At 57.7% G+C, this 56,778-nt stretch carries 55 protein-coding genes (2 of these 55 cut by a window edge); 34 read left to right on the forward strand and 21 right to left on the reverse strand.

From position 1 onward, the window contains the following. The 4 genes from ACVBAU_RS02815 to ACVBAU_RS02830 all read left to right on the forward strand — a co-directional run. Positions 1-441, forward strand: the 3' portion of a protein-coding gene (locus ACVBAU_RS02815; RefSeq protein ID WP_448327775.1) for a hypothetical protein. It extends 414 nt beyond the left edge of the window; 441 of the gene's 855 nt are visible here — the last part of the coding sequence; the start codon falls outside the window, past its left edge; the stop codon is at positions 439-441. Next, positions 438-911: a plasmid mobilization protein gene (locus tag ACVBAU_RS02820; RefSeq protein ID WP_448327777.1), complete on the forward strand. Its 474-nt coding sequence runs from the start codon at positions 438-440 to the stop codon at positions 909-911. Before ACVBAU_RS02815 ends, ACVBAU_RS02820 begins: the two co-directional genes overlap by 4 nt. After that, positions 905-2,428, forward strand: coding sequence for a relaxase/mobilization nuclease domain-containing protein (locus tag ACVBAU_RS02825; RefSeq protein WP_448327779.1), 1,524 nt, complete (start codon positions 905-907; stop codon positions 2,426-2,428). Before ACVBAU_RS02820 ends, ACVBAU_RS02825 begins: the two co-directional genes overlap by 7 nt. A gap of 127 nt (positions 2,429-2,555) precedes the next feature. Then, positions 2,556-4,139: an ATP-dependent nuclease gene (locus ACVBAU_RS02830; RefSeq protein ID WP_448327781.1), complete on the forward strand. Its 1,584-nt coding sequence runs from the start codon at positions 2,556-2,558 to the stop codon at positions 4,137-4,139. A gap of 56 nt (positions 4,140-4,195) precedes the next feature. On the opposite strand, the gene ACVBAU_RS02835 is transcribed toward ACVBAU_RS02830, so the two are convergent. The 4 genes from ACVBAU_RS02835 to ACVBAU_RS02850 form a co-directional block, all read right to left on the reverse strand. Continuing rightward, positions 4,196-4,510 (reverse strand): HigA family addiction module antitoxin, encoded by a 315-nt coding sequence (locus tag ACVBAU_RS02835; RefSeq protein ID WP_448327783.1) that lies wholly within the window; start codon positions 4,508-4,510, stop codon positions 4,196-4,198. Between the two features lie 128 nt (positions 4,511-4,638). Further along, entirely contained in the window at positions 4,639-8,628 is a 3,990-nt protein-coding gene (locus ACVBAU_RS02840) for a type ISP restriction/modification enzyme (protein ID WP_448327785.1), read from the reverse strand. 13 nt (positions 8,629-8,641) lie between these two features. Continuing rightward, the gene (locus tag ACVBAU_RS02845) at positions 8,642-11,773 is read right to left on the reverse strand and encodes a helicase-related protein (protein ID WP_448327787.1); all 3,132 of its coding nucleotides are present in this window, start codon (positions 11,771-11,773) and stop codon (positions 8,642-8,644) included. A gap of 409 nt (positions 11,774-12,182) precedes the next feature. Beyond that, positions 12,183-12,605 carry a helix-turn-helix domain-containing protein gene (locus ACVBAU_RS02850; protein ID WP_448327789.1) on the reverse strand — a complete coding sequence of 141 codons (423 nt, stop codon included), beginning with the start codon at positions 12,603-12,605 and terminating at the stop codon, positions 12,183-12,185. Between the two features lie 367 nt (positions 12,606-12,972). Between ACVBAU_RS02850 and ACVBAU_RS02855 the strand changes: the two genes are divergently transcribed. Further along, positions 12,973-14,067, forward strand: coding sequence for a tyrosine-type recombinase/integrase (locus tag ACVBAU_RS02855; RefSeq protein ID WP_448327791.1), 1,095 nt, complete (start codon positions 12,973-12,975; stop codon positions 14,065-14,067). Positions 14,068-14,301: 234 nt separating this feature from the next. On the opposite strand, the gene leuB is transcribed toward ACVBAU_RS02855, so the two are convergent. From leuB to ACVBAU_RS02885, 6 genes are all read right to left on the reverse strand, one after another. After that, positions 14,302-15,408: a 3-isopropylmalate dehydrogenase gene (gene leuB / locus ACVBAU_RS02860; RefSeq protein ID WP_138924526.1), complete on the reverse strand. Its 1,107-nt coding sequence runs from the start codon at positions 15,406-15,408 to the stop codon at positions 14,302-14,304. Positions 15,409-15,473: 65 nt separating this feature from the next. Next, a complete protein-coding gene (locus ACVBAU_RS02865; protein ID WP_448328894.1) occupies positions 15,474-16,439 on the reverse strand; it encodes an endonuclease/exonuclease/phosphatase family protein in 966 nt (321 codons plus the stop codon). A gap of 11 nt (positions 16,440-16,450) precedes the next feature. Continuing rightward, positions 16,451-17,296 (reverse strand): hypothetical protein, encoded by an 846-nt coding sequence (locus ACVBAU_RS02870; protein ID WP_335744914.1) that lies wholly within the window; start codon positions 17,294-17,296, stop codon positions 16,451-16,453. A gap of 322 nt (positions 17,297-17,618) precedes the next feature. After that, complete coding sequence (gene leuD, locus ACVBAU_RS02875; protein WP_138924524.1) at positions 17,619-18,224, reverse strand: 3-isopropylmalate dehydratase small subunit; 606 nt, start codon at positions 18,222-18,224, stop codon at positions 17,619-17,621. Between the two features lie 30 nt (positions 18,225-18,254). Then, positions 18,255-19,664, reverse strand: a complete 1,410-nt coding sequence (gene leuC / locus ACVBAU_RS02880) for a 3-isopropylmalate dehydratase large subunit (RefSeq protein WP_138924523.1) — start codon at positions 19,662-19,664, stop codon at positions 18,255-18,257. A 76-nt stretch (positions 19,665-19,740) separates the two neighbouring features. After that, the gene (locus ACVBAU_RS02885) at positions 19,741-19,839 is read right to left on the reverse strand and encodes an isopropylmalate isomerase (RefSeq protein WP_206338723.1); all 99 of its coding nucleotides are present in this window, start codon (positions 19,837-19,839) and stop codon (positions 19,741-19,743) included. A 177-nt stretch (positions 19,840-20,016) separates the two neighbouring features. On the opposite strand from ACVBAU_RS02885, the gene ACVBAU_RS02890 reads away from it, so the two are divergent. The 3 genes from ACVBAU_RS02890 (at position 20,017) to rlmH (ending at position 22,765) form a co-directional block, all read left to right on the forward strand. Next, positions 20,017-21,369 carry a mechanosensitive ion channel domain-containing protein gene (locus tag ACVBAU_RS02890; RefSeq protein WP_448327794.1) on the forward strand — a complete coding sequence of 451 codons (1,353 nt, stop codon included), beginning with the start codon at positions 20,017-20,019 and terminating at the stop codon, positions 21,367-21,369. 535 nt (positions 21,370-21,904) lie between these two features. Next, positions 21,905-22,273, forward strand: a complete 369-nt coding sequence (gene rsfS / locus ACVBAU_RS02895; RefSeq protein WP_138924521.1) for a ribosome silencing factor — start codon at positions 21,905-21,907, stop codon at positions 22,271-22,273. 21 nt (positions 22,274-22,294) lie between these two features. Next, a complete protein-coding gene (gene rlmH, locus ACVBAU_RS02900; RefSeq protein WP_448327796.1) occupies positions 22,295-22,765 on the forward strand; it encodes a 23S rRNA (pseudouridine(1915)-N(3))-methyltransferase RlmH in 471 nt (156 codons plus the stop codon). 13 nt (positions 22,766-22,778) lie between these two features. Here the strand turns inward: rlmH and ACVBAU_RS02905 are convergent, their stop codons facing one another. Together ACVBAU_RS02905 and ACVBAU_RS02910 are read right to left on the reverse strand one after the other, a co-directional pair. After that, positions 22,779-23,135, reverse strand: a complete 357-nt coding sequence (locus ACVBAU_RS02905) for a hypothetical protein (protein WP_138924519.1) — start codon at positions 23,133-23,135, stop codon at positions 22,779-22,781. Between the two features lie 34 nt (positions 23,136-23,169). Further along, positions 23,170-23,871: a DUF599 domain-containing protein gene (locus ACVBAU_RS02910; RefSeq protein WP_138924518.1), complete on the reverse strand. Its 702-nt coding sequence runs from the start codon at positions 23,869-23,871 to the stop codon at positions 23,170-23,172. A gap of 81 nt (positions 23,872-23,952) precedes the next feature. Between ACVBAU_RS02910 and ACVBAU_RS02915 the strand changes: the two genes are divergently transcribed. The 7 genes from ACVBAU_RS02915 to ACVBAU_RS02945 all read left to right on the forward strand — a co-directional run bounded on the left by ACVBAU_RS02915 (position 23,953) and on the right by ACVBAU_RS02945 (position 31,275). Next, positions 23,953-25,401, forward strand: a complete 1,449-nt coding sequence (locus ACVBAU_RS02915; RefSeq protein ID WP_448327799.1) for an FAD-linked oxidase C-terminal domain-containing protein — start codon at positions 23,953-23,955, stop codon at positions 25,399-25,401. A gap of 65 nt (positions 25,402-25,466) precedes the next feature. Beyond that, on the forward strand, positions 25,467-26,585 hold the full coding sequence (locus ACVBAU_RS02920; RefSeq protein ID WP_448327800.1) for an FAD-binding protein: 1,119 nt from the start codon (positions 25,467-25,469) through the stop codon (positions 26,583-26,585). Further along, the gene (locus tag ACVBAU_RS02925) at positions 26,582-26,947 is read left to right on the forward strand and encodes a hypothetical protein (protein WP_138924515.1); all 366 of its coding nucleotides are present in this window, start codon (positions 26,582-26,584) and stop codon (positions 26,945-26,947) included. The genes ACVBAU_RS02920 and ACVBAU_RS02925 overlap by 4 nt, the downstream gene beginning before the upstream one ends. Before the next feature lie 47 nt (positions 26,948-26,994). Then, on the forward strand, positions 26,995-28,386 hold the full coding sequence (gene glcF / locus ACVBAU_RS02930; RefSeq protein WP_448327802.1) for a glycolate oxidase subunit GlcF: 1,392 nt from the start codon (positions 26,995-26,997) through the stop codon (positions 28,384-28,386). A 109-nt stretch (positions 28,387-28,495) separates the two neighbouring features. Next, positions 28,496-29,284: a trypsin-like serine peptidase gene (locus ACVBAU_RS02935; RefSeq protein ID WP_335744941.1), complete on the forward strand. Its 789-nt coding sequence runs from the start codon at positions 28,496-28,498 to the stop codon at positions 29,282-29,284. Positions 29,285-29,444: 160 nt separating this feature from the next. Beyond that, positions 29,445-29,915 carry an Hsp20 family protein gene (locus ACVBAU_RS02940; protein WP_138924513.1) on the forward strand — a complete coding sequence of 157 codons (471 nt, stop codon included), beginning with the start codon at positions 29,445-29,447 and terminating at the stop codon, positions 29,913-29,915. Between the two features lie 139 nt (positions 29,916-30,054). Then, positions 30,055-31,275 (forward strand): aminotransferase-like domain-containing protein, encoded by a 1,221-nt coding sequence (locus tag ACVBAU_RS02945; protein WP_448327805.1) that lies wholly within the window; start codon positions 30,055-30,057, stop codon positions 31,273-31,275. Between the two features lie 65 nt (positions 31,276-31,340). Here the strand turns inward: ACVBAU_RS02945 and ACVBAU_RS02950 are convergent, their stop codons facing one another. After that, positions 31,341-32,816, reverse strand: a complete 1,476-nt coding sequence (locus ACVBAU_RS02950; protein ID WP_138924511.1) for an NAD-dependent succinate-semialdehyde dehydrogenase — start codon at positions 32,814-32,816, stop codon at positions 31,341-31,343. A gap of 93 nt (positions 32,817-32,909) precedes the next feature. Between ACVBAU_RS02950 and ACVBAU_RS02955 the strand changes: the two genes are divergently transcribed. The 5 genes from ACVBAU_RS02955 to ACVBAU_RS02975 all read left to right on the forward strand — a co-directional run bounded on the left by ACVBAU_RS02955 (position 32,910) and on the right by ACVBAU_RS02975 (position 37,281). After that, positions 32,910-33,701 (forward strand): alpha/beta hydrolase, encoded by a 792-nt coding sequence (locus ACVBAU_RS02955; RefSeq protein WP_448327807.1) that lies wholly within the window; start codon positions 32,910-32,912, stop codon positions 33,699-33,701. 120 nt (positions 33,702-33,821) lie between these two features. Next, entirely contained in the window at positions 33,822-35,045 is a 1,224-nt protein-coding gene (locus ACVBAU_RS02960; protein WP_448327809.1) for an aminopeptidase P family protein, read from the forward strand. Between the two features lie 247 nt (positions 35,046-35,292). Next, positions 35,293-36,348 (forward strand): sensor histidine kinase, encoded by a 1,056-nt coding sequence (locus ACVBAU_RS02965; protein ID WP_448327811.1) that lies wholly within the window; start codon positions 35,293-35,295, stop codon positions 36,346-36,348. A 27-nt stretch (positions 36,349-36,375) separates the two neighbouring features. Then, complete coding sequence (locus tag ACVBAU_RS02970; protein ID WP_138924507.1) at positions 36,376-36,642, forward strand: hypothetical protein; 267 nt, start codon at positions 36,376-36,378, stop codon at positions 36,640-36,642. Between the two features lie 12 nt (positions 36,643-36,654). Next, positions 36,655-37,281 (forward strand): DUF1523 family protein, encoded by a 627-nt coding sequence (locus ACVBAU_RS02975; RefSeq protein WP_093731561.1) that lies wholly within the window; start codon positions 36,655-36,657, stop codon positions 37,279-37,281. A gap of 54 nt (positions 37,282-37,335) precedes the next feature. Here the strand turns inward: ACVBAU_RS02975 and ACVBAU_RS02980 are convergent, their stop codons facing one another. Then, a complete protein-coding gene (locus ACVBAU_RS02980; RefSeq protein WP_335744906.1) occupies positions 37,336-37,716 on the reverse strand; it encodes a histidine triad nucleotide-binding protein in 381 nt (126 codons plus the stop codon). A gap of 9 nt (positions 37,717-37,725) precedes the next feature. Further along, entirely contained in the window at positions 37,726-39,303 is a 1,578-nt protein-coding gene (locus ACVBAU_RS02985) for a DUF5928 domain-containing protein (RefSeq protein WP_335744905.1), read from the reverse strand. 157 nt (positions 39,304-39,460) lie between these two features. Here ACVBAU_RS02985 and ACVBAU_RS02990 point away from each other — a divergent pair, with 157 nt between their 5' ends. From ACVBAU_RS02990 to ACVBAU_RS03005, 4 genes are all read left to right on the forward strand, one after another. Then, the gene (locus tag ACVBAU_RS02990) at positions 39,461-40,279 is read left to right on the forward strand and encodes a sulfotransferase family protein (RefSeq protein WP_138924503.1); all 819 of its coding nucleotides are present in this window, start codon (positions 39,461-39,463) and stop codon (positions 40,277-40,279) included. Between the two features lie 86 nt (positions 40,280-40,365). Beyond that, positions 40,366-40,854, forward strand: a complete 489-nt coding sequence (gene smpB, locus ACVBAU_RS02995; RefSeq protein WP_138924502.1) for an SsrA-binding protein SmpB — start codon at positions 40,366-40,368, stop codon at positions 40,852-40,854. Positions 40,855-41,000: 146 nt separating this feature from the next. Continuing rightward, on the forward strand, positions 41,001-41,855 hold the full coding sequence (gene sseA, locus ACVBAU_RS03000; protein ID WP_138924501.1) for a 3-mercaptopyruvate sulfurtransferase: 855 nt from the start codon (positions 41,001-41,003) through the stop codon (positions 41,853-41,855). Continuing rightward, complete coding sequence (locus ACVBAU_RS03005; protein WP_448327815.1) at positions 41,855-43,039, forward strand: amino acid aminotransferase; 1,185 nt, start codon at positions 41,855-41,857, stop codon at positions 43,037-43,039. Before sseA ends, ACVBAU_RS03005 begins: the two co-directional genes overlap by 1 nt. A gap of 154 nt (positions 43,040-43,193) precedes the next feature. On the opposite strand, the gene ACVBAU_RS03010 is transcribed toward ACVBAU_RS03005, so the two are convergent. Continuing rightward, positions 43,194-44,495 (reverse strand): ammonium transporter, encoded by a 1,302-nt coding sequence (locus ACVBAU_RS03010; RefSeq protein ID WP_448327817.1) that lies wholly within the window; start codon positions 44,493-44,495, stop codon positions 43,194-43,196. Between the two features lie 25 nt (positions 44,496-44,520). Then, positions 44,521-44,859, reverse strand: a complete 339-nt coding sequence (locus ACVBAU_RS03015; RefSeq protein WP_005851080.1) for a P-II family nitrogen regulator — start codon at positions 44,857-44,859, stop codon at positions 44,521-44,523. Between the two features lie 256 nt (positions 44,860-45,115). Between ACVBAU_RS03015 and ACVBAU_RS03020 the strand changes: the two genes are divergently transcribed. After that, entirely contained in the window at positions 45,116-47,290 is a 2,175-nt protein-coding gene (locus ACVBAU_RS03020; RefSeq protein WP_448327820.1) for a transglycosylase domain-containing protein, read from the forward strand. Between the two features lie 143 nt (positions 47,291-47,433). Here the strand turns inward: ACVBAU_RS03020 and ACVBAU_RS03025 are convergent, their stop codons facing one another. Next, positions 47,434-48,183 (reverse strand): MlaA family lipoprotein, encoded by a 750-nt coding sequence (locus tag ACVBAU_RS03025; protein ID WP_448327822.1) that lies wholly within the window; start codon positions 48,181-48,183, stop codon positions 47,434-47,436. A gap of 191 nt (positions 48,184-48,374) precedes the next feature. On the opposite strand from ACVBAU_RS03025, the gene ACVBAU_RS03030 reads away from it, so the two are divergent. From ACVBAU_RS03030 to ACVBAU_RS03045, 4 genes are read left to right on the forward strand one after another with little or no spacing between them, the layout of a single operon-like run. Continuing rightward, positions 48,375-48,833 (forward strand): RidA family protein, encoded by a 459-nt coding sequence (locus ACVBAU_RS03030; RefSeq protein WP_138924498.1) that lies wholly within the window; start codon positions 48,375-48,377, stop codon positions 48,831-48,833. Beyond that, the gene (locus ACVBAU_RS03035) at positions 48,830-49,591 is read left to right on the forward strand and encodes a glycerophosphodiester phosphodiesterase family protein (RefSeq protein ID WP_448327824.1); all 762 of its coding nucleotides are present in this window, start codon (positions 48,830-48,832) and stop codon (positions 49,589-49,591) included. Before ACVBAU_RS03030 ends, ACVBAU_RS03035 begins: the two co-directional genes overlap by 4 nt. A gap of 50 nt (positions 49,592-49,641) precedes the next feature. Further along, complete coding sequence (locus ACVBAU_RS03040; protein WP_448327826.1) at positions 49,642-50,829, forward strand: GNAT family N-acetyltransferase; 1,188 nt, start codon at positions 49,642-49,644, stop codon at positions 50,827-50,829. After that, positions 50,826-51,137 carry a 4a-hydroxytetrahydrobiopterin dehydratase gene (locus tag ACVBAU_RS03045; protein ID WP_093731549.1) on the forward strand — a complete coding sequence of 104 codons (312 nt, stop codon included), beginning with the start codon at positions 50,826-50,828 and terminating at the stop codon, positions 51,135-51,137. The genes ACVBAU_RS03040 and ACVBAU_RS03045 overlap by 4 nt, the downstream gene beginning before the upstream one ends. A 105-nt stretch (positions 51,138-51,242) precedes the next feature. On the opposite strand, the gene ACVBAU_RS03050 is transcribed toward ACVBAU_RS03045, so the two are convergent. Beyond that, on the reverse strand, positions 51,243-51,731 hold the full coding sequence (locus ACVBAU_RS03050) for a peroxiredoxin (protein WP_138924495.1): 489 nt from the start codon (positions 51,729-51,731) through the stop codon (positions 51,243-51,245). A 92-nt stretch (positions 51,732-51,823) separates the two neighbouring features. Here ACVBAU_RS03050 and ACVBAU_RS03055 point away from each other — a divergent pair, with 92 nt between their 5' ends. The 4 genes from ACVBAU_RS03055 to pssA all read left to right on the forward strand — a co-directional run bounded on the left by ACVBAU_RS03055 (position 51,824) and on the right by pssA (position 55,095). After that, on the forward strand, positions 51,824-53,032 hold the full coding sequence (locus ACVBAU_RS03055; RefSeq protein ID WP_448327828.1) for an NAD(P)/FAD-dependent oxidoreductase: 1,209 nt from the start codon (positions 51,824-51,826) through the stop codon (positions 53,030-53,032). Next, positions 53,029-53,580, forward strand: a complete 552-nt coding sequence (rsmD, locus tag ACVBAU_RS03060; RefSeq protein WP_448327830.1) for a 16S rRNA (guanine(966)-N(2))-methyltransferase RsmD — start codon at positions 53,029-53,031, stop codon at positions 53,578-53,580. Before ACVBAU_RS03055 ends, rsmD begins: the two co-directional genes overlap by 4 nt. 93 nt (positions 53,581-53,673) lie before the next feature. Then, a complete protein-coding gene (locus ACVBAU_RS03065; RefSeq protein ID WP_448328897.1) occupies positions 53,674-54,333 on the forward strand; it encodes a phosphatidylserine decarboxylase in 660 nt (219 codons plus the stop codon). Continuing rightward, positions 54,334-55,095 carry a CDP-diacylglycerol--serine O-phosphatidyltransferase gene (gene pssA / locus ACVBAU_RS03070; protein ID WP_138924491.1) on the forward strand — a complete coding sequence of 254 codons (762 nt, stop codon included), beginning with the start codon at positions 54,334-54,336 and terminating at the stop codon, positions 55,093-55,095. A gap of 3 nt (positions 55,096-55,098) precedes the next feature. Here pssA and map read toward each other — a convergent pair whose 3' ends face one another. Beyond that, positions 55,099-55,914, reverse strand: coding sequence for a type I methionyl aminopeptidase (map, locus tag ACVBAU_RS03075; protein ID WP_448327833.1), 816 nt, complete (start codon positions 55,912-55,914; stop codon positions 55,099-55,101). A 34-nt stretch (positions 55,915-55,948) separates the two neighbouring features. Next, positions 55,949-56,686 carry a DNA/RNA nuclease SfsA gene (gene sfsA, locus ACVBAU_RS03080; RefSeq protein WP_448327835.1) on the reverse strand — a complete coding sequence of 246 codons (738 nt, stop codon included), beginning with the start codon at positions 56,684-56,686 and terminating at the stop codon, positions 55,949-55,951. 46 nt (positions 56,687-56,732) lie between these two features. Here sfsA and ACVBAU_RS03085 point away from each other — a divergent pair, with 46 nt between their 5' ends. Beyond that, positions 56,733-56,778, forward strand: the beginning of a protein-coding gene (locus ACVBAU_RS03085; protein WP_448327837.1) for a competence/damage-inducible protein A. The gene runs 674 nt beyond the window's last position; the window shows 46 of its 720 coding nt (coding positions 1-46); it begins with the start codon at positions 56,733-56,735; the stop codon falls past the right edge of the window.

Consider the following 56,778-nt stretch of genomic DNA (forward strand, 5'->3'; position numbering starts at 1 on the left):
AAACCACCTACGCGCAGGCGCGAGGCGGTGGAGGATGAAGAGGCTGAGAAGATTTTGGTGGCGTATCCGCCCGACCGACTGCGTGGCAAAGCGGCCTGCCTTGCCCAGATCGAAGAGGCCGTGAAGGAAGGGATTGCACCGGAGGACTTGCGGCAGGCCGTCCAAGCCTACGCAAACGACAGCGCTGGGTTTACCCGCTCCAAGGTCTGCTTTTCCGATAACTGGTTTCAGACGCGGCGTTGGCAAGCCTATGTTGAGAATCAGGCGGAGGACCGAGAAAAGACAGCGGCGTTGCAGGCCGATCACCATGCGCGTCTAGCCTGCTGGATCAGCGACCGCAGCCCGATGTGCAAACACATCACGGCCCCGCAGGTGACGGCGTTGCTTGCCTCAAAGCTGGTAACGCAGGCGCAAGTCCAAGCCGCAGGCCTCAGATCATGACCGCAACCGATCCCACCGAAGAGCAAACAGCAAGGCGACCCATGTCATACGCTGGCGCTGCTGACACGGGACCTTGCGAGGGGCGGCACGCCTCCCCTTCGAACCCCACCGGCGCGGGCAAAGCCCGCACCAAAGAGCCGCTGACCGAGACGTTTGTCTTTCGGTGCTCAGCGGCGGAGAAGGCTCAGCTGCGCGCCAAGGCTGAGGCCGCTGGCCTGCCCGCTGCGACCCTGCTGCGCGAGGCGCTTGGCCTGACCGAGGCGCGCCGCCGCAAGCCCATTCCCCGCGTCGATCCAGCGCTGGTGCTGGCCGTCGGGCGCATTGGCGGCAACCTTAACCAGATCGCCCGATGGCTGAATCGCGCGATGTTAGCGGGCCGCGTTGATCTTGACGCGCTCACCGTTGCCCGCCGCCTGCTGACTATCGAGCGCCAGCTGGCCCAGATCGTCGAGGCTGCACGCCGATGCTGATCAAGTTCTTTCGCAACGGCAAAGGCGCGGGCGCGGGTCCGGTCGGCTACCTCGTCGCGGACAAGGTGCTGGCCCACGACGAGAACCGCGACCTGATCCGCGATGCGGACGGCCAACCGATGACCGTAAAGCGGGAACCCTTGCCCGAGGTCCTGCGCGGCAATCCCGACCGCACCGAAGCCCTGATCGATGCCAGCCGCCACCAATGGACCTACCGCGCGGGCGTGATCAGCTTTGCCGCCGAGGATGCCCCAACAGAGGAACAGCAGGCCGAGGTCATGGACGGGTTCGAGTATCTGGCCTTCGCGGGGCTGGACCCGACGCAATATGAGGTGCTCTGGGTCCGACATACCCACGAAGACCGTGTCGAGCTTCATTTCTGCACGCCGCGCCTGGAACTGACCTCGGGGCGGAGCCTGAACATCGCGCCGCCCGGCTATCAGAACGCGTTCGATTCCTTGCGCGACGTAATGAACCAGCGCCACGGCTGGGCCGATCCGATGGAACTGGAGCGCACCCAAGAGGTCCGCGACACCATCGAAACCCCAACCCGCGCCCAAGGCCGCGACGAGCTGCACGCATGGCTACAGGACCAGATCAGCGTCGGCCTGATCACAGACCGCGCAACCATGATCGATGCCCTCACAGACGCGGGCTACGACCTGCCGCGCGTCGGTAAAGCATACCTGACCGCCCGCGATCCCGACACGGACGAACGCTGGCGTCTAAAAGGAGATATTTTTCATGAAGACTGGCAAGCCGACCCGACTGAGCGAGAAATTGAACGCGGAACTGGACATGATACGGCAGGACTACGCCGCCTCGATGGCATCCCAATTGGAGAACTTCAGGACCGATTTGAACAGCATTGCGACCAGCGCGCAGCGTACAATCGAGATCGATACCCGCACCTTTCTGCGACAGAACAAGAGCTGGCTGACGATCTCGCCCTGGCTGATCACGGGGACGTTCTTGGCGGGGATCGTCTCGATGATGGCCGCGAGCTTGCTCTGGACGCTGATACTGACCAGCTCGGAACTGACGGACTTGGGCCTGACGCGGATCGACAGGGAGGACGGGACCTGGCTGGTGCTGGACCCGACCAAGACGCGGTTGAGAACCTGCACAATGGGCGGCAGATCAGTGACCTGCATCAAGATCGAGGAGGATTAGATGACGACACCCCTGACAGCCTTGGAACGCGACTTGCTCGCCTGCGTCGAGCGGTTGGTGACGGCCTGCGAGGTCTCAGCAAAGGAATTGAGCGGCTTAGAGGAACGCTCGACGACCAAGATGCAGAGCCAGATGGATGGATTGGCCGCCTCCGTGTCGGTGCTCATTCAATCGCAAACGGCGTCCGTGGCTGCGTTGCACGGCTTGTTGAGCGAGGGCTCGAACTACGCGAGGCTGCGCACGCAACTCGAGACCAGCTTGAAATTAGTGAAGGACGCCGAAGAGAGGCTGAGACAGAGCTAGAAGACCGGGAGGTCGAGATGGACAGGGGGCTGACGCATTAGGATTCGCTCAGGTCGGCTTTGCCGGACAAAATAGGCTTTCCGGGTTATTACCCCAGCGTCTGCTTGCCTCCCACACCGTTTGAGTATTCTACTACAACCACTGTGTGATTGGATAAGTGGGAATAACTTGAGCTATCGTAAATCTAGTTTGGACAAGAAGAATTCAGATTGGTTCGCAAACGACCATTCGAAAGCCACCTTAGCCAGCATGGGACTTTCCAAAGGTAGCATACGCGGCATCAAGAATTGCAAGTTAGATTTCGAATATCCCATTTCGGCAATCGCTGGCACCAACGGATCAGGCAAGTCAACACTATTGGCCATGGCGGCATGTGCCTTCCACAACAACCCCAAGGGTTACACGCCGTCATTGCGGGCACAAACCTACTATACTTTCAAAGATTTCTTCATCCAGTCGGATGACGAGATGCCGGTCCAAGGGGTAGAAATACGTTATGGAATTCGTCACAACGCTTGGAGAGGAAAAAAGAAGGAACGCTTGGGCTTTCAAGTTCGGACCAAGAGAAAGGGCGGGCGCTGGAACGACTACAACACGAGGGTCAAGCGAAATGTTATTTACTTTGGGGTCCAAAGAGTCGTTCCGCATTTTGAACGCAGCGTTCACAAATCCTACCGCTCCCGTTTCAAGCCTGGGACACTCCCAAAAGAAACGAAGCTAAAAATTGCGAAGATTGCTGGGCGAATAATCGGGAAGTCGTATGCCGACTTCGACAGCTATGAGCACGGTAAATATTCCCTGCCCCGCGTAACCTCGGCAGGAATTTCCTACTCAGGCTTCAATATGGGAGCCGGAGAAAGTGCTGTATTCGAAATCCTAACTGCTCTGTTTCAAGCTGGGTCCGGAACATTAATCATCGTTGATGAGATTGAGCTCGGGTTACACGAAAAAGCTCAAATAAGGCTACTTGAACAACTCAAAAAGCTGTGTTGGGAACTGAAATGCCAAGTTATCTGTTCGACCCATTCGCATGCTGTCTTAAGTAGTTTGCCTCCGGAGGGACGCTTCTTCATCGAGAATATTGGCTCATCTACCCTTGTAACCAAAGGAATTTCAGCAGATTTCGCATGTGGCAAGATGGGAAAGCCTAACGCGGAGGAACTCGACATATTTGTAGAAGATGGCAACGCCGCAACGATAGTTGAACAAGCTCTACCGCTTTCGGTTCGAAAGCGGTGTAAAGTCCATGCAATTGGCTCTCACAGTGCGGTCTTGCGCCAAATAACGAGTCGATACCTTGAGGGAGTTGATAACAGCATTTGTATTCTTGACGGGGATCAATCCAGCGCCTTCGATAAAGCTACCAAGAAGGTCGTAGACGGCTCCGAAGCAAGCACCGCAGAGGAAAAATCAAAAGTTTCAGATTGGGCGAAGGACAGAATTCTCTACTTGCCCGGAGACACGTGGCCTGAAAACTGGCTACTAGAAACGGCAATCAAAGCACTTGAGAATGACCTACTTGGTGATCCTAGCGGTACAGCGAAAGCTTGGGGATTAGCTGGCGACGCAGAACTCTTAGTTTTGTTGCAGGAAGCTAACTTAGCCGACAAGCACAACGAGTTTTTTGAACTTTCAGAACTTGTAAAACTTGATGTCGATAGAGTTCGTGAAGACGTATGTCGACTAGTATTGGCCATGGCACCCAAGGAATTCACTGACTTGATCGCTTCCATTGAGATGAAGTTACCTTGATATTTATCGGATGCCCAAATTTACGCGTGCAGGAAATGACCTAGTACATGTCTCCTTCATTTGAGCAAAACTGACTCTAGGAAATCTATCACAAGCGGTTCAATGTCAGATACATCAATTTCCTTGGCCGCTACTGCCATGTCGTAATTCGTCTGCAAGTTCACCCAATAAGCCGGAGTCGTGTTGAACACGCGGGCGAGCCGCAGCGCCGTGTCGGGCGTGATCCCAGTCGTGCCCTTGATCAACCGCTCAATCCGCGTCCGAGGCACATCCAGACGCCGCGCAAACGCGATTGCCCCCATGTCCAGGGGATCAAGGTAAAGCTCCTTCAGGACTTCACCGGGGTGCATTGGTTCTTCAAGCATGCTCATCAGCGTATCCTCTCTCAATGGTAATCGACAATCTCGACATAAGCAGGGCCGTTAGCCACCGACGTGCTACTTTCACGTGATATTCGGTGAATTCTCGGACCAGCGAGGGCCGCTGATTGTTACCTTGATCAACTAGCGAACCTCTGCCGGATGTAAGTGTGTTGTTCACTTGCATTCAAGCTGACGGTGGCATTCCCACGGCGGATGAAGAATTCATGTTGGCTCTGGAAATCGACGAATACTGGCTCCTTCGCAGCAAGGACATCGATCACGCAAACGATCTTTTCGTCTCGCACATCAGCGAAACGCATCTTACAGTGCAAGGTATATGGCGCACCAATAGCTGAAGAAAACACGCTCAAGAGCCTGTTCTCAAACGCATCGAGGCTGTCTTTGACTAGTTTTAGGTCATGCTCTAGGCCAATGATTTCTTTGTCGTCCGTCACCCCGATTACAAGAGTACCGCCATCTGCGTTCATAAATGCTGCGAGCGTCTTCAGAACCTGTTTCTGAAGTAACTTGTTTTGCTTTCCCTCTCGCATATCCCATTGGAAAGTGCTCTTGAACTCAAGATCCCTGCTCTCGTCCGCTACGATGATATCTTCCACAGATGGGGGCGGCGGGGGCGATTGATAAAACGCCCCCGGCCAGCCGCCATGTTTCTCAATTGCGGCATCGACTTCGTCCATGAGACGCTGCGTGTCGGTGAGGGCGACGACGACCCGGCGGTAGTGCAGGATGTCGTCATCCGACAGGATGCGACCCGGGTGCGGGTTCTTGCCACCCTTACCGGCGCGATCCTTCAGCCACTTGTGGCAGACCTGGTACCCGCCGACATGGAATTCCCACGTGGCTTTAGGCACATCCTCGAACCAACGGAAGCCGTTGATCATGATCTTACCGTTCTCAAATTTTGGATAACTTTTCTCCACCCGTGCCTCGCCGGTCCCGGCAAAGCGAATGTTGGGTGTTTCTAAGCCTGGCGTCTCCTCTGAGCGCAGTAGGTGCAGATCTACAAGGTCATGGCCAATCTGGACGAGATCGGCGAACGTGGTACGATTTTTGGGAGTGGGGATGCGTGGGAAGTCAGACCTTAGGAATTCAGCATATCGGCTGCGATAGCCTGGACTGTGGAGCACTGCATAAATGTAATCAAAAAGATCACGGGGTCCGAAGGTTGTGTTCAAGTCTCCGCGCCCGTCCCACTGAACGTCAAGCAAGCCAAGCTGCTCAGCTCTGAGTTTCTGAAAGTCAGGACCAAGGCTTGATTGCGCGCCACGCGGCAAACCATCTTCATATGATAGATTGACGGTTTCTCCGAATTTCTTTGCTACACGTCGATCAATATTTGGACGAAGATGATCTTCACCATTTGAAGGAGAGAGCCACAACGGCGCAAGATGACATTGTTTCGTGCTCTCTGCGCACTTGGCTTCTACCGGATGATCCACCGCAAGGAAATGCTCAGGCGAAGGGTTCCGCGTTGATTTTCCAAGGCTTAGGCCAAGTGCTTGGGGCTGTAGCATCGACGCCATTACAGCCCGAGCCGGAGTATCCAGAAAATTATCCATATAGAATAAATGCCGAGTGTCGAATGGCCTGTACGCGAGTTTTGAAACCGAACCTGCAATCCTGCGATCTTCCATGCCTCGGACGCTCGACAAAGCTGATGAGGCCTTACCTTCGTTCGCCCATGAGCCTGACCAACGCGCGCCAAGCTTAACTGATCTTCTCTCAAGACTTTCGTCCGAGTCGCGAAACTCAATGATCCGCTCCACCACCTCGTTGGCTTCGTACCCTATTACGAATTTGTCACGCGCTGTCACGATAGCGCCCCGAATTAACGGCATAATAGATTCCAAATATCCCCAGCTTTCGTAGGTGTTGCGTTCGCTCGACGTTTCAATTGCAAAAAGGTAGTTTGGCGCTTTGGGGAAGATCTCTTCTCCTCGCAAAAGCTCAGCACTGATCAATCTTTCGAACTTTTCTTCCCGAGACCCCTTTATCCCGTCTATATGGGTCTTGCGGCTCTCTGTTTTCCCCAAGCGTGTTCCGAAATGGACCGCTACGCCTTCAAGGATGTCAAATACGTTTTCGTCTCCCAAGGAATCGTTTGCTTGACCTTGGCTGTATCCATGCAGATCAACGATACTAATAGAAAAATCTTTTTTCCAATGATACCGTAAGCCAGACAGTAGAGGTGCCTCCAGGAAGGAATTGCTAGTGATTAATCCAGAAACGCCGGCACCTGCTTGGAGAATTTTTTGGTGCATCAAGGCGATGAACTTCACGTAATCATTTTGAACGGCCCTTTCCAATTCAAGATGACCACGCTTAACTACCGGAGTCCCTTCAATTAGCTTGAAATTCTGAACTAGTTGTTTTTGCGCGTTAGTTAGGTTTTTCGATTCTCTCGAATATGGTGGGTTCCCAAGTACAATCGTGAAGCGAGGGTGAACTTTAGCTTGGTTTGCCGCATGGGCCTCATGCGCCAACGCCTCGGACATAAAGTCAAACTCCATGTCCAAATCACGCTCCGGTTCCAACGCATTAGTAAGAAAAATCCTTGCTCGCTCATCCGACCCAAAGGCATAGCCCGTCTCCGACAGCTTCAGCCCCACCTTCATATGCGCGATTGTGTAAGGTGCCATCATCAGTTCAAAGGCTGTCAGTCGCGGTAAGAGATGCGCTGGCACATAGGCGTTCCAGGCGTCATTGACCTCGGCCCCCGACATGCCTTCGGATTTCCAGTGCTCGCACATCCGATTGTAAATCAAGTCTATCACTTCAACGAGAAAAGTGCCCGTGCCGGTGGCCGGATCGAGGATCTGGACGAATGGTGCGTTAGGCTGCACATGATCTGGAAGGGTGATGCGGTCGTTCCGGGCCGCGACTTCGGCCCAGGTGCTCGTGTCGGCAAGACCCAAAGGCAAACTAAATTCGTTTCGCAGGATTTCATCAACACCGCGCACGATGAAGTTCACAACCGGACGGGGAGTGTAAAAGACCCCACGTTGCATGCGTTTTTGCGGATCGTATTCCTTAAGAAACAGCTCATAGAAGTGGATGACCGGGTCTTCCTTGGGGTTACGATCCCCAAAGTCTCGCAGGACTGCTTCCATATTGGCTGCGTTCAGCATGTCGACCACGTCGCGCACACCAAGCTCGTCGAAGTCCATGCTTGATCTTTTGTCACGCCCGCCAATCTTTAGGAAGTTGGCAAAGAGTTCTTTGAGAAACGGGTTGGTTTTTGGCACCATATCCGCCAGGTTGTCGGCGATAATACCCTCGGGTCGGGAAATCCGAGCGGCAAGCATCCCGTAAGAAATTGTCTGGGCGAACATGTCCGCAAAGCCATCATCATCGAGGTCATGGATAAGGTTCTTGCGAAAGGCGGAAAGCATAGTCCGCATCGGCCCCGTTTCTTCCTCCGCCTTAAGGAGCTGGTTTACCCGCGCTCTTATATCCGAGGCCAGTTCGGCAAGCTGCAACGCCAGATCTTTGGACGTTCGGATCGCCTCGTTCAAGCGCAACTCGAAAGCCGACGCCCAAGTTTCCCGCCAGCTTTCAGTATCTTCCGCATCATCGGGCCAGATCAGTTTTTCGCGAAGGAGCTTGGCCGCATGTTCGTTGTGGAGTTTTGTGTCCTGAGCATTCCAGCCGAGCACTTTCATGACGGGCAGATCGCCTGTACTTTTGCCGTCCGAGAAGTGAACAAAAGCGAGTTCACGCGCGCCTGACTGGCCGAAACTGGCGGCGAAGATTAGGTCACTCTTATCCCACGCGCGCCGCTCTGAGGATTGTGCGCCTGCACGTTTCTTGACGACGAGTGCCTTCAGGATGCGGCGCAACACCGTGACAGGAATCACTTTGTCTTCCATTGAAATGAAGAAGATTCCCCAAGGCTGATTGGTTGCCAGCGGGCGGAGCTGATGGATTTCGCGGATCTTTGCTACTTCGTCTTTCTTCAGGCCAAGTTCATCGGCTTCATATTCGAAAACAATGTCATCGAAGCCATAGTCCTCGCCAATTGGCCACTCTAGGTGATCACGCAACAGCTCAACCAGTTGCTCGAAGTTGGAAACGTTCTCGACGTCGGAGGCGGTTAGACTGACCATTTAATAAGTACCTTCAATTCAATTCCATCCATGCCTTCAAGCTAGGTTTGACCCCAACAGGGGCCTGGACCTTTCGCAAGTATGTTTTGGCGATGTGCTTCTCTACAGACTTCAGGACTTCCGACAGAAGATCGGAATCAAGCCGAACGCGTCTGGAGGTATCTGGCTCGCACTGGACAAATTCGATGATTTTGGCGGCATCGTCCAATATTTTTTCACCTTCTAGGTCATACAAATACCACTTCGTGTCTCCAGCATCAGCAGTCCAAACATCCGTTCCTTCCCTGCTCGAGGCGTCTGGGTCGTAAGCGGGCCGAGAGAAGCAAAAGAACACTGCTTGTGCTCCTTTTTGCGAATGCTGTCTTCCGGAGAACACGCCGTTGGGCAGGGCCGTTAGCACCGTCTCAAGTTCAGGGTCGGCGGCGATCAGATCCTGCCATTCCAGATGCATCTGTTCATCCGGGCTGGCGGTTCCTTCATATTGTTCTGCGAAGTTTCTCAGGTCTTCGTAGTCGTCGTCTTCACGCAGAAGCTTCCTACCCTCAATGCCGAGTGTCTTAGAAATTCGAAGCGTTTTGTGTGAAACTCGATTGAAAAGCCGAAGGAGTTCATCAAGTTCGTCTGGTGGTAGGAAGTTCCAGTAACCTACGGTTCCACGCAGCTTCGTTTGATCAGGATGATCAGCTACAATTCGCTTTTCGATCTCCGGGTTCATTCGACGATCCACGCGGCCAATTCTTTGCATGAGCCTTACTGGGTTCCAGTGTAAATCATAGTTGATCAGTCTCGTGGCATCCTGAAGGTTCAGGCCTTCAGAAAGTACGTCTGTCGAAACCAACACTCTAATTTCGCGTTGCCCACGTAAAGCTAGGTCTTCAGAACTAGACTCATTATAATACGGTGCGAACCGTTGTATGATGCTGGAGCGGTCACCCTTGGTCCCGCTGTCGATCTGATCCACGCCATCGATTCCAGCTTCTTTTAGTTGTTCCGCGATGTAACGCGCGGTTTCACCAAATTCCGAGAAGATGATAACTTTTTGGTCCTTTAGGACAGGATCGTTTCTAAGTAGCTTCTTGAGCTCATTTAGTTTCTTATCTTGTGATGGTTTGAATTTTTCGAGCTCGTTTAAGAAGTCAGCTAACTGGTCTAAGTCCTGGATCGTGTCATGGACAATCTTTTCAACATCGAAGTCCACGCGGGAAAGCTTTTCTACGCTTTCCCGTAGCTCTTCAGGATATAGGTCTTCTTCGCTATCGGCTTCGTCTAATAAATCAAGCTGCGGCCTATACCCAATTAGTTTTCCATTGCGTCGTTTCCACCGTTCTACAGCCTCACGTTCATGATCGGACCCTGCGTTGACATCCAACCAAGCGAGGAGCTTGTAAAGCAGTCTCCAACACGACAACCTGAAAGCTTCTGCCGAGCTTTCAAATCGCTTCAAGAAATTTGTTCGAATCAGGGCAACGACTTGCGTACGACGGCCCTTTTCCATCGCTGGGATAATCTCAGGATCGTCACCTTTATAGTAGGCATATGGGTTGTAGATGCCGAGCGTAAATAGAGGAACACGCTTGTGGAAAGCGTCGGCCACCATATCGAGTAGCTTCCCGTATGTCTGCTTGACGGAGTACTCTGCAACTTTAGGCTTTCGAGGCTCGGGGAACACTACCGCGTCTCCGCTCTCACGCTGCATGCTGGCTTTCACATAGTTTCGGCTTCGCTGAACAACCAATGAGTCAAATAATGAGTCTGTTGAAAATAGATCCCCGATGTCGGCGCTATTGATCTCTGCAACTTCCTCGTCACCACCCGAGCGCAACTGACTCTCAATTGACCTTTCCAGTTGGCGAACATGGCCAGCTAACGAGTGGATGCCTAAAGGAGCATCTGCGAAATGATCTGAACGGTGCCTTGAGAACAATTCCACCATGTGTTGGAAGTCCAGGAGGCTGTTGTTGATTGGCGTGGCGGTAAGCATGTAGATTTCCTTGTCTTCAGCAAGGTCATAGAGTTGCCAGTAGCGAGACTTGCGCTTCGCACCGTCTTCGCCTCGTGTTCCCGTGTTACGAAAATGATGAGCTTCATCAATGATTATGACATCGGCTTGAGCTTTAACTTGCTCTAGCTCCTCTTGCATCTTCTCGCGGGTCAAGTCCGTGTGGCTGAATATTTTTAGTCTGCTAAAGCCCTTAAACACGTCAGGCAGGCGGTTTCTGAGCTCGCGTTCCCAAACCGGCGCTTTCGCTGATTTGGGGACGAATAGTGCAACATTTTTGGACTCATGCTGAACAAATCGCTCGATTAACATCAGTCCAATAAATGTCTTGCCAAGCCCGACCCCATCGCAAAGAAACGCGCCGCCGTATTTGCCAGCTCGCTTTAAGAGTGCGCCGTATCCATCTTGCTGGTATTTCGCTAAGATGGGATAGAGCTTTGAAGTATTTTTCTCCCATTCGGTGGCAGTCTCCTCGTGCCCAGCGAAGTAAAGTTGAAGGGAACGCGCATACACGTCAAAGGGCCGATACTCCTTTGTATGCCTTTCAATGGTTTCTAAGACTTCTACGGAAACATCTTCGGCTTCTTCCCATCTCTCTTCATACCACTCCTGCAGTACGGCAACTGGAGATCCGGTGATCTGGACATTCAACTCGATATTCTGCGTTAGTCCGGGCACCGTAAAGTTTGATGAGCCAACAAGTGCAGTTGATCCTACCACGTCTAGGCGCGCATGGGTAATATAGGCTTTGGCGTGAAACTTATCCTTTCGGTAGACTCTACATTCGATCTTTCCTGATCTAATCGCTTCTACGATCGCCGGAACGCCCTCTAAGAAGTGGTTCTTGTCCTTCTCTTGCTCGATACTTCGGTCGAGGCGATAGACGATTTCTTTTAGTCCAGCTTCGAAAGCTCGCTTCGTCCGTTTCGAAACCTCGTCACCCATCAGAAGCCGTATCTTATCTACCTTTTGCCACTCGTCACCAAGTGCAAGCAGCGCTCCGATCTCAAAATAACCGGTTGCAATATCGATCGTTTTCGAGAGCTGACACCAGTCGTGCAGGTATCTGAGCGCCTTCCAATCTTCGGCGCTATTGTCGACAATGAATAACTCACTTCCCGACCTATGGCTCTCACGTTTTGGCATTCTAACTCCTTTGGGCGGTCTAATGACAATCGACAAAACTCTTGAAACATTAAGTAGCCTCACCTTTTTTTGGAAGCGGTTTCGGTGCGGGCTTCCAGGCTCTTTTGACTATTCAGCGATTAAGTTCTCAAGCCGTCGACTCGCGAAATGCAAGGTAAGAACTGCGCCTGTCAGCACAGGAACAAGAGCGCCCGCCACACCAACACAGATGAGTAGGCATGCCGCGAACAAGCTGAAGTCGGTGCCGCTGGCAAAGAACTTGAAATGAAGAAAACCCGCGAGATATACGGCACAGGCGCCCAAGTATAAGTCATAAATTGGGGACAAAGGGTCGATAGCGGTTCGTTGCGCCCGTTCCAAAGCGGCCCTGCGTATACGCTTCCAGTTATCGCTTGGTGATTGCATCTGGTTACTCCCTTGCGAATTCAATCCAGGTGTGGACTTCATCATTTGAAACTTCCCGACCCTTGACGTGTGATTCATACCAACGCGCGACGATTGCCCCGCGCTTCTCACTTTTGATCTTGATGTTGGCGCTTTCCAGGTACTGATCGAGAGACGTCTCAATTCGTTTCAGCGCATCGAAATCGTGACCTGCGCGGATGGATTCCGTGCCAAGCAGCAACCAAGCGACGTCAACCTCGTACTTGACCTGCATCTTGATCAGGGCTTCGACAGGGACGCCGCGCTTTCCTTTTTCGTAGCTGTGATAAGCCCTATGCGAGACCCCAATGGCTTCGGCCATCGCGGCCTGAGAGACGCCTATTTCGCTGCGACAGATCGCTAAGCGCGCGCCTATCTCAGCAAACAAATCAGCATCTTCTCGCGGCATGCAAGTTTCCTAATTGACCATTGCGCACTTTTGTATAAACATAGCACAAAATGACGTATATTTACGTTTCAACCCATCTGACCACGTCAGAAGGTGCAGAACAAGCGATTCCATGCGTACAGAAAACTCAACCCGAACGGATAAGGATGACTGAAATGGCGGAAATCGACAAAACAGACAGCTCGCAAATCCTTGGGCTTGGCAAGACGCCAGCTCAATGGGTCGAGATCATGGCCGAGCGAGAGATTGAGATTTCCGAGCGAACACTGCGCGAACGGGCAAATGATACAGGCGCATTTTATCGGCTTGGTCGCACCATGCTGATCACGCCCGCGCAGATCGACACGATTTTTGAAGGAGGTCAGTCATGCCGCTCCAAATCTACAAGAGGGGTCGCTTCTACTGGGTTAAGGGCTGGGTCGAGTATAACGGCAGGCGCATCGCAGGCCCATACCGGCGAAGCACTAAGGCATCTACAGAAGCGGGCGCACGGGACTGGGTAGCGCTTGAAACCGAAATGCAGATACGTCGACATGTTGTTGGCGATGAGATCAGCAAAACATTTTCAGATGCAATCCTGCTCTACAACGCCTCCAAAGAAGACGCTGAGCGACTCATTCCAATTGTCAAAGCAATTGGGGCCATGCCGCTGACAACCATCACAGGCGCTTTGTTGAAGGGGTTTGGGCCAGATTGGAAGCCGATGGCATCGACCGATACTTGGTGGAGGGAAATTATCGTTCCAGCAAGTGCTGTCATCAATAATGCACACCAGTTGTTGGGGACGCCTCTGATCCGCGTAAAGCCCTATGATAAATTTGAACGTATTTCGCAGGACAAACTGCGCGACAAGCCGAGCCGCGTTGAGCGTACCCCTGCGGACAAGGAATGGATCGAAGCGTTCTGTAGCGCAGCTGATCCATACAACGCGGCACTGGTACGGTTCATGTTCGAGACGGCGGCGCGGATCGATCAGGCTGTTTCGTTAGAAGCTCATGATCTGCGGCCCGCCGAGAACAAGGTCAAGGTGAAGGCCCAGAAGGGACACCCCGAGAGCTGGATCACGGTATCGCCAGAGATGATGGACGAGCTGCTCGCCTTGCCACCGAAGCGACCCAAGAACCGCAAGACCGGCAAATTCATGAAGCCCCGCCTTTTTGGCTATGGCAGCTCGACCGGATACAACACACGCTGGAAGACCATCTGCAAGCGGGCTGGTATCCAATACCTATCCGCGCACCAAGCAGGGCGTCATGGGTTCTTCACCGAATTAGTTGTCCGGCAGGGTGTCGATCCCGTAACTGCGGCCAAAGCTGGTCGCTGGGCTGACCCCAATTTGCCTATGCGCATTTATGCCCACGCAGAGACGGATGAGGCCGATGTCAGGGCCCGTTTTCGTACAAACCATGTACAGGAAGACCCTGTACAAACACCCAAACCACAGAAATCAAAGAAGGAATAACGCTATGAACGGTTCCCTCCTAAGGGGCAGGTTATTGGTTCGAATCCAATCGGGGTCACCATTGCTACCTACGCCCTTGGTTAGGGCGGGTGCGGGTTTCACGAAATTTAGGGAAAGTGCTGCGCGGCGGCGTCTGATGCGTCTGGCTATGACGAAGCCGATTTCGCGATCGCGGCGGTGCAGCGGGGATCGGAGTAGCCCAGCCGGTGGTCCGGCAGGGCTGCGTTCTTTGTCTTACAGGCTCGCGTCGAGCGCTGCGAGGATGGCGTCGCCCATTTCCGAGGTCGAGATAGGGGAGCCGCCTTCGGGGCCCATCAGGTCTGCGGTGCGCGCACCATCGGCAAGAACCTGTTCGACGGCTTTTTCCAGACGCGCGGCTTCATCGCCTTGGTCAAAGGAATAGCGCAGCGCCATGGCAAAGCTGAGGATACAGGCGATGGGGTTCGCTTTGCCCTGTCCCGCGATATCGGGCGCGGAGCCGTGGACAGGTTCGTAAAGCGCCTTGGGGCGTCCATCGGCATTCGGGGCACCCAGCGACGCAGAGGGCAGCATCCCCAGTGAACCGGTCAACATCGCGGCGCAGTCGGACAGGATATCGCCGAACAGGTTGTCGGTGACGATCACGTCGAACTGCTTGGGCGCGCGGACCAGCTGCATCGCGCCGTTGTCGGCGTACATGTGGGACAGTTCGACATCGGGGTAATCTTCGTCATGCACTTTTTGCACGACTTCGCGCCACAAGATGCCGCTTTCCATGACGTTGGCTTTTTCCATCGAGCAGACTTTGTTGCCCCGACGACGTGCCAGTTCAAAGGCCGACCGTGCGACGCGGTCAATCTCGGATTCGGTGTAGCGCTGCGTATTGATGCCGACGCGCTCGTTGCCTTCTTCGAATATTCCGCGCGGTTCGCCAAAGTAGACACCCGATGTCAGTTCGCGCACGATCATGATGTCGAGCCCGGCGACGAGCTCTTTCTTCAGCGAGGAGAAATCTGCCAGCGCGTCAAAGCATTGTGCCGGACGCAGGTTCGAGAACAGGTCCATTTCCTTGCGCAGACGCAGCAGGCCGCGTTCGGGTTTGACGCTGAAATCAAGCGCGTCGTACTTTGGCCCGCCGACGGCACCAAGCAAAACAGCGTCCGCCGCCAGTGCTTTGGCCATCGTGTCGTCATGCAAGGGCGTGCCGTGCTTGTCATAGGCGGCGCCGCCAACCAGATCGTGTTCCACGTCAAAGGCCAGATCGCGCTTGTCGCCAAACCAGTCGATGATGCGAACGACTTGGCCCATGACTTCGGGGCCGATGCCGTCACCGGCGAGGATTAGCAATGTTGGGTTGGCCATGCGATGTCTCCTGAAAAATACGTTCACAGCGGCGTAGCGCGGGGAGGGGGAGGGGTCAAGAACGGCTAGCGGTCAAGATCGGCCCAGACCACGCCGTGACGGCTGGCAGCGGGGTCACGCGCAACACCCGACGCCACAACGCGCCAGTCGGTCGAGGGCAGCAGATAGTCGACGCGCATGTCCCCCAAACTGTCGAAGGTGACGGTGGGTTGATCCGCCAGCGGGTCTTGCAGGGCGGGGTGATCCAGCAGGGTCTGGATTGCGACTTTCAACCCTTCGCCTTTGGTCGGATCAAGGTTCGCATCCCCTAACAGGACAACGCGTTCGTTTGGCGGTGGACCAAAGGTGCCTGCCAGATAGTGATCCCAAAACAGAATTTCATCGTGGTTGCGTTTGCCGTTTCTATCCTCTGGTCCGTCGAACACAGGGGGCGTGGCATAGAAGGTCAGCAAGGTTACGGGCGGTTGATCGGGGATGGCGATCGGTACGACCCACGCGCCGTGCGACGCAAGGCGCTGCACCTGTTGCACCGCATCAGAGGGGAAGGGGCCATTCTTTGTTCGGGGCAGCAGCGCATCGGGCAGGTCGCGCCACAGAAATGCGGTATGATCCTGCACGCCAGTGTCGATAAACGGATGACGCGACAGGATCGCCATCGCGCCCGCGCCAAAGAACCGCCCATACCCCTGACCATCACGTGCGCCGCCTGTTTGGCCATCACCATCTATATCCAGCCCCGTGGGGCGTCCGGCATTGGGGGGCAGCGCAAAACGGTGGGGGTAGACGGGACCGCTTTCGCCAAGCACATCTGCGAAAGCACCAAGCGTGGTCCCGTCGAGGTCATAGTCGATGCCTTGCAACACGATGATATCGGCAGAGACATTCGCCAGCAGACGCATCACGGCGCTGATCTGTGGGTCCGACCCTTTGGCCAGATCCCGCAGCAGCAGACCTGGTCCGGCGCGTGATAATTCGGTGTTAAAGGTGGCGATGCGCAGCGGGTCCGCGTTTGCGGCTGTCGCGGCAAGCAGGAAGCCCGCGATCAGGCTGGCTGCAAGCCGTGGTCTTTTTCCGCGTCGTCGGCATAGGCGCGACGGCGTTTCTCTTCGATCATCTCGGCGATCTTGCCCATGGCAATGCCGCGCATGATGATACTGGCAGGAAGGAAGGCCCATGCGGCGACTGTCCAGATCTGGGTATGCGGGTTCTGCAATGTAATCGGGTCTAGCAGATCAGAGGCCGCTTTGACCACCGCGGGGATCAGGAAGGGCAGCAGGAAACCAAGCGCGATATTGACCCGTGCATCCCGTTGCAGCCGATAGATGACGTCTCCGCCCGCTGTTGGGTCAAACAATGGCAGGTTCACCCAAACGTTAAAGGCCCCCTGACGCACAGGCCAGTTCATGATGCGAACCAGCACCAGAAACGCGCCCATCGAGATCAGCGAGATCAGATAGGCCATGCCCGCCGACGTGCGCACCGACGCGACCAGCGCGTCGCTGGCGTTTTCGGGCAGCATCAGAACAATCATACGCACGGGTGAGAAAGGAAAGTCCATCGCGTTGCCGAGGATCGTCCCGATAGAGGTCATCGCCCCGCCCAGAACCGACGGGCTGACCTTTTGCTTCAGGATCAGCGTCAACACGATGACCGTCACCAGCAGGCAGACATAGCGCAGCCGGTTGAACGGCGCGGCATCGCGAAATTCGATGATGCTGGGGAAATTGGAATTGTATTCGATAAACGTGAGGGAACAGGCAATCAGCGCCACCAGCATGGTGATCTGACTGGCATCATTAAGCACAGCGGGTAACATGAGGGCCGGCGTTGCGATCAGCAATGCCACCAGAATGCCACGCGCTGCCGCGCCGGATATACGTGCAATCACAAAACTACCCTTCCAAACTGGCCAGCCACGATACTTTGCCGCGTGCTTGTTCCAACTTGATGCCCTCGGGTGTCGAAGGCCTGCCTCAGAATTGCCTCAATTGTGTCTTCTTTCGCCACATTCCTCAAGAGGATTCCTGACAATGGCGATGGACCTGAGGCAATTAGGGCGCAGGTATGGTGCGATATTGCATCATTACTGCGGCGCGAATAACGCTACCCACGATATGTTGTGGGCATTCACGCGACGCCCACAACTATTTATAACTCTCAACCCACGGTTAGGTCAAGCCAGCGGCCCCAAAGTTCCGCGGCCAAAGGTTTTACACCCAAGGACGCGCCTGTGCGGCAGCAGATTCGAAGCTGTCGATCGAAGCCGCTTTTTCCATGGTCAGGCCGATATCGTCCAGACCGTTCATCAGGCAGTGCTTTTTGAACGCGTCGACCTGGAAGGTAAAGACTTCGCCATCAGAGCTGGTGATCGTCTGCGCCTCAAGGTCCACCTCGATCCGCGCGTTAGATCCCTTATCCGCGTCTTTCATCAGCAGATCGACCTGTTCTTGCGGCAGGGCAATGGGCAGGATGCCGTTCTTGAAACAGTTGCTGTAAAAGATATCCGCAAAACTGGGTGCAATCACGCAGGTGATGCCAAAATCGGCAATCGCCCAAGGCGCGTGTTCGCGCGAAGAGCCACAGCCAAAGTTATCGCCTGCTACCAGAATCTGTGTTTCGCGGTATTGCGGCTTGTTCAGGATGAAATCAGGCACTTCGTTGCCGTCGCGGTCATAGCGCATTTCGTCGAACAGGTTCACCCCAAGGCCCGACCGTTTGATCGTTTTCAGGAACTGCTTGGGGATGATCATATCGGTGTCGATATTCACCATCGGCATGGGGGCCGCGATCCCGGAAAGCTTGTCGAATTTATTCATTGTCTTGTTGTCCTTTGATCTGCTGGCCGCTTACGCGTCAAGCTGGCGGATATCGGTCAAACGTCCGGTGAGCGCTGCTGCGGCAGCCATCGCGGGTGACATCAAGTGGGTGCGCCCCTTAAAGCCCTGACGGCCTTCGAAGTTGCGGTTGGATGTCGATGCGCAGCGTTCGCCCGGTGCCAGTTGGTCAGGGTTCATCGCCAGACACATCGAGCAGCCCGCAAGCCGCCATTCGAAACCAGCGTCCTTGAAGATATCGGCAAGGCCTTCTTCTTCGGCTTGTGCCCGCACGAGCCCCGACCCGGGAACGATCATGGCACGCATGCCTTCCTTGATCTTCTTGCCCTTCAAGACTGCCGCGGCAGCGCGCAGGTCTTCGATGCGGCCGTTGGTGCAGGACCCGATGAACACGGTGTCGATCTCGATGTCGGTCAACGCCATGCCTTCGGTCAGGCCCATGTATTCAATCGCGCGTTTCGCCGCGTCGACCTTGCCGCCGGTAAAGTCAGATGCGGCGGGCACTTTGGCGGTGATCGGCAGAACGTCCTCGGGCGAGGTGCCCCAGGTTACGGCTGGCGCGATGTCTTCGCCCTTGATGGTGATGACCTTGTCCCAATGCGCGTCGTCATCGGAGTAAAGCGTTTTCCACCAGTCCAACGCAGCTTCCCACTGGGCACCTTTGGGCGCGTGGGGGCGGCCTTTGCAATATTCGAACGTCTTGTCATCGGGCGCGATCAGGCCTGCGCGCGCGCCGCCCTCGATGGCCATGTTGCAGACGGTCATGCGGCCTTCCATTGACAGATCACGGATCGCTTCGCCGCAATATTCGATGACATAGCCGGTGCCACCCGCCGTGCCGGTTTCACCGATCACGGTCATGGTGACGTCCTTGGCCGTCACACCGGGGGCAAGCTTGCCGGTGATCTCGACCTTCATGTTCTTGGACTTTTTCTGGATCAGCGTTTGCGTCGCCAGCACGTGTTCGACCTCTGAGGTGCCGATCCCGTGGGCCAGCGAGCCGAACGCGCCATGTGTCGCCGTGTGGCTGTCGCCGCAGACAACAGTCATGCCGGGCAGGGTCCAGCCCTGTTCCGGGCCAACGATATGCACGATGCCCTGACGCACGTCGGACACGGGGTAATAGTGCAGCCCGAATTCCTTGGCGTTGGTATCAAGCGCAGCAACCTGAACGCGGCTGTCTTCGGTCATCGTCGCGGCGTTGGCGCGGTCCAGCGTGGTCGGCACGTTGTGATCGGGCACGGCGATTGTCTGGTCGGGGCGGCGCACGGTACGGCCCGTCATCCGCAGCCCTTCAAAGGCTTGCGGGCTGGTCACTTCGTGGACGAGGTGACGGTCGATGTACAAAAGGCAGGTACCATCGTCGGCTTCGTGCGCGACATGGGCATCCCAGATTTTATCATAAAGCGTTTTGGGGGACATGTGGTCCTCTCCCGTATGTTATGTAAGCAAGGTATTGGGGTGTACGAAAGACGAGCGCCAAGGCGCAGGCAGGCGTTTATAGTCGCGCCAGCACAGTGTGGGTTGCCCCATAAAAGCGTTCGCGCAAACGGGCGCGGTCGCAAATGTTGAACAGATCGTCTGAAACATGTGTCATATCGGCTTTGCTAGCCGCTTTCGACCCTGTGATCAAGGTGTGTGACGGCGCAAGGCGGTGGCGGGGGCGCATCGGATTGCATGCTTATACGTCGGGGCGGGGATCGGTTCTTGCGCGGTGCTCGGGATTGTCCCACCATTGCAGCGCGGTATATGTTTCTTGCTTAGAAAGTTCACGATGACCCCAGACCCTTTTGCCCACTTCCTTGAAAGCATTCAGGCGTTGATAACGGGGGGCATCGGGCTGGCAGAGAGCCTGATGCAACCCGGCTGGCGGCAGTACCAGATGTTTATCCTGCTGGGGTTGGCACTGGCATCTTGGGGGCTGCATCACGCGTCGGGCAACTGGTTGCAAAACTGGGTCCGCTCGCGTGAGGGGTGGTCGAAATGGCAACTGCGCATGGTGGTACAGGTCAAACGCCGGCTCGGGCTGATGTGGTTCGCAGCGTTGGCGGGTGCGGTGTATCTGGTGATGCAGAATATCACTTGGCCATCGCGGTCCTATCTGATTGGTATATTCGCGACGCTGGTTGCGGTTTGGGTCTGTATTGCCTTTGCCGCGCGGCTGGTGCGCAACCGGCCCATGCGGCGGCTCGTGACATGGGGGCTGTGGATCTATGCCACGCTCTATGCGCTGAACGTCGTCGATGATGTCTCGGCGTTTCTGGACCAAGTTGCGCTGTCTGTTGGTGATTTCCGCCTGTCGCTGCTGACCGTGATCACAGCGCTGGTGGTGATTGGCATGTTCTTTTCCGTTGCGCGGATCATTAGTCAGACCAGCGCTGCCACGATCCGCAAAAACGAAGACATCAGCCCCTCTATGCAGGTGTTGGCCGTAAAGGGGGTGCAGCTGACCCTCTATGGCATTGCGTTCTTTATGGGCGTCAAGGCGGTCGGGATCGATCTGACCGGCCTTGCGGTTCTGTCGGGGGCGATCGGTGTTGGCCTTGGTTTCGGTCTGCAAAAGGTCGTGTCGAACCTTGTGTCGGGGATCATCATCCTGATCGACAAATCCATCAAGCCGGGGGATGTGATCAGCCTTGGCGATACCTTTGGGTGGATCCAGACGCTGGGTGCGCGCTATGCCTCCGTTGTGACACGGGACGGCAAGGAATACTTGATCCCGAACGAAGACCTGATCACCGGGCAGGTGGTGAACTGGTCCCACTCCAATGATTTTGTACGGCTCGATATCTATTTCGGCACGGCCTACGACGATGATCCGCATGTGGTGCGCAAGCTGGCCGTGGATGCGGCGATCGGGGTAGATCGGGTGCTGAATTTTAAAGCGCCGGTCTGTCACATTGTTGGCTTTGGCGACAGCAGCGTCGACTATATACTGCGGTTCTGGATCAAGGACCCGACCGGCGGGCTGACCAACATCAGGGGGAATGTCTATCTCGCGCTTTGGGATACGTTCAAAGAGAACGGCATTTCCATCCCCTTCCCGCAGCGCGAGGTTAAAATGCTGGATGACAGCAAGCTGGCCTTGTCGCGCATCGCACCTGAAGGTCCTGAGGGCGAGGGCTAAGGCCAACATCGATGGCGCGGTACGAGGCTTTGGTTGCAACGGGAATCAGTCGTGGGTTTCCGTTGTCTGGGGTGCGCTGTGACGGGAAGAGCGCAGGTGGCAGTTGGTCTTTTATGATAAATAGCTGTGACCCCACGTCTTTCGTGTGGCCCAATAAGTCATACGGGGCGCGTGAGCCATAGATCGTCAAGCACTGGGGGCTATGCGGCGGGGATTGCCTTGGCATGATACGGCAAAGCGTTACCAGAAAAGAAAATTTTCGGCGGAACACGGCCCTTGCCGCTATGGCGGGTGCTCGGCTCCTTCACGACCTTGCGCGCCGCGTTGCTTGAATTGGGCAGCGGGCAAAGCGCCAATCGTGACAGTAAAGAGCCAGTAAATGCCTGTCTGGACTGCTTGTCATTGAAATTTCACTTCGGCACGCCTATTCTAGGACATCCCCAGCGCCGGGGGACTGTCGGCGCGTCTAAAGGAGGACAATGTCCTGTCAACGCTTTCAAATGCAGTTCCGACTGCTACCCCGCAGGCAGCCCTGATGGTTGCTGATCAAAACACAGCCACAAGCGACGCATTGCTGGCTTCAATTCTTTCCCAGCTCGACGACGATAAAGCCGAAGAAATTGTGCAGATCGATCTGCGCGGCAAAACGGCCATCGGCGACTATATGGTCGTGTGCACGGGCCGGTCTTCGCGTCAGGTTTCTGCAATCGCGGAAAAGCTGGCACAGATGGTCAAGGATGACTATGGCCGTTCGCCCAAGGTAGAAGGCAGGGAAACCGGTGATTGGGTTCTGATCGACACTGGCGATGTGATCGTTCACGTGTTCCGTCCGGAAGTCCGTGAATTCTACCAGCTGGAGAAGATGTGGATGACCACAGAAGCCCCAGCCGTGATGCCGCATTAAGCCGCCTCTCCGGTAGGCTTCATGCGTGTTCACATCTGTGCGGTCGGGCGCTTACGCGCCGGACCGGAAAAAGACCTCATTGACGATTATCTAAACCGGTTTGATCGAACCGGTCGCGCGCTGGGCCTTGGGCCCGCGCGCGTGATCGAGGTTGAGGACAAGAAAAACGGCGGCATGCCCGCCGAAGCCGCTTTGTTGCGCCGTGCCATTCCGGCAGGATCGCTGATCTGTGTGATGGACGAACGAGGCCGTGTCGAAACGTCACCCGAATTTGCCAACCGTCTGGGAGGCTGGCGGGATCAAGGGCGGGGCGACCTGTGCTTTGTCATTGGCGGGGCAGATGGCATCGACAAGGAGCTGCGCCGCGAGGCAGATCACGCCTTGTCATTTGGCAAGATGGTCTGGCCGCATATGATGGTGCGCGTCATGTTGACAGAACAGCTGTATCGCGCAGCCTCTATCCTGTCGGGCGGACCGTACCACCGCGTCTAGCGTGCCGTCGGCCTTACTTGATCTGTACTTTTCTGATCTCTTTGCCCCAGCCGGATTGCGTTTCGCGTGCCTGAATGCCGACTTCGGTCGTGCCGGCTGGCAATTTAATGCCGGACAGCGACCGTGTCAGTGGTTGTTCATCTACATGGGGGTGGATCAGCTCGCGGATCGCCAGCTGGTTGCCGTCGGTGTCTAAAATGCGCCAGGCGTCTGAAAAGTGATCCCAGCCAGTATCGCCATGGCTGATGGTCACGTCGAATTTATACAGGCCGCCCTCTTTCGAGACGCGCACCGAATTAATCGCGGTAGGGTCAGCCGAAGCGACCTGTGCTGCAATCAGCAGCGGGATGGAAAGGATCAATTTGTACATGACTACACCAATGCCTTAAAAACAAACATATAGACTAGCCGTCCTCGTTTTCCAATAGAATGCGTCTTGACAGTGACGTGAATTCGCGGCGCCAGATGATAATCACTGTGACAATGGCGGCAATAATCAGGGGGATCGGGCCGATGATCCACGCCAGACTAGCCATCGCGAAATAAAGCGACCGTAACCCCCGATTGAAACTGCGGGCGGCGGTGATGTTGATCTCTGCCGCTTTGGACGCCAGCGGCCGTGCGCGGCGGTCATTCGGGTCGTTGGGAACAGCGGCCATTAAGACAGAGCAGTACCCGAATAGCCGGTTTGACCAGACGAATTTCAAAAAGCCGTTGGTTAAAAAGAACAGCGGCAACAGCATTTTGAATTCCCACACCACGGTTGGCAGGTCGGTCAGCGCAAGGTCTGCGACCACGGTGGACAGCCGTTCACTATTGCCCAAAAGCGCCAGCGTCCCACCTAATGCGATCATGCTGGTAGAGGCAAAAAACGCTGTGCTTTGACGTAGTGTGCTGATCATCTGTGAATCAAAGATGCGGGGCTGTCGGGTGACCATCTGCGCCATCCACTCGCGCCGGTATTGCGCCATAATAAGCGACACTGACGGCTTTGCGGGATTGGCGTGTTCGATGCGCCAACCAATGGCGAGCCAAGCGCAAAAAATCATTGCCAAAGCGGCATAATCCAGCGGTTGAAACAGGGCGATGCGATCCATCCAAGTCATGCTAAGCTGCATACGCCGACTGGTTCTGTGTTGCCAATGCTATTAATTGGTCATATTATTTTACCAAATTGGAGGTTCGTCATGGAAATGCCTATTCCCAGTCAGGTTGTAATCGCTCGCAAGGCGCGTGTCGTTGAACGGCTGCGTCAGGTCTTGCCAGATGATGCTGTGATTTCCGACGAACGCGAGACGCGCGCCTATGAATGTGATGCGCTGACCGCGTATAAATGCGCCCCGATGGTGGCCGTGCTGCCCTATACAACGCAGCAGGTGTCGGATGTGCTACGCATCTGTCACGAAGAAGGGGTGCCGGTGGTGCCGCGCGGCTCTGGCACATCGCTGGCGGGTGGGGCGCTGCCCACGGCCGACTGCGTGATCCTTGGCGTGGCCCGCATGAATGGCGTGATCGAAACCGATTACGCCAACCGGATCATCAAGGTGCAAACCGGACGGACCAACCTAAGCGTGACCGGCGCGGTCGAAGAGGATGGCTTCTTTTACGCGCCGGACCCGTCCAGCCAGCTGGCCTGTGCCATCGCGGGCAATATCGCGATGAATTCGGGCGGCGCGCATTGTTTGAAATACGGCGTGACGACAAACAACCTGATGGGCGTCACCATGGTGTTGATGGACGGCGAGGTGATCGAGGTCGGCGGCGGGTATCTGGACGCGGGCGGACTGGATCTTTTGGGGCTGATCTGCGGCTCCGAAGGGCAATTGGGGGTCGTGACCGAAGCCACCCTGCGCATCTTGCACAAACCCGAAGGCGCGCGGCCCGTGTTGATCGGGTTCGACGATAACGAGGTCGCGGGGGAATGCGTCTCTGACATCATCAAGGCGGGGGTGTTGCCCGTCGCGATCGAATTCATGGACCGCCCCTGCATCGAAGCGACAGAGGCGTTTGCCAAAGCCGGCTACCCCATGTGCGAAGCCTTGCTGATCATCGAGGTCGAAGGCTCTGACGCAGAGATCGACCATCAGTTGGGCCTGATATCTCAGATTGCGCAGCGCCATAATCCGGTCGAGCTGCGGCAATCCAAATCCGCGGAGGAAAGCGCGAAAATCTGGCTGGGTCGCAAATCGGCCTTTGGGGCGATGGGGCAGATCAACGATTACATGTGTCTTGATGGCACCATCCCTGTGACGTCGCTGCCCTTCGTGCTCAAGCGCATCAAAGAGATGAGCGATGAATATGGGCTCAAGGTCGGGAACGTTTTTCACGCGGGCGACGGCAATATGCATCCGCTGATCCTGTTCGATGCGAACAAGCCCGGTGATCTGGAGCTGTGCGAAGAATTCGGCGCTGAAATCCTCAAACTCTGCGTAGAGGTGGGCGGCTGTCTGACCGGCGAACATGGCGTCGGCATCGAAAAGCGCGACCTGATGCATGTGCAATACGCATACGACGACCTTGAGGCGCAGATGGCCGTGAAAGACGTGTTCGACCCCGCGTGGCTGCTGAACCCCGCCAAAGTCTTTCCGCTGGACGCGTCAGAAACCCGCCGCGCCGTGGCGCTGGCGGCACAATAACCCCTCGATACCCGATGAACCGATGATCGCAAGCCGATCACACTGACAACGAAGGAGCCACAGCTATGGCGATCACATCCGAAGAAGCACTGGTCGATGCGATCAAAGGGGCCGCAGGGCCGGTGTCGGTTCAGGGCGGCGGCACGCGGGGTATTCCTGCAACGGGTCAGGTTGTTAGCGTCGCGGGGCTGGAGGGGATCACGCTGTACGAGCCCGGCGCGCTGACACTGGTAGCGAAACCCGGCACGCCGGTGGCCGAGATCGAAAAGACATTGGCCGCCGAGAACCAGCGCCTCGCGTTCGAGCCGATGGACCATCGCGGGCTGTTGGGCACCACCGGCACGCCCACCATCGGCGGCGTCATGGCGGGCAACATCAGCGGGCCGCGCCGCATCTCTGTCGGGGCCGCGCGGGATTTTCTGTTGGGGGTGCGCTTTGTCGACGGGCGCGGTGCCGTGGTGAAAAACGGCGGGCGTGTGATGAAGAACGTGACCGGCTATGATCTGGTAAAGCTGCTGGCCGGGTCTTTCGGTACCCTTGGTGTGCTCAGCGAAGTGTCGATGAAGGTGCTGCCGCGTCCCGAGACGCAGGCGACGCTGGTTTTGCACGGGCTTGAGGACGCAGCCGCTGTCGCTGCGATGGCGGGGGCACTTGGCAGTCCGTTCGAGGTCACAGGGGCCGCCCACGACCCCGCCACGCGCGAAACCGCGCTGCGGATTGAAGGGTTCGAGGCATCGGTCGCCTATCGTTTGGGTCAGCTTCAATCGCTACTGTCCAAAACCAGCGCAGAGATCGAACAGCGCGACAGTGTGGCGACACAGGACCTGTGGTCCGGTATCCGCGACGTTGCTGCGTTTCACGGCGGGCAGGGCGACGTGTGGCGGGTGTCGTGCAAACCCTCTGATGCGCCGGGTATCGCGGCGCGATCGGGGGCAGAAGAATGGACATATGACTGGGCGGGCGGGCTGATCTGGCTGCACACCGCTGCGGGCCATGATTTGCGCGCGGCTGTCGGGCTGATGGATGGACATGCAACGCTGGTGCGGGCCGATGCGCAGACCAAGGCCCGATTGGGCGTGTTCCACCCCGAACCTGCAGGCGTGGCGCGTTTGACAAACGCGTTGCGCGCGCAGTTCGACCCCAAGGGCATTTTCAACGCAGGTCAGCTGGACCGCGTCGCATGACCTTGCTGGGTGTCTTTCTTATCGTCTTTATCGGCGGGCCATTGGTGTTTCTGGGCTTAGTGCGAGGCGAACCCAGCCGTCGCAGCTTGCGCAGGCTGGTGCTGCTGGCCTTTCTATGTGCCGTGGCTGGGGTGGGGATACGCTATGGCGTGGCGCAGTACTGGGGCGAAAACCTGCTTGCGTCGATCGGGGGGATTGCCTGCATCTGGCTGGGCTGGATCGCCGTTCTGGCCTTTGTCGCGCAGGTGCTGCGCCATGCCTATCCCGGAGCCACCACGCGGCGGTGGTCAAATGTACTGGGGATCGTGGGCACGACACTGCCGTGGTTCGGCCTGATCTGGGCCAGTGCACTCGCCGCTTAACCTAACTCATGTTTTTAGGGTCTCGCGCCCGCCATGCCGGAGCTTTCATGCAAACCACATTCACCGCAGAACAGTTGAAAAACCCCGAAACGGCCCGCAGCAACGAGATTTTGCGTGCCTGTGTCCATTGTGGCTTTTGCACTGCCACATGCCCGACCTATCAGATTTTGGGCGATGAGTTGGACAGCCCGCGCGGGCGCATCTACCTGATCAAGGACATGCTCGAGAATGACCGCGATCCGGATGAAAAGACGGTCAAACATATCGACCGCTGCCTGTCCTGTCTGGCCTGTATGACGACCTGCCCCTCGGGCGTGCACTATATGCATCTGGTGGATCACGCCCGCGACTATATCGAAAAACGCTACAAACGGCCCTTCAGCGACCGTGCCTTGCGGTGGGTTCTGGCGCGTATCCTGCCCTATCCCACACGCTTTCGGCTGGCGCTGCTGGGGGCCAAGATAGGGCGTCCGTTTGCGCGGCTGATGCCCGATGCGCGGCTGCGTGCGATGCTCGAGATGGCACCCAAGACGATCCCGCCGGTCAGCCGCAACGATGATCCGCAAAGCTTCCCCGCCCAAGGGGCAGCGCGCAAAAGGGTGGCGCTGATGACGGGCTGTGCGCAAAAGGCGCTGAACACCGATATCAACGACGCCACCATCAGGCTGCTGACACGGCAGGGCTGCGAGGTTGTCGTGGCCGAAGGCGCGGGGTGCTGTGGGGCGCTGACCCATCACATGGGCAAAACCAGCGAAAGCCATGCGACGGCCGCGCGCAACATCAAGGCGTGGTGCGCCGAGATGGACGGGCAGGGGCTCGATGCCATCGTCATCAACACGTCGGGCTGCGGGACCACGGTGAAAGACTACGGCCACATGTTCCGCAACGATCCGCTGGCGGCAGATGCGGCGCGGGTGGCGGCGATCGCAAAGGACGTATCCGAGGTACTGCATGATCTTGCGGGGGACGCGTACCCAAGCGCGGTGCCCAACCCCGCCAAGGGCGATATCGCGGGCATTGACGCAGCAAAGGCCCCAACGCCCGCGCACCACGGCATCACGGTCGCCTACCACGCCGCCTGTTCGTTGCAGCACGGCCAGCAGATCAAAAGCTATCCCAAGGATTTGCTGAAACGTGCGGGCTTTAGCGTCGTTGAACCAGCGGATTCGCATCTGTGTTGCGGGTCGGCAGGGACGTATAATCTGATGCAGCCCGAAATTTCCAAGCAGTTGAAAGATCGCAAGGTCAGAACCCTGATGGCCAAGAACCCCGATGTGATCGCGGCGGGGAATATCGGCTGTATGATGCAGATCGGATCGGCGGCGGGCGTCCCTGTAGTGCATACGGTAGAGCTGCTGGATTGGGCCTCGGGTGGGCCGAAGCCTCCGGCGCTGTCGCAAGAAAAAGGCGCAAACTTGCAGATTCCTCGGTTGAGATAGCGGTTTCGCCGCATTTTCGCCTTATCTCGGAAATACGAGGGACTTCATAAGACCTCATTTTGCCGAAGTAGGAGCGATATCCGTGCGCCGTTGGGTAGCTATTTCTATTATGTGTCTGACTGTGGCAACCGCCGGGCTTGCTCAGGATGCGCGTCTGCGCAGGCTGGATACGGGGGTGGATGCCGGCGCGTGGGAGGCCGTGGGCCGTCTGGATATCCGCGGCAAGGGCTTTTGCACCGGTGCGTTGATCGCGCCCCGGCTGGTGCTGACGGCAGCGCATTGTCTGTATGACAAAGACAGCAAACAACGCATTGACCACTCAGAAGTCGAATTTCTGGCAGGCTGGCGCAACGGCCGGGCGGGCGCGTACCGGAACGTGCGCCGCGCAGTGGTACATCCCGACTATGTCTATGATGGCGTCGTGTCGTCGGACCGCGTGCGCAACGATCTGGCGCTGCTGGAGCTCGACCGCCCGATCCGTAACACCACGATCAAACCTTTCGACACAGCCCGCCGCCCGCGACAAGGCGACCAGCTGGGTGTCGTCAGCTATGCCAAGGACCGCTCCGAGGCCCCCTCCCTGCAAGAGGTCTGCAGCGTTTTGGCCCGCCAAGAGGGCGTGCTGGTGACCACATGCTCCGTCGATTTCGGAGCCAGCGGTGCGCCGATTTTTACCTTCGAAAACGGTGTGCCGCAGATTGTGTCGGTGGTCTCTGCCAAGGCCAATGTCGACAACAAGGAGGTGTCGCTTGGCACTGCACTTGGCGCGCCGTTGGCCCGTCTTCAGGCCGATCTGGTCGCGGGCAAAGGGGTGTTTCAAAGCGGTGGCGTCGTCAGCAAGCGCATCACTTCCGAGGATCGCCGCCGCACCACAGGCGCGAAATTCATCAAACCCTGATTCAGGTATCGCGCGCCTTTTGTAGGCCCTTGAAACGCGAATTACCCAACCCCACATTCATCTCACCGGAACGCCTTTGAAAGGGTTTCGGACAGCAACCCAAGGCCTGTCCAAGATGGAAGGTCTGACCATATTATCGCTCAAACGAGGATGAATACCTATGCGTAGTTTTGATTTTGCACCGCTGCACCGTTCGACTGTCGGCTTTGACCAAATCGCCAACCTGATGGACCGCGTGATGGCCAGCGACGCGCCCCAGCCGAGCTATCCCCCCTATAACATCGAAAAGCTGGACGACGATTCCTATCGTATCAGCATCGCCGTCGCCGGATTCACCGAAGGTGATCTTAGCGTCGAAGTGCGTGAAAAGTCGCTGATCGTGTCGGCCCGTAAAGTCGATGAGGATACGGATAAAACCTATCTGCATCGCGGCATTGCTACCCGTGCGTTTGAACGCCGTTTCCATCTGGCGGATCACGTGCAGGTTACTGGTGCGGCCCATGCCGATGGTATGCTGCACATCGACCTTGAGCGTCAGGTGCCCGAAGCGCTGAAGCCGCGCCAGATCCAGATTTCGCGCGCGCGCAAAGCGATCGAAAAGGATGTAGTTGACGCGAATACCGTCAACTAAGCCCTTCCAGTGCGTTAGACGAAGCCCGGTGCATTTGCGCCGGGCTTTTTTGTACCCGAGCGGCGGCTAGGTCACAGTTATTGACTTAAAATACCGCTGCCGTCAGAGTGCCCCGATCCAGTCGGGGGAGGAGCGCGGGATGTCACTACAGGAAATTTTTGCAACACGCGCCACACGCATGAAGGCGTCGGAAATTCGCGAGCTTCTCAAGCTGTTGGATCAGCCCGATATTATCTCTTTTGCTGGTGGCATTCCCGATCCTGATCTGTTCCCGAAGGCCGCGTTTCAGGACGCCTTTGCCGAGGCACTGAGCGGGCCGATGGCGGCGCAGGGGTTGCAGTATTCCACCAGCGAGGGGCACAAACCTTTGCGCGTCTGGATCGCGGCGCAGATGCAGGCGATCGGTATTCCTGCGACGCCGGACAACATTTTGATCACATCAGGCTCGCAGCAGGCGCTGGATTATCTGGGCAAGCTGTTTCTGTCGCCGGGCGATACGGCGCTGGTGGGCTGGCCGACCTATCTGGGGGCCTTGGGGGCCTTTAACGCTTACGAGCCGCGCTATGACAAGCTCGATCCGCTTAGCAACCGCAGCGGCGCGGACTATACCGCGGCCGCGAAGGATGCAGGCGGGGCGGCGAAGTTCGCCTATCTCTCCGTCGATTTTGCTAACCCTACCGGTGCCACGGTCAGCCGCGCCGCGCGCGAACGGGTGATTGATCTGGCCGAGGAGATGGAGATCGCGGTGATCGAAGACGCGGCCTATCAATCGCTGCGTTTCGACGGGGACCCGATCCCGCCGATCCTCGCGCTGGAGGCGGCGCGTAAAGGTGGTGATCTTGAAGCCTGCCGTACGATCTATTGTGGCAGCTTTTCCAAAACGCTGTCGCCGGGGCTGCGCGTTGGGTGGGTCTGTGCCGCCATGCCCGTGATCTCGCAGCTGGTGTTGATGAAGCAAGCCGCCGATCTGCACAGTGCCACATTGAACCAGATCGCAATATCGTCAGTCGCAGAGCAGCATTTCGACAGCCATATCGACACGATCCGCAGCGCCTATCGCGCCCGTCGGGATGCGATGCTTGCGGCATTGGAAGCCCATATGCCCAAAGGCGTGAGCTGGACCAAGCCCGAAGGCGGCATGTTCATCTGGGTGACGTTGCCCGACACGCTGGACGGGGCCGAGCTGCTGAAGCAATCGCTGGAAAGCGAACGGGTCGCCTTTGTGCCGGGCCATGCGTTTTTCGCGGACGGGTCGGGGCGCAATACCCTAAGGCTGAGCTATTCGACCTCGACCCAAGACAAGATCGCAGTGGGTATCGAACGATTGGGGCAGTTGATCACCCGTGCGCTAAACGGCTGACTTCCAAAGAAAACGGGCGGCAGGATGATCCCGTCGCCCGTTTTCACATTTCCAATATCCGCAGGTCAGACCGACATGCAGATGTATTTCATTTCCAGATAGTCTTCGATCCCGTGGTGGCTGCCTTCGCGGCCCAGACCGGACTGTTTGACGCCGCCAAACGGCGCGACCTCGGTCGAGATGATGCCGGTGTTCACACCTACAATGCCATACTCCAGCGCCTCGGCGACCTTGTACACGCGGCTCAGGTCTTTGGCGTAGAAATAGGAGGCGAGGCCAAAGATCGTGTCATTGGCCATTGCGATCACGTCGTCTTCGTTGTCGAATTTGAACAGCGGTGCCAGCGGGCCAAAGGTTTCCTCTTTCGAGACCTTCATATCCTGCGTCACACCCGTGATGATGGTCGGCGCAAGGAAGTTGCCGCCCATCTTCTCTTCTTTGCTGCCCAGCAGGATTTCAGCGCCTTTCGACAGCGCGTCCTCGACATGCTCTTTCACTTTTTCGGAGGCATCGCCGTTGATCAGCGGCCCCAGATCAACGCCGTCTTCAAAGCCGTCACCGACCTTCATCTTTTCGACGCGGGCCTTCAGCTTTGCGGCAAAGGCGTCATAGACACCGGCCTGCACATAGATGCGGTTTGCACAGACGCAGGTCTGGCCGTTGTTGCGGAACTTGCACAGGATCGCGCCTTCGACAGCGGCGTCCAGATCGGCATCGTCAAACACGATGAACGGCGCATTGCCCCCCAGCTCCATCGAGCATTTCATGACCTGATCGGCAGCCTGTTTCAGCAGGATGCGGCCCACTTCGGTTGATCCGGTAAAGGTCAGTTTGCGCACGGCGGGATTTTCGCAGAATTCCTTGCCCACGGCGGAGGAGGACGAGGATGGCACCACGTTGAACACGCCCGCGGGGATGCCTGCACGTTCGGCCAGCACACCCATGACGATCGCTGACAGCGGTGTTTCCGCAGCAGGGCGCGCAACAAAGGCGCAACCGGCGGCCAACGCGGGCGCGGCCTTGCGGGTGATCATTGCGTTGGGGAAGTTCCACGGGGTGATCGACGCGGCAACGCCGATGGGCTGCTTGATTACGGTGATCCGCTTGTCGCGCTGGTGGCCGGGGATGGTTTCGCCGTACACACGTTTGGCTTCTTCGCCGAAGAATTCGATGAAGGACGCACCATAGGCGATCTCGCCCTTGGCTTCGCCCAGGGGCTTGCCCTGTTCAGCGGTCAAGATCGCACCCAGATCGTCCTGGTTTTCCATCATCAGGTCGAACCATTTGCGCATGACGCCGGCACGTTCCTTGCCGGTCCAGCTGGCCCATTCCTTTTGCGCCTTTTCTGCCTGAGCGATGGCACCGGCCACCTGCGCACGGCTAAGGTTGGCAACCTTGGCGATCACGTCGCCGCGGGCGGGGTTCACCACATCAAAGGTGCCATCATCGCCATCGACCCATTCACCGCCGATATAGGCGCGGGTTTCCAACAGGCTGGGATCTTTGAGCATTGATTTTAGGTCAGTCTTTGCGTCAGTCATTTTGATCTCTCCGCTTTTGTCTGTGGTACCCAAAGCAACATTCGCTATGATTGTCTAGTTCCACATCATTAAGGGACGCTGACGGAGGACCACATGCAGCTAGACGACGCCTATGCAAACGCCGCTTATATCGAGAACGCAGAGGCATTTCCGCCCCGCTGGCAAAAGGCCGCAGCGGCATTCCGCAAGAAGCTGGGATTTCGTGCGCAAAAGAATATCTCGTACGGGCCGACGGACCGCGAGGTGTTTGATCTTTTCGAACCCGAAGGCGTGTCACGCGGCACCGTAATCTTTATCCACGGCGGCTATTGGAAGGCCTTCGCCCCTGCCGATTGGTCGCATCTGGCCGCTGGTCCATTGGCGCGCGGTTATGCGGTTGCGATGGTCGGCTATGATCTATGTCCCGATGTGCGGATCGCTCAGATCACAGGGCAGGTCGCCCGTGCCATCAGTGAAATCGCGAAACGTACGCAAGGCGCTTTGGCTTTGGTCGGGCATTCCGCAGGCGGGCAGCAGGTCGCACGGATGACCGACCCGCTGATCCTGTCCGGAGACGTGCGTGACCGCATTGATAATATCGTCGCCATCTCGCCGGTGGCCGATCTGATGCCGCTGCTGCAGACCTCTATGAACGAGATCTTGAAACTGGACGAAGCCGAAGCAACCGCTGAAAGCCCCGTCAACATGACCCCGCCCCATGGGGTGAATGTCACGATTTGGGTCGGTGCCGATGAACGTCCCGCTTTCCTTGAACAAGCCGAGCAATTCTCGCGCGTTTGGGGGGCCAAGCAGTTCGTCGTCGAGGGGCGGCACCATTTTGATATTATCGATCTGCTTGAAGATCCGGACAGCGATATGGTGAAAGCGCTGCTTGGGATAAAGTGAGCCTTGATCGGACGGCGCAAATCGGCGAGACAGGGGGCGGGTTTGGACGATGGCGTCGTCCAGCATTTCACGGCCCTTGCGTCCTGCACGCCGGGACCTTTCTGAGAAGGAGGGTCTGATATGACCAATACATCCAAAACCGCACGTCCCGATATGTACCGTTTCCACAACGGCACGAAGTCTCCGCTGCCGTTTGACGCCGCCGAATACGAAGCGCGTCTGGAAGAGCTGCGCGAACGCATGGATGCGGCCGGTGCGACGGCTGCGGTTTTCACGTCGATGCACAACATCGCCTATTATTCGGGCTTTCTGTACTGCGCCTTTGGCCGTCCCTACGGGCTGGTGGTAACGGAGACGGAATGTGTGACCATTTCGGCGGGCATTGACGCAGGCCAGCCGTGGCGGCGCAGCTTTGCCGACAACATCACCTATACCGACTGGCAGCGCGACAATTACTGGCGCGCTGTGACGTCGGTCACGGGCAAGGGTGCGACGATTGGCTATGAGGGCGACCACCTGACCCTGATGCAGCGCGACAAGCTAGAGGATTTCCTCGAGCCGGTGGTGATGATCGACCTGTTCGAGACGACGATGCGCCAGCGGATGCATAAATCTCCGGCAGAGATCGCGTTGATCCGGCAGGCCGCTCAGGTGGCCGACGTGGGCGGTTACGCGATCCGCGATGCCGTCAAGGTTGGCGCCCGCGAGATCGACATCGCCATGGCCGGCCGCGACGCGATGGAGCTTGAGATTGCCAAGCGGTTCCCTGACGCCGAATACCGCGACACATGGGTGTGGTTCCAATCTGGCATCAACACCGACGGCGCGCATAATCCGGTCACCGCACGGCAGCTGGAACGCGGCGATATCCTGTCGCTGAACACCTTCCCGATGATCTCGGCCTATTATGTGGCACTGGAACGCACCCTGTTCGCCGGAGAGGTGGACCCCGCCAGCCTGAAGATTTGGGAAGCCAACGTCGCGGCCCATGAATACGGGATGAGCCTGCTGAAACCCGGTGTCAGCTGCGCCGACGTCACCCACAAGATCAACGCCTTCCTCGAAGAACGTGACCTGCTGCAATACCGCACTTTTGGGTACGGCCATTCGTTCGGCGTGCTGTCGCATTTCTATGGCCGCGAAGCCGGTCTGGAGCTGCGCGAGGACATCGATACGGTGCTTGAACCCGGTATGGTCATCTCGATGGAGCCGATGTTGACCCTTCCCGAAGGCCAGCCAGGCGCGGGCGGCTACCGCGAACATGACATTCTGGTGATTACCGAAGACGGCAACGACAACATCACAGGTTACCCTTATGGCCCTGATTTCAACGTCGTAGGATAAATGCAGTGCCCCCCATTTTTCGGGGGGCACCCGTTTGCCCAGGGGGGCGGACGACCCCGGCGGGACAAATCGGGAATACGGCTTGACGTATACCATAACGTAGATATTTTGACCCATCGCTGTCGCAGGGTGGGGTGTCAGGCCATTTGCGTTCTGTCCTCCGATCTGTGGGGTTTGTAAAAAGTGCTTTCTGCACGCCGTTTCGTGAGTATTGTCGATGAAAGCATCTTTAATTAAGCAAGAAGAAATGCGCCTCGCGTTGCTGCGAGGGTATAACATTCTAGACACTTCGCCCGAAGAAGGGTTCGACGACATTACCCGCCTCGCCGCAGAGATTTGCGAGGTGCCGATTGCGCTGATCTCTCTCGTGGATGATGATCGCCAGTGGTTCAAATCCAAGATCGGGCTTGAGATTGATGGCAGCGACATCACCGATAGCATTTGCGCCCATGCCATTGCCGGGGATGATTATCTCGAGGTGAACGACACCACCATCGACCCGCGCACAGCTGACAATAATTTCGTCACCGGCGACGACTCTATCCGGTTTTACGCGGGCGCGCTGTTGGAAGACGACAGGAACCTGCCGCTTGGTACATTGTGTGTGCTCGACAGAAAACCGCACCAGCTGAACGATTTTCAACGGCGTGCTCTCAAGGTTCTGGCGGGGCAGGCGATGCGGCAGATCGAATTGCACAAGGCGCTGGCCGATGCCGAAGTCTTGCGCAAAGAGGTGGATCACCGCGTGAAAAACTCGCTCCAGTCGCTGGAGGCGTTGATCCGCATCCAGATCCGAAGCGAGAAATCCCCCGAGGCCCGCGCAGCACTCGACACCATTCAGGGGCGTCTTTCGACCATTAGCAGCCTCCACGAAGCTTTGTATCTGACCGACACCGGTGCGGCAGTGGATATCGCGGCCTTCCTGAGAAAGGTTGCGCATTCCACCAGCCAACAGATGCCAGATGGGGTGCATGTCACCGTAGAAGTTGAAACGACGCATCTGTCGTCGCGTAGCGCGTCCTCTGTCGGGATGATCGTGAACGAGGCGATGACCAATGCTGCGAAATACGCCTATGAGGGCCGCAAACGCGGGACGTTTGAGCTGCGCGGTGAACGCAAGGATGGTTTTTACCACCTGAGCTGCATTGACGATGGCCCCGGTATTCCCAACAATCAGACAACCGGCACAGGCCTTGGTATGCGCATTCTGCTTGCCGCGGCACAACAATTAGGCGGAGAGCTGGTAACGCCCGAACGTGAAAGCGGCGGCGAGTTAAAGGTCATCTGGCCGTTGACCGACTAGCACGCGACACGAAAGAGGCTCAGGCATATGCTGGCTTTGCTAAAGTTGATCGTTATCGGTTTTGTCGTTCTGACCATCCTCTATATCGCGCTGTCGATTTATTCTCGTCGGGTCCGGCGGGGCAAACTGCACCAGAAGTGGGCGGCGGGACCGCGCCTTGTGGATCGCGACACATTCGTGCAACGAGGGCTCAAACGATATGACGGGTCAATCCGCCGCAAGCTGATCCTTGGGGTCTATGTTGTCCCGGTGGGGCTGGTCATCCTGACCGTCTACCTCACCAACTTTAATTAAGGGGAAACGCCGATGGCGATTATCAAATGGGCCTTCTGGGGCGTGATCTGGCTGATCATTGCCGGGTTCTTTCATTATACGTTGCCTCAGGTCGATATCGTGCGGATCACCGACACCTATGAAAAGCGCATCGATTTTGGCGATAATTCGATCTTCTGGTCGAACGCTGATGTGGGCAACAGCACCGCCGTAGGCAACCGCGACGTGTTCTTTATCCAGTCGCGCCGGGCCAAGGGCGACGTCATGGTCTACCGCAACGAAGACACCGGCTGGGGCTGGCCGCCGTATTTCAAGTTCGACACGACGAACCTGCAAGCTGAGGCATCGGATCTCAAATCTGCCGCGGGGACCCCGAAGTATGTCGCGCTGAAACACTATGGTTGGCGGAATGAATTCCTGTCGATCTTCCCCAATGCGGTGTCTGTACGTCCAGTGGACGGGCCGGATGCAAGCAAGGGCATCCGTTTCCTGAACATCATCATCCTGATCCTGTTCGCGGCGCTGGTGTATGCGATCTGGGTGCGCTGGCGTCGGTTCAGACGCGCCCGCATTGACCCGACGCTCGAGCGGCTGGAAGACGATATCGCCGAAAAGCAGGGGCGTTTTGCACGTTGGCGGGCGGGCCGCAAAAACAAATAAGCGCGGCGCGAGATCACGCCGCGCCCGTCGCGCTTGTTCTTGGAGTGGTGGTGGTCAGCTGGGGCGCGCCACCATGCGCCCCATGGGTCGGCCACCCAGGATATGCACATGCAAATGCGGAACCTCTTGGACGCCATGCGCGCCTGCATTGGCGATCATGCGAAAGCCTTCGCCCGCATCCAGAGTGACGCCTTCGGCTTTGCACACCTCTGAAATAGCGCGGACATAGCCGACGATTTCGGCATCGGTTGCCTCTGCGGCGAAGTGGTCAAAGCTGATGTACGGCCCCTTGGGGATCACCAGCACATGCGTGGGGGCCTGCGGTTCAATGTCCCGAAACGCCAGCGCGTGTTCGGAATCGTAAACCGTGTTGTTCGGAATTTCGCCGCGCAGAATTTTGGCAAAGATGTTCTGATCGTCGTAGGTATAGGCCATGGGCAGTCCTCAGTCGGTAAAAAGATGGTGGGTCTCGGCGATGGGGCGTGCCTGCTCCGGCGATATGCGCAGAAAGGCGGCCAGCGCTTCGGTGTTTTCCTGTGCCGAGGCTGTTTCGCGCACGCGGGCGTAGTTTTCGAACTGCGCGTCGCGGATACGATCGGATTCCAGCGTCAGATCATTGCGGATCGTGGGCAAAAGCCGCTCTAGTGTGTCGACAGAGGTGCGCTCGCCCGCCAGCCCGACACGTTTGGCGTGTCCGACAAGGTAGTCATCCGAGAACTGGCATTCGATCTCCAGCACCCGCGTGACTGACCTGTCAGCGGCAAAGTCGTTCAGCAAATCGATATCACCAGGGTCCATGCAGACGATCAACTGGTCGGTGTCGTAATAATCAAACAGCATGCGCATCAAAGACCGACGGTGACGGGTGCGTTTGCCCAAAGAGTTCTGGATGCCGCCCAGATCGGGCAGGGCGGTGTCCTGTTCGCTGAAAAGATATTCGAGCGCAGGCAGGTTGGTCGCCTGACGCATCTGTTCAAGCACACGTTTGGCCACATGCCATTTCTTGCACACCACGATCAGCAGCTCGCGTTCGCGCCCCAGCGTGCTTTCCTTTTCCCAAAAACGGGTTGAAAAACGCCGCCCGATCCGGCCTCGATTGGTGAGGAACTTGAACAGGTTGCGCCCCTCGTTGCTGATCTGAACCTCGACATCGCGGGCCGAATACAACAGTCCCAGCCGGCGCTTGAGGTCCAGCGCCTCGCTGCTGATCTTGCGGGCAAAAAGATAATCCTGCGACAGCAAAAGATCGTAGTGATCGTTATAAAATGTCACCGGCATTCCGTAATCGGTGAACATCAGGAACGTCAGGGTGCGCACGCGTAATTCGGCTTCGGGCACGATATGGCGTACGATGGTCTGGAAAAACGTCTCGTCCGGGATCCAGGTAGTCCTGAAGAACCGCATCACATCCTTGCGCGCACGGGTGAATGCAATCACGGCTTCGACGGTCTGGCGGCGCAGACACCACCACTGACTGCCGATCTGGATCTGCAGATCCGCGGGTATCTCGCGCGTCAGGCCAAGGCGCTTTTGCAGCTCAAACATGCCATAGAACCGCTTTTTCTGGGTGCGTTCGTTGAACCAGTGCCGATAGATCAGCCGTTCTTCTTTCCAGCCGGTCTTAATCCAGTCGCTTTCGAAATAGTCAAAGCTCTCGATGAAATCGTAGTCATTGTCGTCGAGGTAATCGTGGATGTATTCGGCGGATTTGATTGGCATGCAATCGCCCGACAGCATGTAGAAATGCGTGGCGCGCGGGAAGGCGTCGATCGCGCTTTCGACCGCGTTGAGCGTCGCTTGCACCAGCGACCATTCCCCCCAGCCGCAGCGGATGCGTTTGCTGGCAAAAGTCACATTCGGGTTCTTGCCAAGCGCTTGGCTGATCTGGGCGAAATCAGACGGGCTGGCCGAGGCGTCAAAGTGGATCGACATATAGTCACCAGACGCCGTTAATCTCTCCGCTTGCTTGATGACGGCAAGGGGGTCTTTATGACACAAAAGGATATAGGCTATGCTGGCCATCGTGAAACACGCATCCCCTCTGCTCTGGACGAGTTTGTTAGATAAAGGCGAACAGCGATTGAATAAACCACGAATATTTGCTTTTTCTTTATTTGGGCCATTCTGTCGCCATAAATGGCAGCATAAGTACAAAAAAATTTAGGAGGCCGAGCCGAATATGGGTTTTCCAGGGACGTGGATGACAGAAAGCGAGAGCGTGGTGTACCGGGTGGTGCCCAAATGCGCCTGCTCGACCATTGGACAAATCATGTTCTATTCGGATCATGGCGAATTCTTTGATGGGGATATCCACGATTCAAAATCGGGGATGCACAAATGGGCGCAAGACGCGTCCCAGCCGCTGATCACGAACAACGTGGAAAACCACAATTCCTTCGCGTTCACCTGCGTGCGCAACCCTTACACGCGGGTTCTCAGCTCTTTCTTTGACAAGATTTGCGGTATTCAGCGGAACGGTCGCCGGTACCGCGGCAATCTGGTGCCGCTTTTGATGCAGAAATACGGGATCGAAGTCGGCGGCGATGACGGCAAGCAAGAGTTTGACCAAATCGCCAGCTTCCGCCGGTTCTTGCTGTTCGCCCGCGACACCATCCGCTGGCGCCGGCCCATGGACCCCGACATTCACTGGTCGGCGCAATCGGGTCATGTCAGTACGTTCATTGTGAACGGCGGCACCTATGACAAGATCATCTGGACCGAGAAATTCAACGACGGCATGCAAAGCGTTCTGGACGCCATCGACACGCCCCATCCCGTAAATCTCGGTGATATCCCGCGCTTTAACGAATCCGAAGGCCACGGCCCCAAGCGTGCCCATCCGGTAGAAGACTACTTTGACGATCTGTCGATGCATCTGGTGCGCGAAATCTTCAAACGGGATTTCGAGCTGTTCAAATACGACTTCGACAACCCTGCAAACAAGATGCCCACGGGCGAGATCGACCTTGCAGAGGTGCATGCCAAGCTGGGTGACTAAACTGTCGGCGGGACGCTCGGGGTCCCGCCGCGCAAACCCCGCAGCTGCATCTTGCGCGCAGCGCCGTGACGCCCTACATCCTTGGCATGTCACAGGTTAAATTATCTTCCAAATCGGACCCGAACTACAAGGTCATCGCAGAAAACCGCCGTGCGCGGTTTGATTATGCTATCGACGACGACGTTGAATGCGGCATCATCCTTGAAGGCTCCGAGGTGAAATCCCTGCGCAACGGCGGTGCCAACATCGCCGAAAGCTATGCTGCCGTGGAAGATGGCGAGCTGTGGTTGGTGAACTCCTACGTCGCGCCCTATAAGCAGGCCAAGACATTTACCCACGAAGAGCGCCGTCGCCGCAAGCTGCTGGTGTCCAAAAAACAGTTGTCGCACCTGTGGAATGAAACCCAACGCAAGGGCATGACGCTGGTGCCGATGGTGATGTATTTCAACCACCGTGGCATGGCCAAGATCAAGATCGGCATCGCCAAGGGTAAGAAACTGCACGACAAACGCGAAACTGCCGCCAAGCGTGATTGGTCACGGCAAAAACAACGTCTGCTGAAAGACCACGGCTGACGCCTGCTAATTGGCGTTTGCCCTGCTGAACTGGTAACTCCTTATTCATTTTCGGCTTATGCTGCATGTGCACTGCCACGGGCTCTTGCTTGCGGCGGCCGTCGCGGGTAGGCATTGAAAAACCTGTTCTAAAAGGGGGTGGACCCATGGCTGACAATCCGAAAACGCTTGTTTCAACCGATTGGCTGGCGCAGCACCTTAAGGATCCGGACCTGCGCTTGCTGGACGCATCTTGGTATTTGCCCGATGCGGGCCGTGACCCCAAAGCCGAATACAACCAAGCGCATATTCCCGGTGCCCGCTTCTTTGACATCGATGAAATCTCGGATGCGCGGTCGGACATGCCGCATATGGCACCGCCTGCGGAAAAGTTCATGTCGCGGATGCGTGCTTTGGGTGTGGGCGACGGGCATCAGGTGGTGATCTATGACGGGTCAGGGCTGTTGTCTGCTGCGCGCGTGTGGTGGCTGTTTCGCTTGATGGGGCAGGAAAATGTGGCCGTGCTGGACGGTGGCTTGCCCAAATGGGTCGCCGAAGGCCGCCCGACCGAAGACATGCCGCCGATCCCGCGCGACCGTCACATGACCGTGCGGTTCCAGAACCAGCTGGTGCGCGACGTGACACAGGTGGCACAAGCTTCGAAACTCAAGGCACCACAAATCGTTGATGCCCGCGCAGCCGCCCGCTTCCGCGGCGAGGCCCCCGAACCACGCGAAGGTTTGCGTGCAGGTCACATCCCCGGTTCGCGCAACCTGCCCTACACAGAGCTGCTGAACGACGACAAAACACTGAAATCCGTAGCCGAGACCAAGGCTGCATTCGAGGCAGCAGGGATCGACCTGTCGCAGCCCGTGATCACCACCTGCGGGTCGGGCATCACTGCCGCCATACTAGCGTTGGCATTGGAACGGATGGGCCACACCGATTGGTCCCTTTACGATGGATCTTGGGCAGAATGGGGGATGTTTCCCACCGTGCCCGTTGCGACCGGAGACGCATAATGTTCGAAACCCTACAGGCGCAGCCCGCCGATAAAATCCTTGCCTTGATGCAGATGTACAAGGACGACCCCCGCGACACCAAGATCGACCTTGGTGTGGGCGTGTACAAGGATGCCACGGGGCTGACGCCCGTCATGCGCGCGGTAAAAGCGGCCGAACACCAGCTGTGGGAAACCCAGAACAGCAAGGCCTATACCGGTCTGGCTGGAGATCCTGCTTTCGGTGATGCGATGGTGCGGATGGTGCTTGGCGATGCAGTCCCCCGCGCCCAGGTGGCTGCGGCTGCGACGCCGGGCGGTACCGGCGCGATCCGCCAGGCGTTTGAACTGATTCAGATGGCCCGCCCGAACGCACGGGTCTTTGTGTCCAACCCGACATGGCCGAACCACCTGTCGATCCTCAAGTATCTGGGGATGGAGATGGTGCCATATCGTTATTTCGACGACGACACCCGTGGCGTTGATTTCGATGGTATGATCGCCGACCTCAAGACCGCGCAAAAAGGCGATGTGGTCTTGTTGCACGGTTGCTGCCACAACCCGACTGGTGCCAACCTGAACGCATCGCAGTGGGATGCGGTGATCAAGGTTCTGCAAGACACCGGTGCCACCCCGATGATCGACATCGCCTATCAGGGCTTTGGCGACGGGCTGGACGCTGATGCGGCGGCCACGCGCAAGGTCGCGGCAGCGGTGCCGGAGTGTCTGATCGCGGCAAGCTGCTCCAAGAACTTCGGGATCTACCGTGAACGCACCGGCATCCTAATGGCGCTTTCGGCGGACACTTCGGCGCAAAAGTTGAACCAGGGCACGCTGGCCTTTCTCAACCGCCAGAACTTCAGCTTCCCGCCAGATCACGGTGCTCGCATCGTCACCACCATCCTGAACGACGATGCCTTGCGCAGCGACTGGATGGCAGAACTCGAAGGCATCCGGAACACCATGCTGGGCCTGCGCACCCAACTCGCAAGCGAGCTTCAGCGTCTGTCTGGCTCGGACCGCTTTGGCTTTCTCGCCGAACACCGCGGCATGTTCTCGCGCCTTGGGACCACGTCTGAAATGGTCGACAAGCTGCGCGAAGACCACGGCATCTATATGGTGAGCGACAGCCGCATGAACATCGCCGGCCTGAACGCTGAAACCGTACCGATCCTCGCCAAAGCGATCATCGAGGTCGGCATCTAAACGCTGCTTCACCCTTTTAAAAATACTCGAACCGCCGCGCTGATATCTCAGCGCGGCGGTTTTTGTTTAAGCGCACAGCGGGTCACACGCAGCCTCGACCCATAGAAAAACCCGGGCGCGAACGCCCGGGCACCTGCCTGCAGTGATTTAGGCCTTAGCTTTTCGAGAACTCGGGATAGGCTTCCATGCCCAGTTCGGACACATCAAGGCCAACGATCTCTGCTTCTTCGCTCACGCGGATGCCGGTGGTGGCTTTCAGGATCATCCAGACGATCAGCGACACGATGAAGACAAAGGCACCGATAGAGGCAAAGCCGATGATCTGTGTCACAAAGGATGTCCCTTCGGTGTAAACCGGCACGACCAAAGTGCCCCAGAAGCCCGCCATCAGGTGAACCGGGATCGCACCGACCACGTCATCGATCTTGAGCTTGTCAAGGAAGGGCACCGCGAAGACCACGATCGCACCACCGACAGCACCAATCCAAAGCGCACCAAACAGGGTCGGGTCAAGCGGACCAGCCGTGATGGACACCAGACCGGCAAGCGCGCCGTTCAGGACCATTGTCAGGTCGGGCTTTTTGTACAGCATCTGCGTCAGGACCAGCGCGGCAATGGCACCCGCAGCTGCGGCCATGTTGGTATTGGCAAAGATCTGCGCAACAGCGTCGGCGTCGATCATCGTTCCCATGGCCAACTGCGAGCCGCCGTTAAAGCCGAACCAACCCAGCCACAGGATGAACGTACCCAAAGTGGCGAGTGGCAGGTTCGAACCCTGCATCGGGATCACACGGCCATCTTTGTACTTGCCGATACGAGGGCCAAGAACCAGCACCCCTGCCAGAGCCGCAAAGCCGCCAGCTGCGTGCACCAAAGTCGAGCCCGCAAAGTCGCTGAAGCCCGCGTCAGACAACCAGCCTGCGCCCCACTGCCAGCTTGCTTCGATCGGATAGATAAAGCCGGTCAGCACAACGGTGAAGATCAGGAAGGGCCACAGCTTGATACGCTCGGCCAAGGTGCCCGAAACGATGGACGCGGTGGTCGCGCAGAACATCAACTGGAAGAAGAAGTCGGACGCGTTGGAATAGCCGCCCGCATCGATCGCCGTCTTGATGTCTTTGGTGGCAAAGGTGCCGAATACGCCGGGAATGATCCATGCGTCACCGGGGTACATGAGGTTATAGCCCACCAGCCAGTACAGAATGGCCGCCAGCGCAAACAGCGCGATGTTCTTGGTCAGCTGTGTGGTCACGTTCTTGGATCGCACCAGACCCGCTTCGAGCATGGCAAAACCCGCTGCCATCCAGAACACCAGGAAGCCGCCGATCAGGAAAAGGATCGTGTTGAAGATGAAAGCAGTGTCAGCCGCGGTTGCATACTCGGCCTCCTGCGCGAAACCCAAGGACGGCAGCAGCGTGGCTGCGGCGGCAAGGGGGATAAGAAGTCGTGATGTCATGTCGTCAATTCCTCGGACGTGGGGGTCAGATGGCGTCTTCGCCGGTTTCGCCAGTGCGCACGCGCACGGCCTGTTCAACGTCGAGCACAAAGATTTTGCCGTCGCCGATTTTGCCGGTATGCGCGGTGCGGGTGATTGTCTCGACCATCTGGTCGGCCAGCGCGTCTGCGACCACCAGCTCGAGCTTCACCTTGGGCACGAAGTTCACGACATATTCTGCGCCGCGGTAAATTTCGGTGTGGCCGGACTGGGCACCAAAGCCCTTGATCTCGGTCACCATCAGGCCGCGCACGCCCGCTTCGGTCAGTGCTTCACGCACTTCCTCGAGCTTGAATGGCTTGATTGTTGCGATAATGAGTTTCACCTATAATCCCTCTTCCAGATGGCAGGTATCTCCTGCGGTATGCCTTGAACAAAAGACCGGCCGGTGGCCCTTGAAGGAAGGGTTCATCGCGCTTAGTCCCTCTGGTAGAGGGTGTGATTGCGTAAATATTGGGCATCCCGAAGGAGGGTGCCTTATTATTGGGCGTTAATTAGGTGGCGCAAAGTGGCGTCGACGCTAAACAAACCGCGTTCTGCAGGATAGAGTGCGAAAAAAAGAACGGTTCAGTGAGCAGCATATGAGTGATTCATCCAAACGGAAGCGGCCCTTGGTTGCCGACAAGCGCACCGCGGGCAAAGGCGGCAATCCGCCCCGCAAACCCGTTGCGAAAAAGGCCTCCGCCAAACGTAAGCCCGCGCGGCGCGCCCCCGCGCGCCCCAAGGGGCCGATCGGTTGGCTGGCCGCGTTGGTGCGGTGGGTGTTCCGTTTGATCTGGACGATCATCTGGCGTGTGACGGCTGTCGCGGTGCTGATGGTCGCGCTTGCTGTTGGCTATTTCTACACCACGCTGCCCCCGCTCGAGGCGTTGTTGGACGGGCGCGCCCGCGGGTCTGTCACGCTCAAGGATCGCTATGGTGATGTCTTTGCGTGGCGTGGCGATCAGTTCGGCGGGATCGTGACCGCCGAAAGCGTATCGCCTGCGTTGAAAAACGCGGTCATCGCAACCGAAGACAAACGGTTCTACAAGCACTTTGGTATCAGTCCGCGCGGCATCGCGTCTGCGGTCAAGATCAACCTGAGCGAAGGGCGCGGGCCGTTGTCGGGCCACGGCGGGTCGACGATCACGCAACAGGTCGCCAAGCTGCTGTGTCTGGGTGAACCCTATGATGCCACATCGGGGCAAACGGAAAAGGAATACGAATCCGAATGCCGCCGGTCCTCACTGTCGCGCAAGGGCAAAGAGGCGCTGTTTTCCATGGCGATGGAGACAAAGTACTCCAAGAATGACATCCTCTCTATCTATCTGAACAGGGCCTATATGGGCGGCGGTGCGTTCGGGGCCGAAGCTGCCGCACAGCGTTTCTTTGGCAAACCGGCGGCGGCGTTGAAGCCTGCCGAGGGTGCGATGCTTGCGGGGCTGTTGACGGCCCCCACCACGCTGTCACCCACCAATAACCTTGATCGTTCCCAAAGCCGCGCGGCCACCGTGATCCGTTTGATGGAAGATCAGGGCTATCTGAGTAAGGCCGAGGCGGATAACGCCATCGCCAACCCCGCAGAGCTGTCCGAGGCCGCAGAGGCCGAAGCGGGCGGGTATTTCGCTGATTGGGTAATGTCGTCCGGCCCTGAGTTCTTTACCCGCAACACCACCGAAGATGTGGTGATCAAAACCACGCTGGACCAGAAAATCCAACGCGCCGCCGAAGAGGGGCTCAGCTGGGTTTTTGACAATCAAGTGCGTGACGGGTCCAAGGCGCAGGCCGCTGTAGTGATCATGTCTGCAGATGGTGCCGTGCGCGGTATGGTTGGCGGGCGCAAGACCAAGGTCGCGGGTGCCTTTAACCGCGCCACCCAAGCGATGCGCCAGACCGGGTCCGCGTTCAAACCCTTTATCTACGCCGCCGCCTTGGATCTGGGGTATTCGCCCAACGATCTGATCGAGGACGCGCCATATTGTTTGAACATCCCCGGGTCGGGCGAGTGGTGTCCCAAGAACTATACCAACAGGTTCAAGGGGAATGTGACGCTGACCGACGCCCTGAAGGATTCACTTAACATTCCGGCAGTCAAAGTATCCGAAGGCGTCGGGCGCGATCTGGTCAGCGAAGTGGCAGAGCAATTCGGTATCAAAAGCGATCTTGCTGCCGGTCCGGCACTGGCGCTTGGCGCCTCCGAAAGCACGCTGCTCGAGATGACGGGGGCTTATGCGGGCATCCTGAACGGCGGGTCTTCGGTCAAACCTTACGGTTTGCTTGATCTGAAGTTGCAGGGGGATACCGAACCGGTGATGGGTACCGGCGGTGGTATCGGTGAGCGGGTCATTCAAGAAGATGCCGCCCTGAAGCTGGTCTATATGATGGAAAAGGTCGTGTCCTCCGGCACCGGTCAGCGCGCACAGTTCGGTGGGCGCGAGCTGGCCGGTAAAACGGGTACGACACAGGCCAACCGTGATGCGTGGTTCATCGGCTTTTCGGCTGATTACGTGGCCGGTGTCTGGATGGGGTATGACGACAACACGCCTTTGACGGGCGTATCGGGGGGCGGGTTGCCGACCGAGATCTGGAAGCAGGTCATGGTGCGGGTGCATGACGGTTTGCCCAACACGCCGCTGCCGATGATTGTGCCCGAACCGCCCGTGGTTCAGGCACCGCCGCCGCAGCCACAACAACCGCAGCAGCCGCAGCGCCTACCGCGTCAGGACAACCCGCTGGGGGTCATCGACAGGGTGCTCCGCGATATCTTTGGCGGGTAACGGGCACACGCCTCTCTTTAGGGGACACTGAAACGAAAGAAGGGAGGCCGGAACGATCCGGCCTCCCTTCTTGATTCTATAATACGGCTTGGCGGCTAGCACCGGCTTTCAGCCCGAGCGCCCCCCCCCCGCAGAGGGCTACCCTAGTTGGTGCTGCGCGGGCCGGTCGTGGCGGCGATGCTGGTGGGACGGGCCAGATCTGCGCGGCGCTGTTGCAGATACTCTTGGCGCGCTTGGGCATAGCTGTCGCCAGCGGCCGAAATAGGCACCTGCTGGCCATTCACGATACGGCGGTTCTTTTCGAACACGCTATCGGCATAGCCGGTGACGGTGCCTACGTATTTCTCGGGGCTATCGAGCGTATAGGATAGCGGGTTGGTGAACAGATCCACCACGCGACCGGCGGTGTCACGGCGGGTCGACGGGCCAAGCACCGGCAGTTCGTAGTAGGGGCCTTCGCCCACACCCCAGACATACAGCGTTTCGCCAAAATCCGTATCATGCTCGGGCACTTTGAAGTCGCTTGCCACGTCAAAGAGGCCACCCATACCCAGCGTGCTGTTCACCAAAAAGCGGTATGTCGCCAAACCGAAGCCCGCAAAGTCGGCTTGCAAGGCGCTGTTCACGGCGGCCTGTGGCATCGACAGGTTTTCAGACACGTTGTGAATGACAGACTGGAACTCGGTCGGGACCGCAGCCGCCACGCGGTTCGGTTTGCCAGAGCCGCTGATCTTTTGATTGAGCGCATGTATCTTGCGGTTGCTGGGCTCGTGAGGGTCATTGATCCCGGCAGGCTGGGTGCGCGAGGCACCGCTACAGGCCGAAAGGCCCGCAACCAAAGTGACACCCGCAAGGGCGCGCAGCGATGTGGAGAGGGTTGTGGCCTTAATCATGGTAAAAATCCCGAAAACACGTGAAAAACATGATTTGTTATGCGCAGGGTACCTGAAATACGCAACATGAGTCTCCTTGGTCGCCCCCGTGTTGCTGGCAGGTGTTGCCGTTCGTCCCTCTTGGCCCTTTTCGTTTGCGTATCGCAGCGCTATCGTCCCGCCAACGACCACTCATTTCAAGGAAGCCTCCCATGAGCATCACCAGCCGTTTGAACGATCTTGGCGTTACCCTGCCTGACGCACCGGCCCCCGCGGCGAACTATGTGCCCTTTGTGGTCACAGGAAACACGGTCTATGTGTCGGGGCAGATCTCGAACGGGCCGGACGGGTTCATCATGGGCAAACTGGGTGCAGATATGGACGTGGCTGCTGGTGCCGAAGCGGCCAAGACATGCGCGATCAGCTTGCTGGCGCAAGTCCAAGCGGCCTGTGGTGGCGATATCGAGCGGCTCAAGCGGGTGGTCAAGCTGACGGCGTTTGTGAATTCCACCGCCGATTTCACCGACCAGCCCAAAGTGGTCAACGGTGCCTCTGATTTTCTGGTCGAAGCCTTGGGCGACGCGGGCCGTCATGCACGGTCGGCAGTCTCTGCAGCGTCCCTGCCACTGGGTGTCGCGGTCGAAATCGAAGGCATCTTTGAAATCGAATGACCCTACCCGAGGCGTTCTATACGATCCCTATAGCGCATCGCGGTTTTCATCACCGCGATGCCGGACGGCCCGAAAACAGCTTTGCCGCGTTTCAGGCAGCGATGGATCGCGGATATGGGATCGAACTTGACGTGCAGCTGTCGCGCGACGGTGTGGCGCTGGTGTTTCATGATTACGCGCTTGACCGTCTGACGGCCCAGACCGGAGCCCTCCGGCAGTTCGATGCCGATGACCTGTGCCAGATTGCGCTGACGGGCGGCAGCGACACCATTCCCACCTTGCCGCAGGTACTGGCGCTGGTCGCGGGGCGCGTGCCCCTGCTGATCGAGATCAAGGATCAGGACGGTGCCATGGGCAAGGATATCGGCCCGTTAGAGCAAGCGACAGCAGATGCGCTGCGGGGCTACGGTGGTGATGTCGCCGTTATGTCGTTCAACCCCAACAGCGTTGCGCGCATGGCAGACCTGCTGCCGGATGTGCCGCGCGGTTTGGTGACCAGCGCCTATCGCTATGTCGAATGGCCGCTGCCCAAAGCCACCTGTGACCACCTGCGCGAGATCCCTGATTACGACCGCACAGGGGCCTGTTTTATCAGCCACGAGGTCGACGACCTGCCCCGCCCCCGCGTGGCAGAGCTGCGCGAGGCAGGTGCCATGATCTGCTGCTGGACAGTGCGCAGTTTATCGGTCGAAAACGGCGCGCGCGAATTTGCGCATAATATCACCTTCGAAGGCTATGACGCGCCGCTGCAAGGTTGAACCGTCGGGCTTTGGCCACAGATAAGGACTATGACAACGGGACACCCAGAATGAACGCGCGCGACGTCGAAATCAGAATTGCTTCGGGCATCGCGCAAATTGGTCAGGACGCGTGGGACGCCTGTGCCTGCCCCGAGGTCGCAGCAGGGGGGCGCCCTGCGGACCCTTTCACCACCTATCGCCTCCTGTCGGCGCTAGAGGAAAGCGGCAGTGTCGGCCCCGGCACAGGCTGGCAGCCCCAGTACCTCAGTGCCGTTATCGACGGGCAGGTCATCGCGGTCGCCCCGATGTACGCCAAAGCGCATAGTCAGGGGGAATACATCTTTGATCACAGCTGGGCGCATGCGTTCGAACGCGCCGGCGGGCGCTATTACCCCAAGCTGCAGATCGCCGTGCCCCACACCCCCGCTACGGGCCGCCGGTTCCTAACGCGTCCGGGGTTCGAAGAGTCGGGCACCGCAGCCCTGATCCAAGGGGCGGTCCAGCTGACCGATTCCAACGGGCTGTCATCGCTTCACATCACCTTTTGCACCAAAGCAGAGGCGACAGCAGCCGAGCAGCTGGGCTTGTTGACCCGCAAAAGCCAGCAGTTCCATTGGCACAATCACGGGTTCGCTGATTTCGACGGTTTCCTTGACACGCTCAGCTCGCGCAAGCGCAAGAACATCCGCAAGGAACGCCAGCAGGCGCAGGCGTTCGGCGGCGAGATAGAGGTGTTCACCGGCGATGACCTGCGTCCTGAACATTGGGATGCCTTCTGGCGCTTTTATCAGGACACCGGCGCGCGCAAATGGGGCACGCCTTATCTGACGCGCGCCTTCTTTGACATTGCCCAAGACCAGCTGCGCGACGACATGGCATTGGTGCTGGCCAAGCGGGACGGTGAGTGGGTGGCGGGGGCGCTGAACTTTATCGGTGCCGATGCGCTTTATGGGCGCTACTGGGGCTGCAGCGAACATCACCCGTTCCTGCACTTTGAATTGTGCTATTATCAGGCCATCGATATCGCGATCAAACTGGGTCTTTCTACGGTAGAGGCAGGGGCGCAGGGTGAACACAAGTTGGCGCGCGGTTACCTGCCACAGGCGACGTGGTCGCTCCATTGGATGCGCGACGAGGGTTTTATGCGGGCTGTTCAAGACTATCTTGTACAGGAACGGGCAGCCGTTGACGAAGAGATAGATATTTTGACAGATTACGGCCCGTTCAAAAGGGTCGAGGTTGAGGAACAGGAATGAGCGAAAGATTAAGCGAAGAGACGCGCAAAACCGTATTGGCACCCTTGTTCAGCACAGGCTGGGCCATGGTGGATGACCGCGACGCCATCGTCAAAACATTCAAGTTCAATGATTTTGCGGATGCGTTCGGCTGGATGACCCGCGCGGCGATCTGGGCCGAAAAGTGGAATCACCACCCAGAGTGGGAGAACGTCTATAACAAGGTCATCGTCACCCTGACGACACATGACGTTGACGGCCTAAGCTCGCTCGACGCCAAGCTGGCGCGTAAGATGGACGGGCTGATGGGCGAGGTCAAAGCGGGCTAAACCGCCAGTCACAGGCCCAGTCACAGACACAGTCACCGTTACCAAAGAAAAACGCAGCCCCGGGCCTCCCGAGGCTGCGTTTTTCGTTTTTACCGTATCGCGGGTTTACATGTTGTCCAGCAGCGCTTCGCCGCCCGACATGTCACATACGCCGGCTTGCACTTCGGCTTGGAACAGCGTGACCTTGCCATCATCCACTAGCATCGCATAGCGTTTGGAGCGCGAGATCAGGCCCGCGGGCTCGGCCGAGAATTCCATGCCGATTGCTTTGGTAAAGGCGCTGCTGGCATCGGCCAGCATGGTGATGCCCGCCGCTGTCGCGCCGGTTGATTCACCCCAAGCCGCCATGACGAACGGGTCGTTGCACGATACGCAGATGATCTCGTCCACGCCCTTGGCGTCGAACTGGTCCTTGGTGCGGACAAAGCTGGGCACATGCGCGGAATCACAGGTCGGCGTATAGGCACCGGGCACGGCAAAGACGACGACCTTGCGGCCCTTTAGCTTGTCAGCCATCTGCACAGGCTTTGGGCCGTCCGGCCCCATTTGCACCAGCGTTGCGTCGGGCAGCGTGTCGCCTTGGGAAATCGTCATATGCGAGACCTTTCGTGTCATTGCGTTTGTCTTCAAGGAAGATATAGGCTTTGCACGCAGGCAGGAACACGGTTTTTTCGAAAGGGGCTAGGATGGGTCATGTGGTGGTGATCGGGGCAGGGCAGGCGGGGTCATCCTGTGTGGCTAAGCTGCGCAACTCCGGCTTTGAAGGGAAAATCACGTTGATCGGCGCGGAGACCGTGCCCCCTTACCAACGCCCCCCCCTGTCCAAAGCCTATCTGTTGGGCGACATGGCGCTTGAACGGCTCTATCTGCGGCCCGAAAGCTTTTATCCCGATCACGGGATCGACCTGATGCTGGGCACCACTGTCGACAGCATCGATCCGGCAGCGCAGACCATTCGGGTGAACGGCGGGGACATGCCCTATGATGATCTGGTGCTGACCACCGGATCGTTCCCACGCCGCCTGCCTGCCAGCATCGGGGGCGATCTGGAGGGCGTGCATATGGTACGCGACCTAACGGACGTCGATACGATGGGGCCGCGCTTTACCAAAGGCGCGCGGGTGCTGATCGTAGGCGGTGGCTATATCGGGCTAGAGGCGGCCTCGGTTGCGGCCAAGCTTGGGTTGCAGGTGACACTGGTAGAAATGGGCGACCGCATCTTGCAACGGGTTGCAGCGCCGCAGACCTCTGACTTTTTCCGCGACCTTCATGCCGCGCATGGGGTGACCATCCGCGAGGGCGTTGGTCTGGAACGTTTGACGGGCGATACCCATGTCACCGGCGCGCAGCTGTCGGACGGGTCTGAACTTGCGGTGGATTTCGTGATCGTCGGCGTTGGTATCGGGGCGGCAACAGCGCTGGCCGATGCGGCAGGCATTGTGAATGACAACGGGATCATGACGGACACGCACGGCCGCACCTCTGCGCCGCATGTCTGGGCAGCAGGCGACTGCGCGTCCTTCCCCTATCGCGGCGGACGTATCCGGCTGGAATCCGTCCCCAACGCCATCGATCAGGCCGAATTGGTGGCAGAGAATATCATGGGTGCGGATAAGGAATATGTCGCAAAGCCGTGGTTCTGGTCCGACCAATATGACGTAAAACTGCAGATCGCAGGGCTGAACATGGGCTATGACCGTGTCATCACCCGCCGCACCGATGCCGATAGTGTGGCCTTTTGGTACTATCGCGGGGACGAACTTCTGGCGGTGGACGCGATGAACGATCCGCGCGGGTTCATGATCGGGCGCCGGTTGATCGAGGCGGGCAAATCCCCAGCGCCCGCGCTGATCGAAGACCCCGCCACAGACATGAAAGCGCTGCTGAAATCATGAGGATCATCGCCGGCAAACACCGTGGTACGCAGCTGGCTGATGTGGGCAAGGGCGACACCGAAGCGCATTTGCGCCCCACCTCTGATCGTGTGCGCGAGAGCCTGTTTTCCATGCTGACCCATCACAACGTCATCAACGACGCGCGGGTGCTGGACCTGTTCGCAGGCACGGGTGCCTTGGGCCTAGAGGCGCTGTCGCGCGGGGCCCGCGAAGCCGTGTTCATCGAGAACGGGCGCGTCGGGCAAAAGCTGATCACCGAGAACATCAAAAAGCTGCGGGTCGAGGGTGAAACGACGCTGATGCGGTCGGATGCGACAGCGCTTGGCGACTGGATCGCGGCGCCGTTCGATCTGGTCTTTCTTGATCCGCCCTATGGCAAAGGCATGGGGCAGGCCGCGTTGATCAAGGCGCGTGCAGGCGGCTGGTTGACCCGCAATGCCATGATCGTCTGCGAGGAGAATGCCCCGCTTGATCCGCCCCCAGGGTTCACCCGCGAAGACAAGCGCAAATATGGCGACACATGGATCACGCTGCTGACACCAGCGTAGCCGACAGGGCCGCTGCTAGATGCCGCTTTGCATTCGGGGCGCTGCGGCCTATGTGCTACACAAAGACCTAAAGGAAAGTAGACCGCCATGAGCCTGAGCATGACCAGCACCTTCATCAAGCCGATGCACCCCGAGGGGCGCAAGTTCGTGGCTATATTTGCGGCGATCACGTTGGTGCTTTTCATCATCGCTGAACCTCTGGGGTGGCTGGGTGTCGGCGCAACCGTGTGGTGCTACTACTTTTTCCGCGACCCAGAACGTGTGACACCCAAGGGCGACCACCTTGTCATCAGCCCTGCCGATGGCATCGTATCGCTGATCGAACCTGCCGTGCCGCCCGCAGAGTTGGGGATGGCAGACACACCCCTGACGCGGATCAGCGTGTTCATGAACGTGTTTAACTGCCACGTGAATCGCGCGCCCGTCGCAGGCGAGATCACCGAAATCGCTTATCGCCCCGGCAAGTTTTTCAACGCCTCGCTGGACAAAGCGAGCGAGGACAACGAACGCAACAGCCTGCGTATCAAAATGGCCGATGGCCGCGAGGTGGCAGCCGTGCAAATCGCCGGACTGGTGGCGCGTCGTATCGTTTGCTTCACTAAGAAAGGCGCGCATACGCAGGCGGGTCAGCGCTTTGGCCTGATCCGCTTTGGGTCACGTGTTGATGTCTATCTGCCCGAAGGCGTCACCCCGCGCGTCAGCATCGGGCAAACCATGGTCGCAGGCGAAACCGTTCTGGCGGAGCTTTCCTAAATGACAGATATGCCCCCCGTCGCACCCGATAAAGTGAAAACCGAATTTTCGCTGCTGCAGCTGTTACCTAACATGCTGACCATTGCCGCGATCTGTGCAGGTATTTCGGCTATCCGGTTTGCCGCCGAGGGGAATTTTTCGCTGGCCGTCGCGTTGATTACGCTGGCCAGCATCCTTGACGGGATGGACGGCAGCACTGCGCGCTATCTGGGCAGCAACAGCAAGATCGGTGCCGAACTGGATAGTCTCGCGGATTTCGTGAACTTTGGCGTCGCCCCGCCCTTGGTGGTGTATTTCTGGGGGCTGCAGGATTTCTACCGCGCGGGCTGGCTGAGCGTGCTGGTCTTTGCGATTTGCTGCGTGATGCGACTGGCGCGGTTCAACGTGGATTCGCGTACCAAAGACCCGCTGGACGACGGTGGCTATTTTACCGGCGTGCCGTCGCCTGCGGGCGCGATGCTGGTGATGTTGCCGATCTACCTGCCCTATGCCTTTGGCCCCGGTGCTGCGATGCCGGATGCGTTGACTTGCCTCTATATCGTGCTGGTCGGCTGGGTCATGGTCAGCCGCATCCCGACATGGTCGTTAAAGTCGGTCAGCTTTTCGCGGACCAACGTGACCTATTTCCTGATCTTCTTTACCGGCTTCATCGCCTGTCTTGTCAGCTTTCCCTGGGCCACATTGGTCCTGTGCTGCTTTGCCTATGCAGGCAGCGTATTGTGGGCCGTGATCGAGCTTGAGATCGCCAAGCGCCGGGGCTGAAAATCAGCCCTGGCTATAGGTCGGGTGGAACATGCCGCCGGGGGATTGGGTAAAGATCTCGCAGCCGGTTTCCGTCACGCCAATCGAATGTTCAAACTGCGCTGACAGGGATTTGTCGCGGGTCACGGCTGTCCAATCATCGGCCAGTACCTTGGTTTCGGCACGGCCCAGATTGACCATCGGTTCGATGGTAAAGAACATGCCGGGCTCTAGCACCGCACCGGTGCCGGGGCGGCCATAGTGCAGTACGTTTGGCGGGGCATGGAAAACGCGCCCTAGCCCGTGACCGCAAAAATCCGTGACAACGCTCATCCGGTGGGATTCCGCAAAGGACTGGATCGCGTGACCGATGTCGCCAAAGGTATTGCCGGGTTTCACGACCTCTATGCCGCGCATCAGTGCGTCATGGGTGATGTTGATCAACCGCTCTGATTTGCGCGACAGCTTGCCTGCGACATACATCCGCGAGGTATCGCCAAACCAGCCATCGACGATCACGGTGACGTCGATGTTCAGAATGTCGCCATCCTTGAGCTTTTTGTCACCTGGGATGCCGTGGCATACGACGTGGTTCAAAGAGATGCAGCTGGCGTGCTGATAGCCTTTGTACCCGATGGTGGCCGATTTCGCGCCTGCGTCTTCGACCATCTGCGTGATGACGCCGTCGATGGCGCCAGTGGTCTGCCCGACAAAGACATGTTCGGCAATATCATCAAGGATTTGCGCCGCCAGCTTGCCCGCCGCGTGCATCCCCGCAAAATCCGAGGGGTCGTAAATGCGAATGCCATCTTTGGTCTGGCGTCCTCGGTGTTCGTTCATCACCGCTGTCTCCGTCATATGAATTTGATGTTGTCTAACCCGCTTGGTTCCCAAGAACCAGTGCAGGCGGGTCGATTAGGGGGATTGCACCTGCAACGCTGACCCCTTGGGGGCTGATATGGGTGCCAATGATATGGGTTTCCAGTCCGGCGGCACGGGCGTCGGCAAAGGCCGCCGCATAAGCGGGGTCGATGTCGGCGGCCACGCAAAAGGCGCTGCAATCGGTACGCTGCACCAGATACAATAGCACAGCGCGGTGCCCGTCACGCGCCATCTGCGCCAGTTCGCCCAGATGCTTGGTGCCGCGTTTGGTTACGCTATCGGGGAATTCGACCAAACCGTCGGTACGTGACAGGGTGGCAGACTTTACCTCGATATAGGCGTCGGGCAGACCGGTTTCGGTCAGCAGAAAGTCGATACGCGAGTTTTCACCGTATTTCACCTCGGGCCGCACGGTGGTGTAACCGGCAAAGGGGGCGATCTGCCGATCCATCAATGCGGCCTTGATCGCGCGGTTCGGCAGCGCGGTATCGACGCCGGTGAAATGCCCGTTTTCATGGTCAACCAGCCGCCAGCCATAGTTCAGCTTGCGCTTGGGGTCATCATTGGGCTCAAGCCAGATTTTCATGCCCGGTGTCGCCAGACCCATCATCGACCCGGGGTTGGCGCAATGGGCCGTCACCTCGGTGCCGTCCTCTAGCTGGCAATCGGCTAGAAACCGTTTGTAGCGGCGGATCAGGCGGGCGGGGACAAGTTCGGTTTGAAAGCGCATGGGGTGTGACCTATACCTCAATCAACGGCCCCTCAAGGAGACAGCCATGCCCAATCCCACTGCTGCGATGATCGTCATCGGCGATGAAATCC

The sequence above is a fragment of the Sulfitobacter sp. M13 genome (assembly GCF_053474885.1).

Coding starts and splice junctions, on each gene's coding strand:
- ACVBAU_RS03005 (WP_448327815.1), top strand. CDS start 41,855: ATGTTCGAAACCCTACAGGCGCAGCCCGCCGATAAAATCCTTGCCTTG.
- leuB (WP_138924526.1), bottom strand. CDS start 15,408: ATGGCCAACCCAACATTGCTAATCCTCGCCGGTGACGGCATCGGCCCC.
- ACVBAU_RS02960 (WP_448327809.1), top strand. CDS start 33,822: ATGACCAATACATCCAAAACCGCACGTCCCGATATGTACCGTTTCCAC.
- ACVBAU_RS02955 (WP_448327807.1), top strand. CDS start 32,910: ATGCAGCTAGACGACGCCTATGCAAACGCCGCTTATATCGAGAACGCA.
- ACVBAU_RS02985 (WP_335744905.1), bottom strand. CDS start 39,303: ATGGCCAGCATAGCCTATATCCTTTTGTGTCATAAAGACCCCCTTGCC.
- leuC (WP_138924523.1), bottom strand. CDS start 19,664: ATGTCCCCCAAAACGCTTTATGATAAAATCTGGGATGCCCATGTCGCG.
- rsmD (WP_448327830.1), top strand. CDS start 53,029: ATGAGGATCATCGCCGGCAAACACCGTGGTACGCAGCTGGCTGATGTG.
- ACVBAU_RS02950 (WP_138924511.1), bottom strand. CDS start 32,816: ATGACTGACGCAAAGACTGACCTAAAATCAATGCTCAAAGATCCCAGC.
- ACVBAU_RS02980 (WP_335744906.1), bottom strand. CDS start 37,716: ATGGCCTATACCTACGACGATCAGAACATCTTTGCCAAAATTCTGCGC.
- ACVBAU_RS02835 (WP_448327783.1), bottom strand. CDS start 4,510: ATGAGCATGCTTGAAGAACCAATGCACCCCGGTGAAGTCCTGAAGGAG.
- ACVBAU_RS02970 (WP_138924507.1), top strand. CDS start 36,376: ATGCTGGCTTTGCTAAAGTTGATCGTTATCGGTTTTGTCGTTCTGACC.
- ACVBAU_RS02820 (WP_448327777.1), top strand. CDS start 438: ATGACCGCAACCGATCCCACCGAAGAGCAAACAGCAAGGCGACCCATG.
- rlmH (WP_448327796.1), top strand. CDS start 22,295: ATGCGTGTTCACATCTGTGCGGTCGGGCGCTTACGCGCCGGACCGGAA.
- ACVBAU_RS02925 (WP_138924515.1), top strand. CDS start 26,582: ATGACCTTGCTGGGTGTCTTTCTTATCGTCTTTATCGGCGGGCCATTG.
- ACVBAU_RS03040 (WP_448327826.1), top strand. CDS start 49,642: ATGAACGCGCGCGACGTCGAAATCAGAATTGCTTCGGGCATCGCGCAA.
- ACVBAU_RS03030 (WP_138924498.1), top strand. CDS start 48,375: ATGAGCATCACCAGCCGTTTGAACGATCTTGGCGTTACCCTGCCTGAC.
- sseA (WP_138924501.1), top strand. CDS start 41,001: ATGGCTGACAATCCGAAAACGCTTGTTTCAACCGATTGGCTGGCGCAG.
- ACVBAU_RS02885 (WP_206338723.1), bottom strand. CDS start 19,839: ATGACACATGTTTCAGACGATCTGTTCAACATTTGCGACCGCGCCCGT.
- ACVBAU_RS02855 (WP_448327791.1), top strand. CDS start 12,973: ATGCCGCTCCAAATCTACAAGAGGGGTCGCTTCTACTGGGTTAAGGGC.
- ACVBAU_RS03055 (WP_448327828.1), top strand. CDS start 51,824: ATGGGTCATGTGGTGGTGATCGGGGCAGGGCAGGCGGGGTCATCCTGT.
- ACVBAU_RS02940 (WP_138924513.1), top strand. CDS start 29,445: ATGCGTAGTTTTGATTTTGCACCGCTGCACCGTTCGACTGTCGGCTTT.
- ACVBAU_RS03020 (WP_448327820.1), top strand. CDS start 45,116: ATGAGTGATTCATCCAAACGGAAGCGGCCCTTGGTTGCCGACAAGCGC.
- ACVBAU_RS02845 (WP_448327787.1), bottom strand. CDS start 11,773: ATGCCAAAACGTGAGAGCCATAGGTCGGGAAGTGAGTTATTCATTGTC.
- map (WP_448327833.1), bottom strand. CDS start 55,914: ATGAACGAACACCGAGGACGCCAGACCAAAGATGGCATTCGCATTTAC.
- ACVBAU_RS02945 (WP_448327805.1), top strand. CDS start 30,055: ATGTCACTACAGGAAATTTTTGCAACACGCGCCACACGCATGAAGGCG.
- ACVBAU_RS03035 (WP_448327824.1), top strand. CDS start 48,830: ATGACCCTACCCGAGGCGTTCTATACGATCCCTATAGCGCATCGCGGT.
- ACVBAU_RS03010 (WP_448327817.1), bottom strand. CDS start 44,495: ATGACATCACGACTTCTTATCCCCCTTGCCGCCGCAGCCACGCTGCTG.
- ACVBAU_RS02910 (WP_138924518.1), bottom strand. CDS start 23,871: ATGACTTGGATGGATCGCATCGCCCTGTTTCAACCGCTGGATTATGCC.
- ACVBAU_RS02840 (WP_448327785.1), bottom strand. CDS start 8,628: ATGGTCAGTCTAACCGCCTCCGACGTCGAGAACGTTTCCAACTTCGAG.
- ACVBAU_RS02825 (WP_448327779.1), top strand. CDS start 905: ATGCTGATCAAGTTCTTTCGCAACGGCAAAGGCGCGGGCGCGGGTCCG.
- sfsA (WP_448327835.1), bottom strand. CDS start 56,686: ATGCGCTTTCAAACCGAACTTGTCCCCGCCCGCCTGATCCGCCGCTAC.
- smpB (WP_138924502.1), top strand. CDS start 40,366: ATGTCACAGGTTAAATTATCTTCCAAATCGGACCCGAACTACAAGGTC.
- leuD (WP_138924524.1), bottom strand. CDS start 18,224: ATGAATAAATTCGACAAGCTTTCCGGGATCGCGGCCCCCATGCCGATG.
- glcF (WP_448327802.1), top strand. CDS start 26,995: ATGCAAACCACATTCACCGCAGAACAGTTGAAAAACCCCGAAACGGCC.
- pssA (WP_138924491.1), top strand. CDS start 54,334: ATGACAGATATGCCCCCCGTCGCACCCGATAAAGTGAAAACCGAATTT.
- ACVBAU_RS02975 (WP_093731561.1), top strand. CDS start 36,655: ATGGCGATTATCAAATGGGCCTTCTGGGGCGTGATCTGGCTGATCATT.
- ACVBAU_RS02905 (WP_138924519.1), bottom strand. CDS start 23,135: ATGTACAAATTGATCCTTTCCATCCCGCTGCTGATTGCAGCACAGGTC.
- ACVBAU_RS02915 (WP_448327799.1), top strand. CDS start 23,953: ATGGAAATGCCTATTCCCAGTCAGGTTGTAATCGCTCGCAAGGCGCGT.
- ACVBAU_RS02920 (WP_448327800.1), top strand. CDS start 25,467: ATGGCGATCACATCCGAAGAAGCACTGGTCGATGCGATCAAAGGGGCC.
- ACVBAU_RS02990 (WP_138924503.1), top strand. CDS start 39,461: ATGGGTTTTCCAGGGACGTGGATGACAGAAAGCGAGAGCGTGGTGTAC.
- ACVBAU_RS02850 (WP_448327789.1), bottom strand. CDS start 12,605: ATGCCGCGAGAAGATGCTGATTTGTTTGCTGAGATAGGCGCGCGCTTA.
- ACVBAU_RS03050 (WP_138924495.1), bottom strand. CDS start 51,731: ATGACGATTTCCCAAGGCGACACGCTGCCCGACGCAACGCTGGTGCAA.
- ACVBAU_RS03025 (WP_448327822.1), bottom strand. CDS start 48,183: ATGATTAAGGCCACAACCCTCTCCACATCGCTGCGCGCCCTTGCGGGT.
- ACVBAU_RS03045 (WP_093731549.1), top strand. CDS start 50,826: ATGAGCGAAAGATTAAGCGAAGAGACGCGCAAAACCGTATTGGCACCC.
- ACVBAU_RS02890 (WP_448327794.1), top strand. CDS start 20,017: ATGACCCCAGACCCTTTTGCCCACTTCCTTGAAAGCATTCAGGCGTTG.
- ACVBAU_RS02965 (WP_448327811.1), top strand. CDS start 35,293: ATGCGCCTCGCGTTGCTGCGAGGGTATAACATTCTAGACACTTCGCCC.
- rsfS (WP_138924521.1), top strand. CDS start 21,905: ATGGTTGCTGATCAAAACACAGCCACAAGCGACGCATTGCTGGCTTCA.
- ACVBAU_RS02935 (WP_335744941.1), top strand. CDS start 28,496: ATGTGTCTGACTGTGGCAACCGCCGGGCTTGCTCAGGATGCGCGTCTG.